Genomic DNA, 57,671 nt, shown 5'->3' on the forward strand with positions numbered 1-57,671 from the left:
CTTCAAAACTTCAAAACTTCAAAACTTCAAAACTTCAAAACTAATTTTCTTACGTTATTTTGTTCAATAAATTCCGTTATCTTCTACACTTAAGCCCTATTTCTTAATATATAAGTCTTTATTAGTAAAAAAACAGTGGTATGACCAGTTGTTTTTCTGTTATATTCGAAAGAAGTTAAATAAATAGTTTAAAAAGCATTGGAGAGATACATGCTCAGTTATAAAGCACCGCTCACAGACATGAAATTTTTATTTGAAGATGTCTTTAATTATTATGACCACTATAAGCAGTATCCAGAATTTGAAGAAGCGACACCTGACTTGGTTGATGCGATATTCCAAGAGTGTGCAAAATTCTGTGAAAATGAATTGTTACCTATTAATCAAAGTGGCGACAAAGAAGGTTGTACTTTTGATAATGGTAAAGTAACGACACCTAAAGGCTTTAAAGAAGCTTATAAGAAATATGTTGAAGGTGGATGGCAGAGTTTGTCTCATCCCATTGAACATGGCGGACAAGGCCTTCCTGCTTCTTTAGGCATGGTAAAATCAGAGATGATGGGCACGGCAAACTGGTCGTGGGCTATGTATCCTGGTTTAAGCCATGGTGCAATGGATACCGTGCAACTTCATGGTACAAAACAACAGAAAGAAATATATTTAACTAAACTTACCGAAGGTACTTGGACAGGCACTATGTGTTTAACTGAACCACAATGTGGTACAGATTTAGGCCAAGTAAAAACCAAAGCTGAGCCAAACGATGATGGTACGTTTAACATCACTGGCACCAAAATATTTATTTCAGCGGGTGAACACGACTTAACTGAAAATATAGTTCATATTGTTTTAGCAAGATTACCTAATGCACCAAAAGGTACTCGTGGTATCTCATTGTTTATCGTACCTAAAATGCAGGTTGATGAGCAGGGTAATGTTGGTGAAAGTAATAATGTTGTTTGTGGGTCAATTGAAGAAAAAATGGGTATTAAAGGTTCAGCTACTGCTGTCTTAAACTTTGATAACGCCAAAGGTGTTCTCATAGGTGAAGAAAATAAAGGTTTATTATGTATGTTTACCTTTATGAATACAGCACGTGTTGGTACAGCGTTACAAGGTATTTGTGCCGCTGAACTTGCGTACCAAAATTCTTTGATTTACGCAAAAGAACGTTTGTCTATGCGTTCATTAACCGGTACTAAGAACCCTGAACTAGTTGCTGACCCTATTATTGTTCACCCTGATGTTCGTAAAATGCTGATGACGCAAAAAGCGATCACTGAAGGTGGCCGTGCAATGATTTATTATACGGCGAAATTGGTTGATGACATTCAAATGTTAAAAGATGATAAGCAACGCCGAAAAGCAGATAATCGCTTAGGTTTTATTACGCCAATTTTAAAAGCATTTTTAACAGAATTAGGTTCTGAAAGTGCTAATCATGGTTTACAAATATTTGGCGGTCATGGCTTCATTAAAGAGTGGGGCATGGAGCAAATTGTTCGTGATACACGTATTTCTACTTTATATGAAGGAACAACGGGTATTCAGGCGCTTGATTTACTTGGTCGTAAAATATTATTGAACCGTGGTAAGTATTTAAAACATTTTACTATGGAAATTCTAAGCTTTTGTAAAGACAAGAGTATGATTTCGAGTAATCCTCATAAGCGTCAAATGAATAAGTTTATTTGGCCATTGAGTAAAGCGGTGGCTAGCTGGCAGAAAAACACCGTAAGTTTAGCCATTAAGGCAAAGAAAAACCGTGATGTGATAGGCTCTGCATCGGTTGATTATTTAATGTTTTCTGGTTACGTTGTAATGGCATACTTCTGGGCTCAAATGGCGCAAGCGGCTTATGAAAAGCTCGCTACAGATGTTGAAAATAGAGACTTCTACCGTGCAAAAATTAAAACGGCAGAGTTTTACTTTGAGCGTATGTTACCAAGAACTAAATCGTTATCTGTAACAATGATGGCTGATCCTAAAACGTTAATGCAATTAGATGAAGAGTTATTATCGTTTTTGTAAAACTTAGCTTTTGATCATATAGTCAATAAAAAACCTTTTACAGTATTCTGTAAAAGGTTTTTATCTTTTGGATGAAATATAAATATCTCCTAGGCTAGCAATAAAAATTTATCAATTTTTTGGCAACATCATTCTCCGAGGAAATATTAAGATGGATCTTTATCGGATAAAACGCAAAAATTTAAGTTTCCATTGGGAATAAGGGGCAAAACGTACTGGTAAATCTTTTAGAAACGGTCTTTTTAGCACCGATTTTAAATGACTAAAGTTATCAAACCCTGCTTTACCACTGTATTGTCCTATGCCGCTAGGGCCAGTACCACCAAAGGGTAAGTCAGGTACTGCATTGAACATAATAACATCATTAATACACTGACTACCTGAACTTATTTCATTTATCCATTGCGCTATTTGAACATTGTTACGGCTGAAAATATAAGCAGAAAGTGGTTTTTCTCTTTGTTTAACAAATGATTTTGCTTCATCAAAATCTGCAATAGTGACGATAGGTAAAATAGCGCCAAATATCTCTTCTGTCATTAAAGGACTATCTAAAGAGGGGTTAATAATGATAGTTGGTGCAATATAGCAACTTTCAATGTCGCTTTCACCACCCGCAATTACTTCGCCATCAGTGAAGTAAGAAGCAATACGCTGGCAATGACGTTGATTAATAATGCGGCCATAACTTTTGCTGGTTTTAGGGTTTTCACCAAACATTGATATTATTTGTTCTTTTAAGGCAAGTGTTAACGGTTCAAGCAGACTTTCTTTTACTAATAAATAATCAGGAGCAATACAGGTTTGTCCTGCATTCATCCATTTACCCCAAGCTATGCGCTGTGCTGTTATTTTTAAATCGGCACTTTCGTCGACATAAACGGGGCTTTTTCCGCCAAGCTCTAATGTTACAGGGGTTAAGTTTTTTGCTGCTGCGGCCATCACAATACGAGCCACTTGACCATTACCGGTATACATAATGTGATCGAAAGGTAAGGTGAGTAGCTCGGTTGTTTCTGTTACCCCTCCTTCAACCACACTGACTGCTTTATTGTCCAAATATTGAGGAACGAGCTTGCTGATAAGTGCGGACATCGCAGGAGCAAGTTCTGATGGTTTGAGCACGGCACAATTACCAGCAGCAATAACGGCAATTAAAGGAGCAAGTACTAATTGAAGTGGATAATTCCATGCGCCAATAATTAATACTGTACCTTGTGGCTCTGGTTTAATAAAAGACTTGCCAGGTTGTGTAACTATAGGAGTACTAACACGTGTGGGCTTTGCCCAACTATTGAGGTGCTTGCAGACATGATCAACATCACTCGTTACATACGATATTTCAGTGATCCATGCTTCGAGTGTTGGTTTTGCCAGATCCTCTTGCAACGCTTTTAATAGTTCGTCTTCATTTTCAATAACAAGTTTTTTTATTGCTTGTAATTGTTGTTTACGCCATGAAATATCCCGAGTGATATTTGTATCAAAATACTGATGATGTTTCGTGATAATTGCATTGTAAGCCATGGGTAACCTTAATGTTGATAATGGGTCTTATAGTTTTATTGGTACGACCAGATAAAACTAATTTACATCAATATCTACCTTTGTACAAAGCTAATCAAAGAGTTTCTCGCTAAGTGAAAAATTGCTTAGCCTTTCAAGTTCATTATATTGCCAATAACCCGGGTTACCGTCGCATGAATGTTTTGAAATGCTAATGTTTCCGATGGTATGGCGACGTTGCGATATTGAAGCTGTGTGAAGACCGTTAGCATAATATCAGCATCAATTTGAGCATCGCGCACATTAAAAAATTCACATAAACGAATAAATTGTGCGAGTAATGTTTCTCGATGCATTTCAGCTAAGGCATGTAATTGTGGGCTAACTTGGACTTCAGAGAATAGTAATTGTTGTACGGTAAGTTCTACGGGAGAGTTAATAATACTTTTTACTAATTGTTGAGTGATCATCTCTGAAAGTTTTTCACGTAAATTTTCTTTTTCACTTAATTTACGTAAAGTTGTTTTATTTATACCCGATAATAAATCAATAGCGGGCTGCCAAGCTAAACTTGTTTTCGCTGTTATTTGTGAAGAACACAGTGTAAATGCTTGATGAACTAATTCTTGTATATCTTTAAAATAATAGGTTGTAAGTGAGAGTTGAATATTTGCATTGTTAGCAATAGCACGATGTGTAGTGCCTTTTATGCCATTTTTTGCTAACACTTCAGTTGCTGATTGTAATATTAGTAAACGAGTTTGCTCACCTTTACTCCGTCGTTTTACTGTGGGGCTTTCCTTAGTCAAAAACATATTATTTAAGTCGTATAATTCTAATTAACATAAATTTAACTTATTTTTAGGGAAAATTCAATCTACTAACGAAGAATATCGTAATATGGGTGTTATCAATAGGGAGAATAAAAGTAAAAAATAAATAGTAGGGGGTATTAATAAAAAAGGCCCAATAGAAAATTGGGCTCATTTATACGGTATAAAAATAATGATTACCTACATTTAGGCCATTATGGTCACATCAAGGTTAACCCCTGATCATAACTTAAAGACTCAATGTCTTTGCTCTAAGCTCTTTTGAATCAAAATCATCAACATCAATAGCTGCTTTTCTACCTAATTCAGCTTTGCATAATAACGCTGCTTCTACTTTATTAATTGCATTAGCGTCTAAGCCTTTTTGGGCAACTTCATTAAGTTTGTAAAAAGGTAGATCAACGCCTATAGCCTGACAAACCTTTTTAAAGACAGGCTCACACGCAATAATGTCTTCTAACGTTTGCTCAAGCTGCCCTAAAACATTTTCTGGTTCTCGAGTTAAATATTGACCTTGTCCTAAACGCTCACGCGCTTTACAGGGGGTTTGTAATATTTGTGCAACTTTGTGGTCGGTTATATCAGAGGGTTTATTTAACCAAGTCCCTATTGGGAAAATCATCGCTCTAAGGAAAGTAGCGACTATTTTACTGGGGAAATTACTGATTAACGCATCAATAGCTTGTTGTGTTTCATATAAGCTATCTTCAACAGCCCATTGTAGTAAAGGTAAGTCTTCTTGCTGACGGCCTTCGTCGTTATAACGCTTTAAGCTTGCTGACGACAAGTATAAATGGCTGAGAACATCACCTAAACGTGCTGAAATTCTTTCTTTTCGTTTTAAGTCTCCACCTAATGTCAGCATTGAGATGTCTGATAACATCGCTAAGTTACTACTAAAGCGAGTAAGGAGTTGATAGTAACGAGAAGTTTGATCACTAAAAGGTGTTCTCAGTAACCGTGCACCCGTGATTGAAAACCATATACTGCGGACCACATTGCTAATGGCGAAGCCGATATGGCCAAATAAGGCATGATCAAATTCTTTTAGTGCTATTTCATCATCTGTTTGATTTGCTGCTTCTAATTCAGCTAATACGTAAGGGTGACAACGGATAGCTCCTTGGCCATAAATAATTAAGCTACGTGTTAAAATATTTGCACCTTCAACGGTTATTGCAATTGGCGCACCTTGATAACCGCGAGCAAGATAATTGCCTTCACCCATGCAAATACCTTTACCCCCATGAATGTCCATTGCATCATTAACACAAACGCGCATTTTTTCTGTTAAATGGTATTTGGCGATTGCAGAGATAACAGAAGGCTTCTCACCTAAATCGATCGCCCCCGTAGACATGGTTGTTACTGCATCCATTAAATAAGCATTACCACCAATTCGAGCAAGGGGTTCTTCAATGCCCTCCATTTTACCAATCGGTAATTTAAATTGACGACGAATGCGACTGTAAGCACCTGTAGCAAGTGCTATTGACTTGATCCCGCCTGCACTATTAGACGGTAATGTAATAGCACGACCAACAGATAAGCACTCCATCAACATACGCCAGCCTTGACCTGCCATTTCAGCGCCACCGATAATAAAGTCAAGTGGGACAAAGACACCGTTACCTTGAGTAGGACCATTTTGAAAAGGGATATTTAATGGGAAATGTCGACGACCACAAATAATACCGTCAAGGTCTGTCGGGATCAATGCACAAGTAATACCTAAGTCGACCGTATCGCCAAGTAAATTACCAGGGTCTTTAAGCTTAAAAGCTAAGCCAAGTACCGTAGCAATAGGAGCTAACGTTATATAGCGTTTGTCCCAAGTTAATCTCATACCAAGTACTTCTTTACCTTCAAACTCACCGTGACAGACAATACCTTCATCTGGTATTGCACCAGCATCTGAACCTGCTTCTGGACTTGTCAGTGCAAAACAAGGAATTTCATCACCAACCGCTAAACGAGGAAGGTAGTAGTCTTGTTGTTCTTTTGTTCCGTATAGTTGCAATAATTCACCAGGGCCTAAAGAGTTAGGTACCCCAACAGTACTTGCTAAAACGGCACTGACACCTGATAGTTTTTGTAAAACTCGAGATTGTGCATAGGCACAGAATTCTAAACCACCATATTTCTTTTTGATAATCATCGCAAAGAACTTATTATCTTTTAAAAACTGCCAAACTTCAGGTGATAAATCAGCATCTACATGGGTAGTTTGCCAATCATTAGTCATTTTACAAATTTCTTCTACCGGACCATTTAAAAAACTTTGCTCTTCAACACTTAACCGTGGTGTTTCATAATTATGAAGTTTTTTCCAATCAGGATTGCCACGAAACAGTTCGGCCTCAAACCAAGTGGTACCAGCATCTATGGCTTCTTGCTCCGTTTTAGACATTTGCGGCATAATAGATCTAAACATTTTGAGCAGAGGCTGACTAATATACTGCTTTCTAAAGTCAGAGATATTGAGGGGAAGGGCAATAAGTGCAAATATTATCCAACTGAAAAATGACAGTGCGTCAAATATAGTGCCAAGCGCCATTAATGCTGCAAAACTTAAAGTAAACGTTGAGAGCGCAGCACGGGTGTATGCCATAAAACCCGTTAAGATAATGGCATAAATGAACCAAGTAAATTGTTCCATTAATTTTCCTTTTTTGAAATAAAAACCTCACGATAAAAATAAAGAGGTCTGACCATTATTTTAGCTTAAATCTATGTTCGATAAATTACAAATATATTTATCGTTGTTCCCTTATTTATAGGATAATAACCGCAATTATCTATTCGGAAATTAATTTATGTGTGAACTATTGGCCATGAGTGCGAACGTACCCACTGATATTTGTTTTAGCTTTAGCGGGTTAATGCAGCGTGGTGGTAACACAGGGCCCCATAAAGATGGCTGGGGAATTACTTTCTATGAAGGGAAAGGTTGCCGTAGTTTTAAAGATCCATTACCAAGTGCGCAATCGCCTATTGCTCAATTAGTAACAAACTACCCGATAAAAAGTGAAGCGGTTATTTGTCATATTCGTCAAGCTAACTCAGGGGGGATTTCCTTGGAGAATACGCATCCATTTACTCGTCAAATGTGGGGGAAACATTGGACTTATGCGCATAATGGCCAGTTAAAAAATGTTAAAGAGGAACTTCCTGTTAAGTTGCATATCCCTGTTGGCGCAACTGACAGCGAACACGCTTTTTGTTGGATTTTAGATCAACTTCATTTCAAATTTGCTGTTCAAGAACCACCTGCAGTGGAATTGTTTCAGTATATTGCTCAGCTAAGTGTGAGAATAAATATACTGGGTGTTTTTAATGTCAATATTACGAATGGCGAGTATCTATTTGCTTATTGTGCCAATCACTTACATTGGATAACTCGAAGAGCTCCTTTTGGTAAAGCGAGCTTAATTGATGCAGAAGTGGTCATTAATTTCACAGAAGAAACTACAGAAAGTGATGTTGTCAGTGTTATTGCTACGCAACCATTAACCAATAATGAAACATGGCACAAGATGACAAAAGGTCAATGGCATTTATTTTGTTTAGGTGAGTCTATTGCTTCAGGACAAGAGCTATTGAGTACTGAAGTTAATGCACTTCAAGGGAAGTAAGTTGTGCATCAAATTGTTCAACATCAGATTTTATTTGTTGTATTTTAACCAGCAAGTAATTTAGTTCTGGAGCGAACCATGCGTAAGTCACTTTTTTCTTTTCAATGACTTCCCTTTTCAATCGTATGGCTTTTACCATACCAAAGGGAAGCATTAATTCATCTTCGCCATCGTACTGATAAACATAATTCTTTATTTTCCCTGAATGGTTGATCACGGGATAAACAAAAAGTTTTTGTTCGGGATGTTGAATTAAGTTTAAGCGGTTTTGTAAGTGATAACTGAGTTTGTCTTGAATATTACTAGGGAAATCAACAGATAGCTTTGTATTTTCTTTTAGGTTTATAGCGAGGCTGTCAGCAATGTTGTATTGCCAAACGTAGTTTTTATCAGGCCCTGTACCTTCTCGTTGAAAGTCATATTGCACAGGAGTGACTTTATGAAGGTCTATATTTACTAAGGAGACTTCTTGACGGTTATCTGAAAATATTAACCACTCAATATCTGTTTTATAGCTGTATTTAGCTTGTTGTGGCGATATATATTCTAGTGTTCTCGAAGCGGAGCCAACAATATCAGCTGAGCGTATAAGGTTATATTTGGCAGTAAAAGGCTGAATAACATATTGTTCTGTATTTATATTAGTTGTATCGTTTGCGAAAACTAAACTGCTTCCAGCAACTAATACTAGAGCAATACCACATAATTTATTCAGCATTTATTTACCTATAACTCATCATTTAATATTTTATTTAATCACTCGCATAACCAGAAGCAGGCAGTGCATTACCTTCAAAAAGTACAGTGTCATTGTGCATAGAAATGCGCTGATTACAACACCATTTTACCACTAAAGGATAAATTCTATGTTCTTGTTCGTGAACTCTAAGTGCCAGGTCATCAGCGGTATCACCTTCAAAAATTGGTACTTTTGCTTGTAATATTACGGGACCACCATCGAGTTCTTCTGTAACATAATGCACACTAACACCATGCTCATTATCTCCGGCATCAATGGCACGTTGGTGCGTATGTAAACCTTGGTATTTAGGTAATAAAGATGGGTGGATGTTGATTAACTTACCCTGGTAATGCTGTACAAACTGTGGTGTTAATATTCTCATAAAACCAGCTAAAACAACAATGTCAGCCTGATATAAATCAATTTTCTTGATTAATGATTGGTCGTAAATTTCTCTACTGTCAAAGTCTTTATGAGAAAGCACACAATGGTCTATGCCTGAATTTTCAGCGCGAGTTAAGCCATAAGCATCTGCTTTATTTGAAATAACCCCAACAACTTTTCCTGGGTAATCAGCAGATTTACAGGCGTCTATAATCGCCTGTAAATTTGTGCCGCCACCAGAAATTAGCACAACAATATTACTTGATAAATTGCTGGCTTGTATGTTCTTTGATGGCATAAAATTAACCTTTATTGATCACTACTTGTTCAGCGCCAGTTTGCATATCAGCAATTTCGCCAATGTGCCATGCGTTTTCACCATGAGCGGATAAAATTTCAATACTTTTTGCAAGATCATCTGCAGGAACTACGATAATCATACCAACACCACAGTTGAAGGTACGGTACATTTCGTGCGTCGTAATATTACCTTTCTCTTGTAGCCAATTGAAAATTTCAGGCCACTGCCAGCTGTTACCGTCAATAATAGCTTGTGCACTTTCTGGAAGTACACGCGGAATATTCTCCCAAAAGCCACCACCTGTAATATGTGATAAAGCATGTATATCAACTTCTTTATGCAATTCTAAAACAGATTTCACATAAATCTTGGTTGGTTCAATCAAATGGTCACCAATTGATTTACCATTTAGTAACTCATTTGTATCTGTTTTGTTTACTTCTAATACTTTACGAATTAATGAGAAACCATTTGAATGTGCACCAGAAGAGGCTAAAGCAATTAATTGGTCGCCTGAAGCTACTTTTGTGCCATCAATTAAACGTGACTTTTCAGCGATACCCACACAAAAACCGGCAATGTCGTAATCACCTTTGTGATACATACCTGGCATTTCAGCTGTTTCACCACCAACCAAAGCACAGTTTGATAAAACACAGCCATCAGCAATGCCAGCAACAACTGCTGACGCAACATCAACATCAAGCTTGTCTGTTGCATAATAATCTAAGAAGAATAAAGGCTCAGCACCTTGAACAATGAGATCATTTACACACATAGCCACTAAATCGATACCAACCGTGTCATGTTTCTTTAAATCAATAGCCAAGCGTAATTTTGTACCTACACCATCTGTTCCCGCAACCATTACAGGTTCTTTATAACCAGTTGGTATTCGGCATACAGATCCAAAACCACCTAAACCACTCATCACTTCAGGACGAGTTGTACGTTTTACCGCACCTTTAATGTTTTCTACTAGGGCGTTACCTGCATCTATATCAACGCCAGCATCTTTATAGCTTAGAGACTGTTTTTGTTCGCTCACGGGGGAAACCTCAATTAATTAGCATAAGAACTTTAATGGCGCATTCTACCAGCGCAATGGCGTGGTGAAAATCTTTATAATAAATTATTTTTTATTAGTATTTAAATTGATTAACACTATGATAAGATCTTACATATAAAAATGGTCAACTTAAATAATATGTTTAGATATTTCATTGTATTAGTTGTTGCTTTAAGTCTTTTCTTTGCTTCAGTGCAGGCTCCGGCTGTCGAAGTTAAAAACTTATACAACGCAAAGGTTATAGTAAGCTCACAAACCAACTCAGAGCAGAAGCGTGCATTGAAACTAGCAATGGGTGCTGTTGTGCTAAAAGTTGGTGGTCAACAAGCATTATTATCAAACTCAGCCATAAAAGAAGGCCTGAGAAATTACAATCGATATGTTGTTAAATATCGTTATCAACGTAACGCCGATAAGACTGAACTTTTAGTTACCTTTGATGAAAGTAAAATTAATCAGCTGTTTGAACAAGCAAGTGCACCAATATGGGGAAGTTTACGGCCTCAAATCTTATTATGGCTCGTGGAAGAGAATGGTTTGCAGCGAACGACCATATCTAATGCAACGCATTCATCTTTTTCTGAGAATACCGCTTCACCAATAACTTACAATTTACCTATAACAGTCGAACAATTTTCTACACTTAGAGGCCTACCTATTTTAATGCCGTTAATGGATTTAACGGATGTCAATAATATTTCAACTTTTGATGTGTGGGGGCGCTTTGCCGCACAAGTCCAAGCAGGCTCACAACGTTATAATCCAGAATCTATTATTATTATTCGTTTATCAAACAGTAGTTTATTGCCAAAAAAAGACAATTTTGGGCAAGTTGACGATTGTCTACTGTGCCCCAAAGAGACACAGCAATATGCATTAGATTGGAGTTTTATTGCCGATGCCCAGGGTTACAATCGTGATCAAATTGGTGCACAAATCTTTGGTGATATTAGCTATGGCAATTCCCCTGATGAATTATTACAAAAAGCACTTTCGCTTATTAGTGATAAAATTTATCAAAAATACGCTCTAAATAGTGATGTTGATCATAATTATATTATTGATGTTGCCAATATTTCATCATTGCAAACTTTCATTGAAGTTGAACGATTCCTTGAACAATTATCATCTGTTAAGTCAGTTAAGTTACTCAATGCTTCAGGTGAAAATCGTCGTTTTGAATTAGCATTAAAGAGTTCAGGGCAAGCATTTATTGCTTCATTAAAACTGAATAAGCAATTAGATCGTTTTGTTGACCCACTTGCAGAAAAAGTGATTGATGCGATACCTGTTTTTTATTGGAAACCATAGTGAAAGTCACTTCTCAATTAACCTTGTCCGTTCAACTGCCCGATGATGAAACCTTTTCAAGTTTTCAAAGTATTGCTAATTACTCTGCAACTGAACAGTTAAAGTCATTTATCAAAGCTGGCAACCACGTTGTTGAATCAGCGCATGTTAATAGTTTTTATTTATTTGGCATGTCTGGAGTAGGTAAATCACACTTGTTACATGCCAGTTGTACTTTTGCTGAAAAATTGGGGTTGTCATCGTTTTGTTTATCGTTTTCTGAATTAAAACAGTTGTCAGTTGAAGTGTTAGACGGGTTAGAAAATATCGATCTAATTTGCCTCGACGATGTGCAATTAATTGCAGGTGATAAACTTTGGCAACGGGCAGTTTTTGATTTGTTTAATCGCGTTATCGAGCAGAACAAGCGTTTAATCATTACGGGTGACCAGAGTGTGTCACAATTGAAGCTAGGTTTAGCGGACCTCGTTTCGCGATTGTCATGGGGAATGACAGAGCAAATAAAGCCCCTCGATGACGAAGAAAAATTAATCGCGTTAAAGTTTAGGGCGCAGCAACGCGGTTTATTATTAACAGATGAAGTTGCTAAGTATTTACTTAGTCACTTATCACGTGAAATGAGTCACTTGATCTTAGCCCTAGGGGAGCTTGACGAAGCTTCAATAAGAGAACAGCGTAAAATCACTATTCCATTCATTAAAGCTATCTTATTTTAAAGGGCTGGGTTTTTCATAAAACTCATGTTGAATAAAGCGTCTTTCTGTTTTCTGAGCTGAAACTTTTTTCAGTGCTGACAGCTCTTTTGTAAATGGGCTAATGGTTAGATTATCATCCCAACTTTCTCCCATATTCATCATGATAGGGTCAGGTAAATTACCCACTAGGCTTTGTACATCAGCTACTTCAGGTAAAATATGACTTACGGCAAATAATACGCGAGGTTTAATGTTTTCTTCACCAATGCGTCCACGTTGTCCCCAGTTTACGATATAACGTTCAGTTGTGTTTTTTGGGGCGTTTGTTATGGCTACATCTCGGCTAATACCAAAACGAGTTTGCATCATAAAACCGTCAAAAAGCATGGCGTAATCTTCACGAATACTTGAGTAGTTATAAAATTGCGGGGCACTTTCGCGACTAAAGAATGTGCTGACATCATTAGGCTGATAAGATTTTTGGGTATCCGTGGCGTCCACACCATGAAAGCGTACTTGCGCTAAAGCTAACATTTCATCACCGAACAATGGTAGTGTACTTTTAAGTTGATCTGATTTAAATCCAGTATTGTCAGATATGCGTTGTGCCACAGATAAAATCGGTTCATTTCTGTTTAAACTTGACCAAACACTACTGGGGAAAAAGTCATTTGCATGAGCAAGTTCATGGTACATTAAAGCGGTTAAACTATATAAAACATCCTCTGGTTCTCGAGTCGTTCGGACATTCTCAGAAAAATAATTTGTAGTGTAATTGTTGTTTTTTACATAACGCCATGGCATTGCAAAATTGAGATCACGACCAAATGATGCTCTATAATCTGGTGCCTGATTTATTGTGTCTCGTTCGTCGGGTGTTAACCAAAAATAGTTAGCATCTAAGTGAATAGCGCCACTCACCACCCAGTAATATGAAGGTCTGATATCATAAGAAATAACAATGGCGGTATTGGCTCTGAGTAAGTTTTTGAAATCATTGTTTGGATCAAAACTTTCAAGAAATGCCTTAAATCTTTCTCCCATCCAATAATGAGAAACGACTACTCGATCCATTATGTCGTCAATTGTCGGTGTGGTTGTATCGTGGGCAATTAAAGGTAGGGTATCAAACGAGCAGGTTTTATTAAAATTTATTTTGTTGCTATAAACACAGTCAACAAGTACATCGGCATAAGAAGAGTTTTTAACGAACGGGAATACATGGGCTAAACGCTCGGTATAAGCGGTATCTTTTGATTCGGTATCTATTAGGTCTGCTTTTTCAACAAGAATAGCTACTTTGTCGCTATAAGCTCCAGAAGTCACGGTAAATTCTAATAAGGTATCTTTAGTGACCTCTGGCGCATTAAAGAATACAGCATAATCACCATTGGTTTTTTTGGCCGTAAAATTAACCTCTGGTCCAGAGGTTTGCTGCCAAACTAAAGTGTTTACTGAAAGTTCGCTTGTTATTGAAGCCCTTAATGAAACTTTACTGCCTTCTAGAGTGGCATGTCCTAAACGAGCAGAAATTTGGCTTTGTTCACTGAATACCGTAATAGAATGAGTCAGATTTTCTTTGCTACCATCAGCAAGTTCAAATGAAACATTAAAGCTATATGCTCCTGCAACGATAGGAGTAAAAGCGATAACCTTGCTTGTGAAGGCTAAAAAAGTAACGGGCTCGCCAGCTGTTTGCGTCCAAATAATATTCGTAATATCACTTGTCGGCGCAAAAACAACCAATTCTACTGCTTGATCTATTTTCACCTCATTATCCGTTGTAACAATTTTAGTTGATTCACTATTATTGTTACAAGCAAATAAAAGAGAGAGTAATATTGCAATAGAGAGAATTTTTTTCACTGTTAATCCTTAAATAGAAACGCTATTTTTTCAATAGCGTTCCCTCAGATGAGTTACGTTTTTTCTTTTTCTTTTCTTATGCTCAAACCTAGTTCCTGACCTCTATATTTAGCGTAATAACTCCCACCAATAAACATAGTCGTTGCAAATATCAGCTCTAATGACGCCCATACTACGTCTTCTGGAGACACCCATAACGTTGTCAAGCTGTGTAAAAAATAAATCATAACAACAAAACTTGACCAAGCATAAGTATATGGGTTGCCAGCAAGTAGCCCCTTTAATGGAAATAAAAGTGGCACGGTAAATAGGCATAAACTTAATATGGGTGACAAGCCTTGTGAAGGGTTTAAATAAAGCAGCCAAAGAGGCATAAAAAATAATAAAGAAAAATATCCACTTAAGGTGATTTTTTTTAGGGTTGGTGTTGAGAATCGCTGTGTTTTATTCATGAAAGTTATCCTATTGACGAGACATTTATCGCCAAAATATTAAAGAGAGTAAAATTAAAAGAGTGTGATTACGTTTTCAGGAGGACGACCAATGATTGCTTTCGTTTGCGTAGTCACAATTGGACGTTCAATAAGTTTAGGCGAATTCATCATTGCTGTTATTAGCTGTTCATCCGAAGCACCCGCTAGGTTCTGTTCTTTAAACGCATTATCTTTAGTGCGCATCATCTCGATAGGTGAAACATTTAAACGTGATAAAAGTAATCTGATGGTAGATTCATCTAGGGGGTTTTTTAAATATTCTACAATACAAACTTCTTGATTATTTTCTTCAATCAACGTCAATGTTTGACGGCTTTTTGAACAACGAGGGTTGTGATAAATCGTTAACATGTTTTAATCTCAATAGCGTGTAAAAGTAAATAATTATATTTGCTTTATCTTTTGAATGAGAGGTTCTTCATCCTATTCGGATAATGCAAGTAATGCCGGATTATAGCCTTTTTAGTTTTTGTTCTTGATCTTGAAGTTGTAAAATTCGTGCTTTAATACGTTTTTCGACAATGGGTTGATTTTCTGTAAAATTATAGCCAGTCTGTAATTCATCAACAGCGCGCGAATATGCGCCTAAAAGAGCGAAAACTTCTCCTTTGGTGGCATGCATCAGCGCTTTTTTATCCTGTTTCTGATAGACAGTCGTCAAAATGTCATAAGCGATAAAGTTACCGGGCTTAACTAATAGGAAGTCTTGTAAAAGAACCTCCGCAGCTGAAAATTTTTCATTTTCAAGCAAAGCGTTGGCATAGTTTAAAGTAACAACTTGGTTGTTAGGCATCAGTAAGTTTAGCTCATTGAGCATAACTAGCGCTTTATCTATTTCTTTTGTCTTAATGTAAACATCGGTTAGCGCGTCAGCATAAAATAGGTTGTTCTTATCATCACTTATTAATTTTTCAAGGATTTTTTTAGCGTCTTGATAATCTTTATTTTCAAAAAGTGAAAGGGCTAAACCATAATTAACTGCTACTTTATAAGTATAGCTTTGTTTTTTTATATCATCTTCAAAAGTCGCAATATTTTCTTGGGGTGTTGACTCGTATCGAGCTTGAATACGTGCTTTTGCTAGTGCGAAGTCTAAGCTAGGCGCCGAAGGACGTGATTCTAAACCATGAGCACGGATACGTGCGTCTGCTATACGAGACTCAGGCACTGGATGCGTTAAAAGCATGGCAGGTGGCTTTGATGTATAGCGATACTTGGTGGCCATTTTACCAAAAAAATCTGGCGCACCTTGGGGGTCGAATCCACTTTGTGCTAAGAGCGTTATGCCTACGCGGTCTGCTTCTTGTTCGTTGCCACGAGTAAAGTTAATGCTTGATTGTTGTGATGCAGCCATTGTCGTTGTTAATGCGGCCATGCCCACAGAAGGATTGACGAGTGCAAGTAACACACCTGAAATCATTGCGGCGGTTGTTAGGGGTTGATTTCTCCTTTGAGCCTCAAGTCTTCGGGCTAAGTGCCGTTGGGTAACGTGAGATATCTCATGGCCAATAACTGAAGCTAATTCGCTTTCAGTATCGGCGAGCGTCATTAAACCACTATGAATACCGACATGCCCACCAAAAAAAGCAAAGGCATTAATTTCTTTATTTCTAATAATAAAAAATTCAAAGCTGTAATTTACATCTTGAGCATTTTTGACTAAACGGTTACCTAAATCGTTAATATATTCATTTAAAACGGGGTCATTAATTAGCGGTTGTGAAGCACGAATATGACGCATCATAGCACCACCAATTTGGCGCTCTTTATCTATTGATAAAACACTAAAGCCAGACGTGCCAATTTCGGGCAGTTTGTTTTTATTATTATCTTGAGAAAAACTGTAAGGGCTCGCCAGTAATGTGGTTAATGCGCAAGCAAATAATAATGACTTTAATTTAAATATAGGTTGATAAGGCAAATTAACTATTCCGTATTTGGGTCAAGGTTATCAAGTAAATCAGCTATGGTGAAGTTAGGTCTTCTTCGATAGAGCTCTTTACAAAAATCTGCAATGGAATATCCGATTACATCGACTATTTCAAATGATTTACTGAGTTCATGTATTAATTCTTGAACACGTTTATGTGAGTACTTTATTAATGCTAAATCTGCTAGGTCTCCGTTTTTAAAAGTAAAAACTATAAAGGAAATTAAGCTACTAATCCTAAACAGCATTTGCATTTTTTCAGGTGACCATTGTGTAAAGGGACATAATGGATGTTGTGATAATGTTCCATAGACCCGTTCACCTTCGACTATCGGAAAACAGTGAAGTTCATAATTTTGCTCATCATAATAATGTTGTAAGGTTATTTGTGGTTTTTTTGTGACCGTAACGTTGCCATTTCCATCACTCGTACTTTCCAAAAGTGTATAGTTCCAATTGTTTTTGTTAAATAGTTCTTTGTATGCACTATCAAAACCATGAGTCAGAATGCCGTCCATATCACTAATCGAAGATGCCGCCATATGATAAATAGCTGGAACATCACCCCAATTAAGTTTCTTTTTATAAGCGGTAATCTCTTTCAAATTAGATGTTATCGGTAATTCTTTCATTTTACCTCTGCATTTATTTTCATCAAATTAAAATAAATAATATAATAAGATTGTAATCAATTGTCGCAAATTAGATAATCAAACAAAAGGTTTGTTTATCGTTATTTAGTGGCAATGTTGTTAACTGATGACTTTTTAAGTAATAGGTACTTATGATCTATGAATATGATGCCAGATCTGAAAAATGTCCGGTGCCTTTAGTACAATTAAGATTACTGTTAAAAAAAATGTCGAATGATGACTTTTGTTTATTAAAAATATCTGATCAAGGTTCGATTAAAGATATTCCAAAATTATTAACTAAACAAGGCTTTACCTATGATGAGTCTTGGCTTGAAAAAAACACACTTGAGCTTTTTATTCGAAAAGCGAATGACACTTCCTTTAACCGCACGTAAATCAAATAGGTAAGTAATATAAATGGTTTCATTATTTTCTCAATGGTATAAACGTAAATTTTCTGACCCTAATGCTGTAACTTTACTGGTTATACTGTTATGTGCATTTTTATTTGTTTTTTTCTTTAATAATTTACTTATGCCAGTATTTGTTGCGATTGCCATTGCATTTTTATTAGACCTACCTGTACATCGCTTAATGTATATAGGCTTATCAAGAACATTTGCTGTGAGTTTAGTTGTTGTAGTATTTATTGGTATTTCTTTAGTGGGAATTTTAGGATTAATGCCCGTTATATGGCAGCAAAGTAGTAACTTGTTAAAAGAAGTGCCTTATATGGTGTCGCAAGGCCAAATTTATTTACTGACTCTTCCTGAACAATATCCAGATTTAATCAATGCAGGGCAAATTGAAACCTTAATATCAGCGGTGAATGATAAATTAATTGAATGGGGACAAGTTGCCTTAAGAGCTTCACTTAATTCTATTTCTGATATTGTCGCGTTAATGATTTATTTAATCTTAGTACCGTTAATGGTGTTCTTCTTTTTAAAAGATAAGAAAGAATTAATCTCGAGTTTTACCTCGTTCTTACCTAAAGAGCGCTTAATGGCTACGCAAGTTGGCGATGAAATGTATCGACAAATCATGAATTATATTCGTGGTAAGATTATTGAAATCATCATTGTGGGTGCTGCTTCTACTATTGCTTTTGTTGCTTTGGGCTTGAATTATGGTGTTTTACTGGGCGTCTTAGTGGGCTTGTCTGTTCTTGTCCCCTATGTTGGAGCAACTATTGTTACTTTTCCTGTCTTATTAGTTGCGCTATTTCAATTTGGTACGGGCAGTGAGTTTGGTTATGTCATGATCGCTTATGGTATTATTCAAGCCATTGACGGTAATATTATTGTCCCTTTATTGTTTTCAGAAGCCGTAAATTTACATCCTGTCACTATTATTGTGGCCGTTATTCTCTTTGGTGGTATGTGGGGTTTTTGGGGGGTTTTTTTCGCGATTCCACTGGCAACACTCGTCAAGGCTGTTTTAAATGCTTGGCCTTCAAATAATGACTTTCCCGAGCAGGATAAGTGCTAAACACGATAAGGTTTTTGATACTGTTCGATGATTTTCTCAATGGTCGTTATACCAAACATAACTTTATTAATAAATGATTCGTCACTGTTAATTAAGTTAAAGTTGGGATGCTGCGACCAAATTGCTTGCAGTTTATCATCAAGAATAATCGCTGCATTTTCTGATTCATTGCGAATAGGGTTGTTACTTTTTATACTTTCACCAGATTTTGCAGCACTTTCAAAGAATATAACCGCATCGTAACGGGCGAGTTCATCTTCAAGGTTGGTATTCATAGCCTTAAAAAATTCATCAGGACCATCTGGCCAATAAGCGAGGCCGTCTAATGAACCTCGGTCACATAATATGATACTGTGCTCGAATGTCGCTCGCTGAATATTTTCTAAATGTTTTTGTAAATAAAAAATTGCGGTTTGCTGGGCTTTTAATACCTGATTATTGTTTGAACGCTCAATACCACCACTAAAAATCATGGTTGCTGCCTCAGGTACTGTTGCAATTTTTCCTGAAAATTCGCGACGAATAAGATCAAGCGCAGTGGTTTTTCCGCCTCCGGGTCCACCAGTAAGAACGATACGTTTTTTTATATTGGTTATTTTCATCAGTTTTCTCTTACGGTAGTTGGCATAAAAAAGGCTTAAAGGTTATTGGTAAATATCGCCAAATAAGTCTATTTGAGTTAAATAAATACGCAAATCAAGCTCTACTTGATGGTAATCGCTTTGCATATGCTCGCATAGCTTGTAAAAGTTTTTATTGTGATCTTTCTCTTTTAAATGGGCAAGTTCGTGTACAACGATCATGTTTAAAAATGTTTCAGGACTTTTTTTAAATAAAGCGCCAATACGAATTTCATTTTTACTTTTCAGTTTACTGCCCTGAACTCTCGATATATAAGTGTGTAAACCAAGCGCATTATTAATGACATGAATTTTATCGTCATATTTTATTTGGCTCAAAGGTTCTGATTTTTTTAGATACTGATTTTTAATCTCAAGTACGTAACTACGAAGAGCTTTATCATTGTATATTTGGTGAGCCGTTGGGTATTTTGCTAACAAATACACTGATAACGTTTTACCGTATATCATTTCTTGCACTTTGGTTTGAATATCTAAGGAGTAGGCGGAAAGGTATTTTAAAGGTACGGTCATTATTTCATTCTAGTTAAATGGCTAGTTTATATCAATGGTTATTACATTGAATAAACTAGCCGTTTTATTAATTTTCAGTCTTTAAAAAGTCTAAAACTACTTGATGATGATCTTTGGTTTTAAATTTATTAAACACATGACTAATTTTACCATCAAGACCAATGAGGAATGTCAAACGATGTATTCCGTCATATTCTTTACCCATAAACTTCTTTAAACCCCATACACCAAAAGCATCAGCAACACTGTGATCAACGTCAGAGAGTAAGGTAAAGTTTATTTCATCGCGCTGACAAAATTTAATTAAGCGTTTAGGCTCGTCAGGGCTAATACCAAATACAACCGTATTTAATTGCTCAAGTTTGGCTTTATTGTCTCTTAGCCCTTGCGCTTGAACAGTACAGCCGGGTGTCATTGCTTTAGGGTAAAAATACACTAACACTTGCTTTTTACCTATATAATCAGCTAAAGCAACTTCATTGCTATTTTCATCAAGTAAAGTAAATAGTGGGGCGGTTTCGCCAACAGTTATTGTTTTCATGGTTATCCTACTAAGTATTATGTTTATATAAGGTTTGAATTCACTTTTTTAATGCAGCCTTGTACCCCAACTTGTTCACAGAGTTCAAAATAGTCGCTTTCAAGCTGTTCTATACTCGTTTCTTCCGTTAAGGCAATCAGTATTGTGGCGCTCATTTGATTATTTACTGGGTCAATTTCTGATTTCAAAGAAGATAAGTCAATATTGCGGGTAGCAAAGAATGCAGTCATTGCTTTTAATACGCCAGGTTGATCAATGCCAGCATAATCAACCTGATAATGATGGGTGAAATCTCTCTTTTTATATCCAGAGGTTCTTTTCATCATCGTGATTAATTCAAGTTTAACTGCCATAGCGGGTAATTTGTTTTCAATTTGATTAATCGCTTTTGCACTGCCATTTAAAAGCATAATCAAAGAAAACTCTAGACCAAAAATTGCCATTCTACTGTCTATAATATTACAGCCACATTTACTGGCGAGCTTAGTGAGTTCGCTCACACTTCCTGTTCTGTCGGCGCCCATCGCTGTGAGCACTAAATATTGAGACATAGTTAACCTAAGTGTTTTAAAAAGTCGCTATTGTAACGTATTTAAACTAGATAAAAACCCGTATTAAAGAGAGATAATATTTATTTATGATTTTTCGAGTTGAATTCTTGTGTTTGTAAAAACAGCCAAGTACCATGTAGCCCATTAATTTGTTTGATAACTCGCTCGTAAATACTGAACAATAAAATCTAAAGATAATATTGGAACTTAATACAGATAATTTACTCAAAGAGCAGGTTAAAGTTTTCGTTGTGTTAATTTAATGACGTAAGGTTAACTTTTATTATCAACTTTATATAAGAACAAACTTTAAAAGATTCAGATTGTATCCCAGGAGTGTTAATGAATCGTCGTATATTTTATTTTTCCTTGTTAAGTCTTGCAGTAACAGGTTGTGGCAGTATTAATAACAAAAGCGCTATGGGCGATTTTGAATACGCCAAAGAGAAAGAAGCTCAAGAATTAAGTATTCCAACAGGTTTAAACAAACCTAAAAAAAATACAAAGTTTTTTATCTCTGATGATATTAATCACAAAGGGCCAGTGGGTCAAAGTGTTGATGTGAGAGCACCTTCACTTGTACTACCAGTGGCGTCATCTTCACGTGTTGTTCCTGGCACAACAGACTCTAAAATTTGGTTTGACCAAGTATTAGAAGACACTGATTTAAAAACATTTTTAACGGATGCATTGCGAGAGCAACTCGTTAATGATGGTGTTGAGTTAACGGCCATCAACACAGAAGATACAGTGTTTGAATCAGACTGGCACCATAACGAAGAAACTTCTGGGTATTGGTTATTTAAAACGGTAGATAGCAGTGAAAGTGTTCGTTATAGTTATTCGTTTGAAAGCAAACCTCATGGTCGTAGTGTCGCCTTAACGGTGAAATTGATTGATTACATGCGTACAGATATAAATGGTGCGAGTAAAACGATGGATTTAATTGACAAGCAACGTGCTGAAATGGCGATGCTCAATCAAATTATTGCCCAAGTTGACTTTAAATATCGGTTAAAACAACGTGAAAACCGATTAATGCGAGCGAATCAAAAGTTTGTCACTATTGGTGAAAATGCTCAAGCAGAACCTGCTTATATTGCAGAAATTGATATTGAAATGCTATGGTCTAACATGCCATTGTTTTTTGCAGATTATGGCTTTGAAATAACAGATTTAAATGAAAGTAAGAAAATTTACTTTGTAGATTTTGTTAAACCCGAAAATAGCTTATGGTCAGTTATTTGGGGAGATGATGTACCTGTCATTGATGTTGATGAAGCCAAATATCAATTTGTGCTTAGCGACGAAAAAGGTAAAACATCAGTAACTATTTACGATGTTGACGGTAATGTATTACCGATAGAAACATTAGAGCGTATTTTCCCAGTAATGGAGGCAGGTTTATCTTTTAGAGATGCTTTGTAATATTCTTTAAACGTAACTAATAAAAACGCCGCTAAATTGATTTAGCGGCGTTTTTGTTTGTAATCGATAATTTAAAATAACTAACAACATTATTGTTAGTGAAGTGAGTTAATATAAAAGGTTCTAAAGTAACGAAAGCGATAACTTTAAGACTCTTTTTTTAAAGTAGACTGCTCTGATATTTCATTGACTTGTGTTGCTAAACCACTTTTTTCTTTTAGTTCAATAGGATCTTTTGCAGTAATTGTTGGCATTTTATGTGTCTGCTTATGTGAACGCGGCAGGGTTTCTTGTAAATCATTTAAACCCTGCTTTCGCAAGGGGGTTTGCGCATTTTTTTGAACTACACTAAAGTTGCCGAGAACTAGAGCGAAAGCAGCAATAATAATGACGATGACTAGCCAGTTATCCATAGTTGATACTCCCAATATTTTGTATATAGTTTTGATAAATTTCTGACAATTGCCGCATTATTTCATTTTTACCTGATATTTGTGCGTTTAAAATAACGGCTTCAATACAATTAAGGGTTAATCGCTTTTCTCCATATTGTGCTATCGGCCAATATGATAAATGCCAAGGCTCTATAGCAACACCACCGCGAAACTTGTCGTATGGAAGGTAGAAATCAAAGCGACAGGAATTTTTAGCTAACCACTGGCTCAGTAAGTAAAAAGGCCCGTTTTCGGCAAACTCCCAAGGCTCTAACTGTAACTTCTGGTTTTCAGGCAATAAATTGGCTGCATAGATATCAATATCGCATCCCCAATGATGGCGACTTGCTCCAGGTAATGCTGAAAAATATAAAATAGCATGAATAATTTCTTGCTCAGTCATTACTTCAATATTGAGGATTTCATTTTGTTGATTTTTAATCGGCAATTTCCCTGAAAACTTTCTATTCCAAATGGTTAATTGACGGTTGAAGCCTCTATATCCACTGGCTATTTTTAGTTCAAAGCCCGCTGACTTTGCTTCTTTAGACATTGCTATCCATGCAGACAATGCTTGTTGATGAATTCCTGTCCTCTCATCTAACCAAGTAATATGGCTATCGTCATGCCCTGTTAGTTGCTTTTCAGTTAAGATTCTTGTCATTACGATTATGCTACTGGTGTTTGATCAGTTAAGGCATTAACGAGCGTATGATAATAAATATCACTGAGAGTGATTAAGTCATTGCAGCTAACACTTTCATTCACTTGGTGAATAGTCGCATTACAAGGACCCAGTTCAATCACTTGGGCCCCCGTCGGTGCGATAAATCGACCGTCTGATGTACCGCCAGATGTTGATAGCTCGGCATCAATATTGGTTACTTTTTTTATTGCCTTCACTGTTGAATCAAGCAAAGTTCCAGGTTCTGTAATGAAGGGTTTACCGTTAAATGTCCATTTTATTTCGTAAGTTAATTGATGCTCTGTAAGTACCGCATCAATCTTATCCATAATATTCTGAAAGTTTAACTCTGTACTAAAGCGTAAATTAAACCAAGCAGTTAAATGGCCAGGCACAACATTAGTTGCGCCAGTGCCTGATTCTATATTTGATAATTGAAAACTCGTCATAGGAAAATAGGCATTACCGTTGTCCCAATGCATTGTACTTAATTCAGCTAATGCAGGCATTGCTAGGTGAATGGGGTTTTTGACATGTTCAGGGTAAGCCACATGGCCTTGTTTACCCTGTATGATTAACTCTCCGGAGATAGAGCCCCGACGACCATTTTTAACAATATCCCCAACCTGATGAGAACTTGTTGGCTCACCAACAATACAATAATCTATTTTTTCGTTACGGGCTTCGAGTGTATCTATAACACGTGTAGTACCATTGATAAAAGGGCCTTCTTCATCACTGGTGACTAAATAAGCGATTGAACCATTATGGTCAGGGTGATCTTTGACAAAACGTTCCGTAGCGATGATCATAGCCGCCAAACTGCCTTTCATATCGGCTGCGCCACGACCATATAACATGCCATCTATAATGGTGGGTTCAAAGGGGGGGGTATGCCAACGTTCTAAATTCCCTGCAGGAACAACATCAGTATGACCGGCAAAACAAAATACTGGCGCGGTTGTTCCACGTCTAGACCAAAGGTTGGTGGTATCTTCAAAGATCAGTGTTTCATTATTAAAACCGAAATTCTCTAGACGTTCAGCCATCATTTTTTGACAACCAAAATCTTCAGGCGTTACCGAAGGGCGCGCGATTAAATCAATGGCGAGTGAAATCACTTTATGGGTAAGGTTAATATCACTCATGATAAAAATAGCGCTTGATATAATGGTTCTTTAAAGCCCACTTCAAAGCAGGTATTGTGATCAACTAAAGGCCTTTTCAGTAATGTGGGTTGAGCTAACACCGCTTGAAAAATAACCTCATCGGTTAAGTTGTTTTTAATTTCATCAGGCAGAGTTCTAAAGGTAGTACTGCGTTTATTAAGTAAAACATCCCATGAGCTTTTACTTACGAATTCATTGAGTAAATCGGGCGTTAGCGGTTGTTTTTTAAAGTCGAAAAATTTGTACTCAATCGCTTGATTATCAAGCCATTTAGTTGCTTTTTTAACAGTGTCGCAATTTTTTATGCCGTAAATAGTCGTCATGAAAGTTCCTAAAACTAAATTATTTGATAATCATTGGCTAGTAAGGCGGTTGTTGCCAATGATACATTTTGTGATTTTACTAAAATATAATCAGTATCAAAAGTTGATATTGCAAAAATACTAATTTTTTCATTCGCTAATATTGTTGATATTTTAGAGAGAATACCGGTCAGCGTAAAATCGAGTGGACCGACGACTTCAAGCGCTTGCCAATCTCTTTCGACTTCATCACTAATAATAGTGACGTTTTGAGGGAGGACAATGGACGTTTCCTCATTGGTTTTGGCAATAAAAAATATTGGCGCGTCAAACACCGCTTTGGGTATGTCGACATCGCGCGCTAGGCTATGAATAGCAAAAGTTTCTTCGAGTAATTTGAGGGTAAACGTACTCATGGCAAGCCACCTTTAGATAAAAAGTTACTATAGCGTTTACTGGCTAATGTTTAAAGTAGTGATAACCGGGGTAAAGCGATTAATATGATGTATTCCTAATTACTGTAGTCACGGCGCTATAGAATAAAATGAGGAAAAATAAATATTATTGTTTCGTCATGGACCTAATATAGCTTATGCAGAGATGGGCGTTTATTATGTTTGTTTTGCATGGTAAATTGTGCTAAAGATGGTTTGTTTATAATAATCGCATCAAACATTAAAAAGTTATTGAATTCTCAGTGGTTAACCTCTTAAATCACTCCTAAAAGTTATTAATGATATCCACAAAAGCTGTGGGCATTGTTGTGGATAACTATTGCTTTATCGCTTATCCTTATGTTTTAAAAGGTAAATTTTTACTGGTTACTTTTTGTCTAGTCGCTAATAAGTGATATAGTTATCAAAATAGTCAACTTTATATTAAATCAGTCTCAACTCAATGAAAATAGAAGCTAAAAGGTTAATAGGGTGACCTTTTAGCTTAGTAAATTATGTTTTTACTTGGATAGCTGTTAATGCAATTGTATAAACTATGTCATCGACTAAGGCGCCACGGGAAAGATCATTTACTGGTTTTCTCATTCCTTGTAACATTGGACCGATACTGACTAAGTTAGCTGAACGTTGTACCGCTTTGTAGGTGGTATTACCGGTATTTAAATCAGGAAAAATAAAGACATTAGCCTTACCTGCAACAGGGCTGTTAGGGGCTTTTTTCTTTGCTACATTTTCCATAATTGCGGCATCATACTGTAGAGGGCCATCAATAATTAAATCGGGTCGTTTGGCTTGTGCAAGTTTAGTTGCTTTAGCTACCTTTTCTACGTCTGCTCCATAACCAGAGCTACCTGTACTGTAACTTATCATGGCGACTTTAGGCTCTATACCAAATTTTATTGCTGAATCTGCTGACTGTATCGCTATTTCAGATAACTGCTCTGCATTAGGTTCGGGATTAATAGCGCAGTCGCCATAAACAAGGACTTGTTCTGGTAACAACATAAAGAAAATAGATGATACGAGTGAACTTTCTTCATCAGTTTTAATTAGCTGTAGGGCAGGTCTAATGGTATTCGCTGTTGTATTTACCGCGCCAGAAACTAGGCCGTCTACTTCACCTAATTGCAACATCATTGTCGCTAATACAACGTTATCTTTTAATTCTTGTTGAGCAACAACGTCCGTTAATCCTTTATGTTTTCTTAATGCAACTAAGGGAACTATGTAATTGTCACGAATCAAGGAAGGATCGGTGATTAGTAGTCCATCAGGTAAATGAATGCCTTGTTGTTCTGCAATCAGTAAAATATTTTCTTTATCGCCCAGCAACTGACAACGAGCAATACCACGCTCAACACATATTGCCGCTGCTTTTATTGTTCTGATATCGCTACCTTCAGGTAAAACAATTAGTTTATTGGCATTACGGGCAAGTTCAGTCAACTTATGTCTAAATGCAGGTGGAGACATTTGGCTACTTTGTGCCACATTCTCTGACAATTGTTGTAACCAGGCCGAAGACAAATTATCAGCAATATATTCTTTTATTTTTTCATGCCGTTGAATATCATCTATTGGTGTTTCTGGATTGAAGTTCATTAAATGACGAGACGTTTGCCAAGTATCCCAAGGCACTGAAAGTACAGGAAGTCCAGCATCTAAAGCTTGTTGGCATAAGGTCATTACTTGTTCATTTGGCTTATAGCCATTGGTTAATAATAACGCACCAACCTTGGTACCATTTAATGTAGATAAACAGGTAGCGATAATAATATCTGTTCTGTCGCCGGGGGTGACAATTAATCGGCTAGGTTGTAAATGGCTCATTAAGTTGCCAACGCTACGTGCGCAAAAACTAATACTGCGAATGCGGCGATGAGACATATCGCCAGCATTTAACACTTCTGCGTTAAGATAATGGCAAATATCAATGACGCGGGGGGCAATTAAGTCCATTTCCCACGTGATAGTACCTAATAAGTCAAAATGACGGTTATTAAAAATAGATAAATTAATCAGAGGTGTAATATCAAGTTCACTGTTAAATTCATTTTCTCGGGGCAGTAGTCCATATTCGTCTTTGTCAGGGCTATTAATTTTGTTGATGATACAACCAATTACGCGTTTGTTTTTTATGCCACCAAAGGTTTCTGCACTAACTTCTATACGGTCTTCAAACTCTTCTGGGCTATCGTTGTCTGGAGCTGCTACGAGAACGATATCTGCGGAAAGCGCTTGTGCAACATCGCGGTTAATTCTACCTGCGTAAGGTTGACGAGTCGTTGGAATAAGGCCTTCAATAATAACAACATCATATTCTTTTTCAAAATCAATAAAATCACCGACAATTTTTTCTAAAACAATATTATGCTTACCGTCACCCATTTGCTGTTCAACATACGCTAATGATATTGAGGTACCCACATTAGTCATACTTTCAATAGGTTTATTTTTTTGGGTTAATAAATTTCGCGAGGGCTGGCTTATAGGTTTAAAATGCCCGACCTTAATGCCTTTTTGTTGGCAAGCATGAAGTAAACCTTGCGCAACACTGGTCAGCCCGACGCCAAAACCAACAGGAATCAACATTATTCTATGGGACATCGTTTTATTCCTTATCGGGTAATTTATTTAATAAAAGTTGTGAGGTTTGCTCGGCAATAACCCATTCTTCATTGGTTGGGATAACTAAGATTTGACGAGAATTTTCAGTATTTATATGACCTGCTTGACCAAAGCGGCATGTTATATTTTTTTCATTCGAGACAAAAAAATTAAGTAAGCTAAGTTGATCAATAATATTTTCACGAATAAGCGCTGAATTTTCCCCTATGCCACCAGTGAAAATTAAGGCATCGAGTGAGGTCAAGCTGGCGGTAAATGAAGCAATTGATTTTGCGATTCTGTAGCAAAATATGTCTAATGCTAACTTTGCTCGTGGATTTTTTTCTTTCAACCACGCATCTTCAATTTCACGGCAATCGTTGCTTAAACCTGAAACCCCTAGTAGACCACTTTCTTTATGCAGTAAATGACTCACTTGCTTTGTGGTATAACCTAATTGATTGATGAGGTAAAAAATAATACCAGGGTCAACATCGCCACTGCGTGTTCCCATCATAACGCCTTCGAGGGGTGTAAAGCCTAAACTTGTATCGACACTTTGCCCATTCTTAATCGCTGAAATACTGCAACCATTACCTAAATGAGCACTAATGAAATTACCTTTACTGAGCGGTTTATTCAGTCTTTTTGCCGCTTCTTGTGCAACAAAATAATGGCTAGTACCATGAAAACCATACCGACGAATGCCATTTTCTTGGTAAAGGGCGTAGGGAATACCATAAATATAAGCTTTTTCTGGCATAGTTTGATGAAATGCGGTGTCAAAAACAACTACTTGAGGTAAATTTGAAAAAACAGCTTCTGCCGCGTTAATACCGATTAAGTTTGCAAAGTTGTGTAAGGGTGCAAGTCGAGATAAATTGTCGATTAATGTTTTTACCTCATTGGTAACTAATGTAGGCGTACAATAGCTTTCCCCGCCATGAACAACTCGGTGGCCTATCGCAAAAATTTGCAAATTCAGTTTATACAAGGCTAACGCTTCAACTAAAGTGAGTATCGCTGTTTGATGATCAAATGGGCTAGGTAATGTACTTTTTGTTGTTTGCCCCTGATATTTGATTTTTATACTTGCTTGGTCAGATAATAAGCGTTCGGCTAGCCCTAAAAGCACTGTTTCACCGTTTTCAGGCTCTATTAAAGAAAACTTTAAGGAAGAGCTCCCGCAATTTAACACTAAAATTAGATTTTTTTTCATAGTTTTATTTAATGCTCATTTAAAAAGAGGTTAAGTTTTTTATTACAATACGTTAATGGAAATGATTATAGACCATTTATACCGACGAAATATTGATATAAACGAAGGAAAGTCACTTTACGGTTATTTCATTAAAACTAGTTACAACTTTGTGCTATCTTTTAAATAACAGTTGTTATAATGTGTCGCCTATGAATATGAGTGTAGTCGAACTGATCAAGCTAGGTCGAAAGTATATGCAACTTTGGCCTCAGCGAGCTGAATTAGGTAATTATTTTGCCGAATATCAAGCCGTACAAATTAGCCGTTTGGTTTTCCGTTATTTACCGGGAATTGCGCTATTTTCTTTTATTATGCAACTTTATCTTGGTTCAGTAACTTTATTGCCACAAGCTTTAGTTTATAGCTTATTTATTTTAAGTATTCCGGTACAGGCATTATTGATGCTAGGACTTAAAGCTGATAAGTTTTTACCCGTAGCTCTGGCTTCTTGGTATAAAGAAAGTGTTGCTAAAGTCAATGAAGCGGGTGGTTCAATAAAGTTATCAGTGCATAAACCACGTTTTATTGATTTAGCAAAGCTACTTAATATTAGCCACCAATCTCAAAACTCTACATTTTGATTACTTCATTACCCTGTTAAGTTTAGTAAAGCGTATTTTGATAAAGACGTATTAAAAAGTCTGCTTGGCAAGTAAAGTTATCTCTCGCTTTTAAGTCGTCAAGTAAGCTTTCACTTGTTTTAAAGGCAAAAGGGGTCATAGCCAACAAGTTAATGATGTCTTCACTTTGGGTAAACTCCATCACATAATTTACTTCTTTTTGCTCAACTAATGTTAAATTTTCAATAGGACTTTTACTGATATCATGCTGCTTCGCATCTCGGTATATTAATGCCTTCAACTCAATTAAATGATTTTTTGCTGGCGTTACTGTGACTAAATACCCCTTGTATGCTAATACTCTCGTAAACTCTTCCTCAAGAATTGGCGCATAAATAGAGTTAATCCAAGAAAAGTAATTTTCACTAAAAGGTAATAGTGACAACGTGCCAACGCTAAATTGACAATCTTGGTATTTTTTAGCCGCATTTTTAACAGCATTTTTAGCAATATCAATACCATAAACATTATTTGTTGGCTTTACATACTGCTGAGTGTAAAACCCTTCACCGCAGCCAGCATCAAAGACAGGCTTGGTTAAATCACCATATTGTTGATAAAGCGACTGTAATACGTTAGCAAGAGGTTGATAAAAGCCCTTATCTAAAAATGCACGGCGAGCATTAACCATCGCTTTATTGTCACCGGGATCTTTTGAATGTTTATATTGAACAGGCAATAAATTTACATAACCTTCTTTAGCCTCATCAAAGCTATGATTGTTTTCACAACGATAAATTTTGCTTTTCAACGTTAATGACTTTTTGCAAATTGGACAAATATATTGTGCAGGGAACATAATATTTACTTAACGGTTACTTAAAAGTTGACCAAATAGGGGCATGATCTGAAGGCTTTTCAATACCACGTAATTCGTAGTCAACATCAGCTTCGATACATGTTGCGGCCATTTTATGAGTCGCTAATACAACATCAATACGTAAACCACGGTTATCAACAAAACCTTTAGAGCGATAATCAAACCACGAGTAACGTTCTGTCTTCGTCGGGTGTAAATCTCTGAAGGTATCTTTAAAGCCCCAACTCATTAAGGTGGCAAGCCATTCTCGTTCTTCTGGTTGAAAGCTACACTTTCCTGTTTTTAACCAACGTTTTTGGTTGGGTTCACCAATGCCAATATCTAAATCAATTGGGGAAATATTAATATCTCCCATAATAACCACATGCTCTTCAGGTGTGTGATTTTCATTTAAATAAGTCATTAAATCTTTATAAAACTGACGCTTGTAAGGGTACTTAGTTTCATGGGCAATATTATCTCCTTGCGGAAAATAACCGTTAAGTATCGTCACTTTTTCACCTTGCTCATTGGTAGTTTCAACCATGATCATACGTTTTTGAGCATCGTCTGTATCGCTTGGGAAACCCATTTTTATAATACTAGGTTCTTTTTTACATAACATAGCAACACCATAATGTGCTTTTTGACCATGAAAATAAACGTGATAGCCCATCGCTTCGACAGCTTCTATAGGAAAAGCATCATTATGAACTTTGATTTCTTGTAAGCCAATAATATCAGGTTGATGTTTATCTATTATGGCTTGAAGTTGATGTAAACGCGCGCGGAGGCCATTAATGTTAAAGCTAATGATTTTCATAAAAACACTCAGTATTAATTTTTTTATATGCTACCAGAAGTTATCATCGAAGGTTATTATTAATTGCGAGTGAAGAGAATTAGACACTTATTTACCCTAACAATACTAATCGAGAGCAAAATTTGTAAATAAATGAAAATTAAGCTCATTAAAATTAAGGTTCTGTCGATATAAATTTTATATAAAACAATAAAGTTGAAGATCATTGCTTACAGAGTCAGTTGACAGTCAAATTCTGGTACACGAATTACAATTAGGTGAACAACTTAATGAAAGTGTCCACAGTGCCCGACGTGCAGACTTTTCTCTGTTATTGGCGATGTTAACTGAGGATGTTCGAAGCCATAGTCAGTTTTCTTTACCAAAAACTGTCGCTGATATCAAAACGACTAATGATTTAAGTTTACGTAGAGACTTTGAACTTCCAGAAAAAGCGCCTTTATCTTTAGATGAAAAACACACGATAGCCATGTTTGATCAAGCCGAGCTTATTCAACAAAATAACTTAGCAGAATTACGTTTATCGAATGCATTATCACCTAGACCACTCGCCTTTCGTGATGATAAAAAGCATGTAACACAGCTAGTCTTAAGTAATACATCACTTTATTGTCAGAAAAAATTTGGTCAGCAAAAAAATAATACCTTGTTGAACTCAGATACTTCAAGATTATCATTTGACGCGACAGGTTGGCTTAACGCTGTTCATAACACGATAGTAAAGGCTCCTTTACTTGATGTTATTGCCTGACTTTATGAACCACAGCATTGTTTAAATTTTTTATTGCTATGACAAAAACATAATTCATTTCTTTTTGGGGTTGGTAACTCTTCGTTGATACTGACCTCACCATCTAGATAACGCCATTGATTGTCTTCAACAATAAAACGTGAAGTTTCTTTCATTATAAAATATGCATCTTGGTGTTGGTAATAAGCAGAAAAACACACTGTGTTCGACTTATCTTCATTAATATCAGCGTTTGCCGATCTTTTAATCTTAATCTCAGTATATTCACTTGCTGAATTTATGGTGAGTTTTAACCATTTAGTGTCTTTTGCCCATGCAAAAATATCAGTCAATGACTGATATGCTCTGCTAGATTCGGCATACGTATTGTAAATATAATCAGCAGATTTTGTTGCATAAGCACTATAACGTGAACGCATCAATTGCTCAGGTGATAGCGCTTGCGCTTCTTGATTTATGAATAAAAAACAACATTTTTTGAAACTAATATTCGAACCACATGGGCATTGCATAAAACGAGCATAATCCTAAAAAAGCATATTATCTATTTTATCAGAGCAAAATTTTATTTTCTCTTTTATTAACGAAAAAATATTTTCAAACGACATTAATGCAATAACAAAGAAGAGTCCGAAATAGTTACGTAACGTCCTAGTCGGTTTTGATTTAAACGTTTTTGTGCTTGCTTCGTTAAAATAATGCATTTGGTTTGTCCTTTCTCAGCGAATTGAGTTAATTGAGTTAATTGAGATTTATCTAATGTGGCATTACATAAAATAACCGCCGAGCAATGACCTTTCTCTAAGGCATTTTTGATGGTTTTTAGTGATATGTTCCGTTGATGAATATTCACTTTAAGAATTTTTTTAGGATCTATTTTTCCTTGGGTAGATAATTGTTGAAGTGGTTTTTCTTCAGGGTTTATCATTAAGATCCATTTGTTATCTAAATCATGTTTTTGGAATATTTCAGTATACTGCTGAGAAACTTCAACGGTATTTGCAATAACTCTTACATCACACCAATTGGGGTTTTCAATTGTTAAACTTTTATTTTTTATAGTTAACGCATTGGTATTAAAGTGATTTAATAAATTCATTTCTGGAATCTCGATATACTGTATGGATGTACAGTATATCGTTTGTGGTGTTTATTCAAGCACTTTTTTGATCATTTATATGCTCGCTATATTGATAGACTTATCCTGTTGCGGTCTACAAAGCTATAAATGAGGCGGTATGGACGCTTTGCACTGTGTTATCAATGAATGAAGTTGTAAGGACAGACAATTAACACTATTTTTATCTAGTGAGGGTAATAATTTTTTTCTTAAGCTTTACCTAAGAAAAGTTTGTTATTTTTTTTCAGCACCTGTAATCAAATAAAATATACGATGGCATATATCACCTAATGATTAACGAAGTTTGGTATTATTTATTTTTATAGAGAAACTTTGTCTGATGAGCGAGAATATAAGCAGGCCACTGTATTTGTTTTTTGTGCAATAAACTTATCTTAAAGATAGATAGCGAGTGGAAAATAATTCTTCCCACAAAATATCGAAAGTCGGTATATGTTGTCTTTAATTAATAAAAATAATAGTTGTCGGTTTAATCATTCAAGGAAACATATGCGTATATTGTTAGTTGAAGACGACATGCCATTAGCTTTAGGGCTGCAGCAGTCACTTCGCCATGAAGGTTTTGTTGTTAATCATGTTGATAATGGCAATGCGGCAATTTCAGCGCTGGCTGTCATAGATCAAGACTTAGTGATTCTTGATCTAGGCTTACCTGATATTGACGGTTTAGAAATACTTAAGCGTACTCGTGATCGCAAGCTTGATATTCCTGTGATCATCCTTACGGCAAGAGATTCACTTGAAGATAAAATCAAAGGCTTAGATTTTGGCGCAGACGATTATTTGGTTAAACCTTTTGAGATTAGTGAGCTCTTAGCACGCCTTAGAGTGATTGAACGTCGGTTAGGTACCGCTGAATCAGCATTAATTATTTGTTCACAAGTGGTGATTGACACTACTGCACATAAAATTTTTATTGAAGAGGATGAACTCAAAGCGTCGAAAAAAGAATACATGGTGCTAAAAGCATTGATGGAAAATGCAGGTAGAATTCAATCAAGGGAACAAATTGAATCGCGTTTATATGAATGGGGTGAAGAAGTGGCAAGCAATGCTGTAGAGGTTCATATTCATAACTTACGCAAAAAACTGCCGGATCACTTTATAAAAACAGTAAGAGGCGTAGGTTATACGGTGAATAAAACTTAATGTCTATTCGCCGTTATTTAGTCCTTATACTATTGTCAATTATCACGTTGGTAACATTTCTTGCTGCTATACAAGGTTATAAGGCGAGTATGAGTCAGGCAAATGATTTGTTTGATGAACAATTACAAATTATAGGGAAAACGTTACTCGCGACATCGGCAACTTATAATAAAAGTGCCTTGGAAAGTTCAGCCAGTAATGCAACCGTTATACCTTCTGACCACATAGCTTACCAATTATTCAATAATGAAACCTTATTATTACGGACTAATAATGCGCCTCAGATGCTATTAACTGACTTACCTTCGGGGTTCACTGACCTGAATTTTCTAGGGCAGCGTTGGCGAGTATTTATTGAAACAACCAAAGAACAATTACCTCAAAAAAGGGTACTTGTTGCTCAACCGCTTGAACAAAGATTTTCGTTAGCACAAGACGTCATTTTGTCTGCGGTGACACCTATTATTTTGGTTATTCCCGTTATTGCGTTATTTATTTTTATGGCAATTCGCCAAGCTTTAAAGCCTTTGACTGTTTTACGAAGAGAGCTCTCAGGAAAAAAAATAAATGACTTGTCAAAGCTTTCAAGTGTAACATCAACAAAAGAATTACAACCTGTGATTCACACACTTAATTTATTATTTGAGCGTTTATCATCTGCTTTTACCCGTGAACGTCATTTTGCCTCAGATGCAGCGCATGAGCTAAGAACTCCATTAAGTGTGCTTAAAATTAATGTGCACAATTTACAAATGACCCAAAGTAAAAAACTCGACAATGACGGGCAAGTTTCTCTCATGCAATTAGGCCAAAGTGTTGACCGAATGGCACATGTTGTTGATCAAATATTAACGCTTAATCGTACCAATCCCGATCAACTTATCATGGCAGTTACTCAACTTGAGCTACAGGCTTTATTACAACAGGTGATCAGCGATTTATACCCTGAAATAATGAAACATCAGCACGAAATTTCACTTGAAAGCCAAGTTTCTACAATTTACGCAAATGAATTTGCTCTACTTACCTTAGTTAAAAACTTAATTGGTAATGCCTGCAAATATACGCCCAATGGTGGGAAAATATTGGTGAAAACACAGGTTAATGAACAAAGCTTTACGCTAATCGTCGAAGACTCTGGTCCTGGTATTAAACAAAGTGAATACGACAGGGTTTTTGACCGTTTTTATCGTGTTGGTGGTGATAGCCATCAATCAACTGTTGTAGGGTGTGGTTTAGGTTTAGCCATTGTTCAGCATATTGTTAAATTACATCAAGGGAAAATAACCTTAGCAAAATCAACGCAATTAAATGGGCTTAAAGTGTTAGTAACCTTTCCTCAAAAGGCTCAGTACAGTAATATGAAATTAAATCAGCGTGAACAAAAACAAGAGGATAATACGTGAAATTGTGCTCTGTTTTTATAAAGAAAATCAGTATTATTAGCCTTTTTATGTCTTTAATTTTGAGTCTTAATGTATGGGCTAAGCGTGTTGAATACATTGTAGAGTTAAAAGATCACTTATTTTCCCCATCCGTGATAAAAATTCCCGCTAATGAAAAAATTAAACTCATTATTTATAATCGTGATACAACACCTGAAGAGTTTGACAGTTTTGATTTAAATCGAGAAAAGGTTATTTTTCCAAACAAGAAAGCGGTTATTTTTATTGGTCCATTACCTGAAGGAAAGTATCAGTTCTTTGGTGAATTTAACCCTAATAGTGCGAAAGGGACTATTGTGGTTACATCTACTCCAGAGCGTAATAAAAGAGTAAAACCTCTGCAAGAAAATAAACCAGGAGGAGCTTAATGTTGATTAATACTGTTCTCTTGTTTTTGAGTAATAGCCTCGTTGTTTTTATAGTACTCGCATTGTTGTTGTCGATTAAAAGTAAGTTTCACTTATCTGGCTTTACGCTCTTTAGTGGCGCAGTAATTGGTGTTTTTTTAATGTTACTACTTTGGCTCTGCATCGATGTAATCAGCCAATTATTTGATGATACGGGGCTTGAATGGTTTTATGCCAGTACGCATGTACTTGTGTATATATTGATTTTGGGTTTTATTAATACCTCAAATAAAATTGAAAATACCCTAAGCGAATGTAAAAATTCTTTATATGCTACTGCTATTTTGGCATGTCTTATTATGCTTCAAGGCACTACCTTTCTTATTTACTTTCTCGGGTATTGGTCGCAAGCCAATGTCGTTAATACTCTTTTTATTGGTGTTGTGCTAGGTGTCGGTATTTGTATTAGCATTAGTATTTTATTGTATTTTTTCTGCTTGTTTCTCAATGAACGTTTCTATGCTCGAAGTACTGAACTTATTTTCATCCTTTTTGCTTGCGGATTATTCAATAAGACGAGTGATTTATTATTACAAATTGATTTTTTACCGAGTAGCCGGATGATTTTTGATCTCAACTTTATTGTCAGAGAAAAGTCTGAATTAGGACATTTTTTGAAAGCTTTATTGGGTTACGATGCAAGTCCCACATTACTGCAAATTGGCCTTTATTTTACTGCTTTGCTAACGGCACTTTTTTGGTGTCAACTCCCCAGCAAACCTTGGCGACTATTTCGCTTTAAGGACGTTATATCATGAAAAAAGCACTTTATGCTTTAGCATTACTGTTTAATTGTTTCTATAGCAGTTTCACCTTCGCTGATGGTGTTGTCGTCGACAAAGTTTATCATCCTTATGTTTTACCTAATGAAAAGGAAGTTGAGTGGCGGCTATTATCTCACCAAACGGATAACACCAATGATTTAGCTCAGCGCTTTGCGTATGGACAGTCGGTATTTGATAATATGATGGTAGAACTCTATATCGTGGGTGAACGTGATGTCGATGGCAATTTTGGTGTGTCTGCTTACGAAATTGAAACGCGTTGGATGTTAACGGAACAAGGTGAATATTGGGCTGATTGGGGCATGCTTTTTGAAGTTGAAAAAGAGCATAATAAAGACAGTTGGGAAGTCACTTCAGGTTTACTGTTTGAAAAAGAAATAGGCCGTACCAGTTTAAGTATCAATGCATTTTTGATTTATGAATGGGGTAATGACATTCAAAATGAAATAGAAATGGAATTTCGTGCTCAATATCGTTATCGTTGGTTACCACAGTTCCAACCAGCAATTGAATTATATTCAGGTGAAGACTATGTTGGTATCGGTCCAGCTTTCATGGGAATACAACGCTTTGCTGGACAAAAACAGTTAAAGTGGGAATTAGGCTTTATCACGGGCCTTAATGGTAAAAGCAAAGATCATATTTTACGTGTGGCTATTGAATATGAATTTTAATGAATAATCGTTCACTGACAAGTAAGAGGAGGGGGGCTGTTCTTTTATGGCTGAGCTGCTGCTTGTTCTTATTAATCTTTTCACTAGGGTTAAGTTGGCAAGTGAATAAAAGTGTTAACTTCTTTTATGGGTTTTGGTATGAACAACTTAATATTGAACAAACAATAAAAACCTATACGCCACAAAATACCAAAGGTAAACAAGATTTTGCCAGCACGAGCACTCAACAACATATACAAATTTTTAACGAAATAGTTGATGAAATTAACAGTAACGGTAAGCATCTAGCAACGCTAAATTATTTAAATAAAGATAACCACTATAAGACTTTATTAACAATGTCAGAAGTGGTGCATTTACAAGATGTTAGTCATTTGGTTAGCCAATTACGTTTGGTATCCTTTATTAATATTTTCTTACTACTTATTACAATTGGGGTCATTTACTACGTAAAATCTCCCGAACCCAGTAAAAAGCAAAAATACACCGCGGTAATTATACCAACCGTTGTGATATTCGCTATCTTTGGGCTCTTTGGCTTAACAGATATCTTTTATTATTTGCATACCTTGGTCTTTCCTGATGATCACCAATGGTTTTTTTATTACCAAGAGTCGTTAATGAGTAGCTTAATGAAAGCACCTGACTTATTTGCTGCGATTGCGCTTTCTCTTAGTCTTATAGCAGGTATTATTTATTGGGTTATTTATCAATTATTAAAAATAAAAATTTTCAAACGTTAATTCTTAACCATTAACTTACATTATTCAAAGGAATATTAAATATGAGAATTGAAGTCAACATGCTTGAGGGACAAGCACTTAAAGCAATTTTTGGCGAGCATGAAATTATAAGTGATCAAAGTATTACCGCCGGAGGTCGAGCTAATCATCCAGAGCCTTTAGATTATTTTCTTGCTAGTATGCCTTTGTGTGCCGCTTTTTATATTCGTAAGTTTTGTCAACAGCGTGATATCAGTACTGACGGTATTAAAGTTTTTCAAGATGATACCCCTATTGGTGAAAATAAATATCAAAAGAAATTTTCTATACGTGTTCAGTTACCCGATAACTTTCCAGAGAAATATAAAAAAGCATTAATGGTTTCAGCAAATACTTGTACAGTAAAAAAAGTTATACAGGCAATGCCAGAATTCGATATTTTGATTGCTCAATAATTTCAACCCAGTAATGGTTATATAGCCGTTTACTAGACTGAAAAAATAGCGTTAGGGGTTAATGACCTCTAGCTCTTTAATACGACTTTTACTGGCTAATATATAACATTTTTTGTAGGCCGAAGCTGCACCTGTGCCAGGTGAAATAGCAAGGTACTGCCATCGGCAGTCATTTTCTCTAAACGTGATAAAATTACGTTGAGAACGCTTAAACATATCTAATGCAGCTCGTCGCCCTGTTGCCAATGCAAATTCTTCAAGAATAAAAACTTGGTTGTTTATCCAAGTTTGTAATTCTCTGTCTACTGCTTCTTTGACTACATCTAAACAGCTTGATAATCCTGATGTGGTATCTTGTGTTGTTTCACAGTGCTCAATCGACTTTTTGGCGTAGCTAACTGTCGATAAAAAGCAAAAAACTAACATTAAGCTGTAAGTGAAAATTTTGGTCATCATACTCTTCATTAAATTTCTAAATACTTTCTTAAATGATGGAATTATATATAACGTTATAATAAATAACGTAGTTTATGCAGGCAGTACTTTTTTGTAAGGTTTTACAGTTACCTTTTTATATACACCTGCTGTAATATAAGGGTCTTTATCAGCCCATGCTTGTGCTGCTATTAAACTCTTAAATTCAGCAACAATGAGAGAGCCAGTAAAGCCTGCCTCTCCTGGGTTTTCATTATCTATAGCTGGACAAGGGCCGGCAATTAATAAGCGCCCTTGGTCTTGTAATTCTCTTAAACGTGTTAAGTGCTGCTCACGTACCGACATTCTTAATGATAAGCTATTTTCTACATCTTCTGAATATATAAGATAAAACATTTTATTTTCCACAATTTAGGGGTGATAGTTACTTTAAGCGATTATTTTTTTCTTCAATTGTTTTATCACATTTACTGTTGGGGTTGTCTTCATCATCAGGTAAATGTTTTGATAATAATAAAACTGAACCAATAGAGAAAACAAACATTAAAGCGGTTAAACCAAACACTTTAAAGTTTACCCAAGTATCTTGGTCAAAATTAAAGGCAACGTATAAATTTAATACAGCGCACAATGCAAAGAATAAAGCCCAAGCTAAGTTCAGTTTTCCCCAAATATTGTCAGGTAAAGATAATGCCTCGTTAAGGAAGTCTTTGATGATATTTTTTTTGAAGATTTTATCACTAACGAGGAGAGCAATAGCAAAAAATAAATTGATGATGGTAACTTTCCATTTAAGAAAAGTATCGTCGTGCAAAAATATAGTTAAACCACCAAATACGGCAATAAGCACAAAAAATATTAAAGTACGCTTTGGAATGGTTTCTTTTTTAATAAGATAGTAAATTATTTGCGCACCAGCAAGAATGATTAAAGAGCCTGTCGCCCAATAGATATCAACAAACTTATAAACAATAAAAAAAACAACCAGAGGAAGATATTCAAACAAAGCATGCATAGTAATAAATTTTCAACCTAGGTTTAAAAGTAATCTAATTCTACGCAATGCTTACCCATTAGCCAAACAATTATTTGGCTAATGCGACAATATTACTCTAAAGATAAGGCAAAAACGAATGAGTCAATAACGAATATGATGGTTCATTCTGTTTAATGATAACTAACCTTTGACTAATCCAAACGGATCATCAATTGAATATGAAGGCTCTGTAAACCACTTGGCGCCGTGCTCACTCATATAAAAATGATCTTCAAGGCGAATGCCAAATTCGTTCGGTAATACCAACATGGGTTCATTCGAGAAACACATTCCAATAGTAAGTGGCGTTTTATCACTACGCACTAAGTAAGGCCATTCATGAATGTCTAAACCTACACCATGGCCGGTTCTGTGTGGACAACCTGGTGTTTGATAATCGGGGCCCATTTCTTGGCTTGCTAAATAGTCACGGGCTGCAATATCAACATCGCCACAAGGAACGCCAAGCTTTGCTGCATCAAAAGCACTTTTTTGTGCATTCTTTTCAAGTAGCCACATTTCACGTTGACGGGGGCTCGCTTCACCAAAAACATAGGTTCTGGTGATATCTGAGTTATACCCTTCTACATGGCAACCGGTATCAATTAACACGATGTCATTGAGTTCTAAGGTTTTAGGGGTTTTTACGCCGTGTGGATAGGATGAATCTTCACCAAATAAAACGATACAAAAGTATGAACCAGCAGGGGATCCCACCTTTATGTGTGCTTGATTAATAAAGTCAGTGACTTCTTGAGTACTTATCCCAGAAGTTAATATTCTTGCCACCGCTTTATGAACTTCCATCGTCATATTTTTAGCCTTTTGCAATAAGGCTATTTCAAATGAAGACTTTTCACTACGACATCCTGCAGTAACTGCTTTTGCATCAATAAGTTGATAATTATTATTACTATTGTCGGCGCATTGTTTTATGCCGTCAGCAATAAAAAATGCCGTTGATTCGTCAAGCGCAATGGTTCCTGAGTTAATGCCCATATTTTTTAAGGTTTCAATAAATAATTGGTAAGGGCTTTCATGTTCTTGCCAACCATTAATTTTACCTTTTATGGTCATATACTGATTTAAGGTATTTACTTCAAAGTAGGGGGTAATGTACTGGATTTCGCCTTGTTGTGGAATGATTGCTCCCACCATGCGCTCACTGGCATACCATTTAGTACCCGTAAAATAATAGAGGTTAGTGCCCGCGTCTAAGTAAGTCGCCTCAATATTATTAGCTTTCATTAATTGTTGGGCTTTAGCAATACGTGCTTTAAACTCGTTTGAGGAGATAGGCTGAACATCAGCTGTCATATTGTTAAGTTTAGCTAGTTCAGTTCCTGCATCAGAGCCACCTACACCTATCGTCATTTTTTGCGTCATTTAATGTTCCAAAAGTCGTGTATGTATGTGTGTATTATGACACGGTTACTTTATACAATATACACATTGGGTTTAGGTTAGTTAAAAAATTTATCGCTTAAAAATCACATAAATTACAATGTTAGGAAATAGCTAATTGCTTCGATACAGTGCAAGCCTGTTGATAAAGTTCATGATTATTTTCTTGAAAATACTTCACGCGAGCAACTGCCTGCGATAGTGCTTGATTGGCTGCATGAATAAGCCATGCTAAACCCATTGTTTGATCTTCTTCTATCCCTTCACCTAAAAAAATGATCGACCCATTGCTCCCATTGATTTTGCATAACCGAGTTTTGCGGCTTGTTCAAATAATTGAAACGCCTGTTTAACATCACCAGATTGTCTTTTAAAAATGGCTTGGTCAAACAAGTTGTCATCACATTGCTCCAATGCTGAAGGGCTTTCTTTTTGAATGCTTCCTTCCCTCTCATTGATATGAGTCTTTACAGCCTTTTGGTTGGTCTGTTTACATTGACTATTAAGTTCGCTGTTATTTGATGGGAGATGTAAACCTTCAATAAATTCACTTTTTCCATCGCTTTGGATGTCTTCATCAGAAAAAATATCTTTAATATCAATGTCTTTTCTTTTTTCTGTTAGCAAATAGCTCATTACCGCATCATATCGACTATAAAGCTGCCCTATTATTTGGTGTTGCTTCGCTATTTACGCTTTGTAATAACTTACGTCATCAGTTAATTGCTTAATTTGTGTATTTTGTTGGTCGAGATGTTTTTGATGAGACAACTTAAGGTTATCAATCGTCGATTGATTGGCTTGGTCAATTCTTAATTGCTGGCTGTGGCTATATTCTTCGAATCGTTGTAAGACGCTTTGAACGTTCTGCTCATAGTTGCTTTTTATTTTTTCAAATCAGCGAAATCAAAATATATCCTTTTTTTAACCATAATAATTGTAAACAGGGAAAGCAATATATTCATTAAAAAACCTTACTTTATTGATATGAATTTTAAACTCCATTCTAAAAATAGGTTGTAAATACCTAAAAAATAGTGAATTTATTATCAAAATAAACTTGCAGTTAATTTTTTTTGTCTTATCTTTATTAATAGGTTATCTATTTTGTTCAACATTATAAGGGATTAAATGTTCAAATTACCCGTTCAGTTAACCATTGCTCAAGTTGATGAATGTAAAACCAAGCTATTGTTAGAAATTGATCAAAATGATGTGATCAATTTTGACGACAGTGAGGTTACTCATATCGATACAGTAGGTGTTCAGTTACTGTTAGCTGCAGTAACTTATATTGCTTCACAAAACAAAGCGCTTAACTGGCGTTCCACCTCCTGTGTTATCCAAGAAAGCGTTAAGCAGTTAGGGCTTAACGAAGCTATTTTAAATCAATATCTTAATGCTTAATCTTAACGTTTTAGTGACTAACCTAAGATGTTGATTAAGCCTTTGCCGTTTATATTTACCCTCAAAAGGAAAGACCTATGATCCAAGTGTTGGTTGTTGACGACTCTAACTCTATTCGCGATATGGTTAGTTTCACATTGAAAAGTGCAGGCTATGAAACTGTTGAAGCAAAAGATGGCCAAGATGGCCTGAATAAAGCGCAAAGTGGAACGTTTGACCTTGTTATTTCAGATGTAAATATGCCCATCATGGACGGTATTACACTCTGCCAAGAATTGCGCAAGTTACCTACCTTTAAATTCACTCCGATTTTAATGTTAACCACAGAAAGTTCGGGTGATATGAAAATGCGCGGCAAAGCTGCCGGCGCTACTGGTTGGTTAGTCAAACCTTTTAACCCTGAAAAATTATTAGCAACCATTAAACGGGTTGTTAGGTAGCTATTATGAGCGTAGACCTCTCGCAATTTATTCCTAGCTTTTTAGAAGAAAGCTTTGAAGGCCTCGAATTAATGGAATCGAGTTTGCTCAATTTAGAGCAAGGTGATGATGAAACAATTAATTCAATCTTTCGTGCAGCCCATTCAATTAAAGGCGGTGCGGGGACGTTTGGTTTTAATCATGTGACAGAATTCACGCATTTAGTTGAAACTTTACTTGATGAAATGCGTGATGGTCGTCGCAATATAGACCCCGATGATGTTGAATTACTTTTAGAGTCAGTTGATTGCATGCGCTTGTTAATTGAAGCCATAAGAGATGAAAGCGAGTGCAACAGTGAAAAAATAGCTGAAAATTCTCGGTTATTAAGGCAAACATTAGCTTCAAGCGGAAGTGTCATTAGTGAGGTGGTGACCATAAATGTTGATGAACTGGCAACTGAAAATAATAATGATATGACAACGTGGCAAATAAAGTTCATTCCAGAGCATCACTTAGTGCAAACCGGTAATGACCCGTTATTACTTTTCAATGCTTTAGCTGATTTAGGCGAAATTACTGTCGTAGCGAATGCTAAAGAACTACCCGCACTTAATGACATTGATGCAGAAGAACTTTATTTAAGTTGGTGTTTAACACTGCGTTCAAACGCGAGTGAAGATGATATTAAAGAAGTCTTTGAGTGGGTTGAAGACGAATGTGAACTTATTCTGATTAAAGAAGAGAACGTTAAACTCAGTAAAATAAGTGTTGATGTATCAAGTGCTGAAGGTGTGAGTGACGAATCAACCCTAAGTGAGCTTTGTGTCACTTCATCAAAAATAGCAACAAATACTCCCGAACCTTCACAAAAAAATAATGTAGATAAGCCTGCAGGTAAGTCTAAAAATGACTTAGGTTCTATTCGAGTAGGCGTTGATAAAGTTGACAGTTTAATCAACTTAGTAGGTGAACTGGTCATTACTCAATCGATGTTGTCTGAGTTAGGTAATGATTTTGACTTATCAAAAGTTGAACGCCTTAACGCAGGTTTAGAGCAACTCCTGCAAAATACAAAAGAATTACAAGAAAGTGTCATGCGTATTCGTATGTTGCCTATTAGCTTTGCATTTAATCGTTTTCCAAGGCTCGTTCATGACTTATCTAAAAAAACAGGAAAAGAAATTGAGCTTATTCTTAAAGGTGAGCAAACAGAACTCGATAAAACTGTGATGGAACAAATTGGCGACCCCCTTGTGCATTTAGTACGTAATGCTGTTGACCATGGTATTGAGTCTGCACAAGTTCGATTAGCGAACGGTAAGCCTGAAAAGGGCACAATTATACTGGATGCCTATCATCAAGGTGGGAGTATTGTTATTGAAATCAGTGACGATGGTGGTGGCATTGATCGCCAAGCTGTTTTTAATAAAGCGCTTGAAAAAGGTTTAGTTGATGAAAGTACAACGTTAACCGATAGTCAAGTTTTTGATTTGATCTTCGAACCCGGTTTCTCTACGGCAAAAGAACTCAGTGATATCTCGGGTCGTGGCGTCGGTATGGATGTCGTTAAACAGAATATTCAATCGCTAGGCGGGCGAATACAAGTTGAATCTGAGCAAGGAAAAGGCAGTACTTTTCGTGTGAATTTACCACTGACTTTGGCTATTCTTGATGGTCAGCTAGTCCGGGTTGGCAGGGAAGTTTATATTATTCCATTAATCACGATTGTTGAATCTTTGCAGCCACAAAAAACGCTCATTAATCGTGTTTCAGGTGACATGTTACTTTACCGACTTAGGGAAGACAACGTTCCTGTTATCCCTATTTATCAGCTATTTAACATCCCTTGTGAATTTGAACACATTGAACGTTGTTTACTGGTTGTTGTTGAAGCTGACGGACAAAAAATTGGTTTGATGGTTGATGATTTACTCGCCCAGCAGCAAGTGGTTATTAAAAGTTTAAATGATAATTATCAGCAGGTTGAAGGTGTTTCGGGGGCAACAATTCTTGGTGATGGTTCTGTTGCGATGATCCTTGACGTGCCAGGTATTATTACTATGGCGCTATCAAAAGCTCAAAGTAATCAACAAAACCAGTCTCACGTTACTCCGTCAATATCTGCAGGAGTTATCTCTTAATGGATATTCAAATGTTAGCAGATGAAGTACCTGTAGAAGGGGAGTATTCCCTTGAAGGTATTGACTTTATAACCAGTGGTGAACAATACCTCACTTTTTTATTGGCTGATGAGCAGTACGCAGTTGATATCTTATGTGTTGAAGAAATTCGTAGTTGGGAAAATCCAACGCGTATCCCTAATTCACCTGGTTACATAAAAGGTGTGATCAACATGCGCGGTATTATTGTGCCTATTGTTGATTTACGGATGAAATTTAATATTGGTGAAGCGAATTATTGTGAAACAACGGTGGTGATAGTTTTAACCGTAGAGACTGAAAATAAAACCAGAACGATAGGTTTTGTTGTTGATGCCGTCTCTGATGTGCTTAATGTTGAAGTCAATGAAATAAAACCTGCACCCGCTTTTGGTGGTTGTGTACCCCAAAATTATCTTGACGGTTTAGTCAATGTTGGCGAAAACGTGGTCACTTTACTTAATGTAAATACCCTGCAAGAAATTGAAAAACATCAGTTAATTTAAATAAAGGAAGATAACATGGAACAAGAAAAAGAGTATCTCACCTTTATTTTAAATGGCGAAGAGTATGGTGTCGACATCTTGTGTGTACAAGAAATACGCGTTTGGAGTTCTGTTACCGAACTGCCAAATAAGCCAGATTATATAAAAGGTGTGATCAACTTGCGTGGCATTATTGTGCCAATAATTGATTTACGCCAGCGTTTCGGGCAAGATCCACTCGCCTATAACGAGCAAACTGTCACTATTATTTTGCGTAATCAAAATAGTCAAAAAACAATGGTGGTGGGTATTGTGGTCGACGCTGTCTCAGAAGTGTATAAATTCGATAAACAATCTATACGAACGCCTCCTACCTTTGGTAATAAAATTGACCGCTGTTTTTTACAAGGTTTAGCCTCAATTGAGGAGAGGCTTATTATTTTATTAGATAGCCATAGTTTATTAGATCAAAACGAGTTGTATCACGTAGAAAGTAAAGCTGAAGAGGTCTGATTATTTATGACTTTATTCAATGAAATAAAGGTAAGCATTGAATAAAGTTATTAAGAGACAACTAAAATATTTCTAGCACAGACCATAGTCAGATAACTAAGAGAGTAATAACGATGACGGCGAAACAGATCAGTTTAGTTCAACAAAGTTGGCCAAACGTAGTGACGCTTTCTCCTAATGTAGGCTCTTTTTTTTATCAGCAGTTATTTACATTAAGACCTGATATAGCCAGGTTATTTAAAGAGACAAAGAAAGAAAAAGAAAACGACAATCAAAACTTTATCTGTTTAGTAGACCGTGAAATCAGTTTATTAAAACCAATGAGTGCAACAAAAGAAAAAGCACAACGACAACTACTCATAAGGACAAGTGCAGCAAAAGATTATCGAGAAGATGTTGAAACTGTACTGTTGCAAATATTAGCACGCGTACTCGATAAAGCATTAAAAATAACGCTTAAAAGAGCTTGGATATCAGTAATTAAACGTTTAGCAGAGAGCATTATTATTGAGTTAGTGCTTAATCGTATAACAACAAAAGATAAAATTAAATTGATAGGGAATGATACGACCATGGATAAAGATACCGAAATTTCAGTTGAGCAAGCTAAAGAATTGCAATTCTCAGATATGCTGGCTCAGATAGAAGCGATTAATAGAGTTCAAGCACTGATTGAATTTAACATGGACGGTACAATTATTACCGCTAATGAAAACTTTTTATCGACCTTAGGTTACAGTTTAGAAGAAGTACAGGGTCAGCACCATAGTATGTTTGTCGATCATGAGTTTAAAATAAGCGCAGAATATCGCGCTTTTTGGGAAAATTTAAATCGTGGGGAGTTTGAATCTAAAGAATATAAACGCTTCGGAAAAGGTGGTAAAGAAGTTTGGATACAAGCGTCTTATAATCCTATTCTTAATGCTGAGGGTAGACCCTATAAAGTCATTAAGTTTGCAACGGATATAACTGCCCAAAAACTAAAGAACGCAGGTTTTTCAGGACAAATTGAAGCGATTAATAAAGCACAAGCCGTTATCGAATTTAATATGGATGGTACTATTATTACCGCCAATGAAAACTTTTTATCAACGTTAGGTTATAGTTTAGAAGAAGTGCAAGGTCAGCACCACAGCATGTTTGTCGAACCTGACTTTAAAGCAAGTGTGGAATATCGACTTTTTTGGGAAAGTTTAAATCGTGGTGAGTATGAATCAAAAGAATATAAGCGTTTAGGAAAAGGGGGTAAAGAGGTGTGGATACAGGCGTCTTATAATCCTATTTTAGATTTAAACGGTAAACCCTTTAAAGTTGTAAAATTTGCCACTGACGTAACCGCTCAAAAATTAATAAATGCCGATTTTTCTGGACAAATATCTGCCATTAGTAAGTCACAAGCGGTGATTGAATTTAATATGGACGGCACCATTATTACCGCCAATGACAATTTTTTGTCAGCGTTAGGTTACAGGCTGAGTGAAATACAAGGGCAACACCATAGCTTATTTGTTGAAGCTGCTCATAAATCAAGTATTGAATACCAGCAATTTTGGCAAAAGCTTAATCGTGGTGAATTCGACAGCGGCGAATATCTGCGTATAGGTAAAGGGGGGAAAGAAGTTTGGATCCAAGCGTCTTATAATCCGATTTTAGATTTAAATGGTAATACCATGAAAGTGGTTAAGTATGCATCAGACATTACCGGGCGAAAGCAAGCTATTGCTAAAATTAAAGAAACCTTGATGACCCTCTCTGAAGGTGATTTAACACAATATATTGAAACAGAATTAGTCGGTGAGTTTAGTATTATTGGCACATCTATCAATGAGTTTATTGATGTATTGAGTAATATGGTTGGGGATATACGTAGCGCATCAACCCATGTTTTTGATTCAGCGCGTGAGCTTGCTGAAGGAAATAATGAACTGAGTCATAGAACAGAATCACAAGCTTCTAGCCTTGAAGAAACCGCCTCAGCGATGGAAGAATTAACCAGTACCGTACAACAAAATGCAGAAAATGCGTCAGAAGCAAGTAAATTGTCAGCCTCTGTTATGGACAAAGCGAGTAATGGTGGCGCTGTTGTGAAAAATGCTATCACCGCAATGAGTGATATTAATAAGTCGAGCAAAAAAATTGCTGATATTATTAGTGTTATTGATGAAATTGCCTTTCAAACCAATTTATTAGCACTTAATGCGGCGGTAGAAGCTGCGAGAGCGGGCGAGCAAGGTCGTGGTTTTGCAGTGGTTGCTGCAGAGGTTCGTAACTTAGCACAACGTTCAGCAGGCGCAGCTAAAGAAATTAAAGGCTTGATAAACGACAGCGTAGAAGCCGTAGGACAAGGTACTAAGCTCGTTGATGAAACAGGACAAACCTTTACTGAGCTTGTTAATGCTATAGAAGAAGTCAGTAAAATGATTAGTGATATTGACAGTGCCGGCAAAGAACAATCAGCGGGTATTGGCGAAGTCAGCGCAGCGGTTAGCCAGATGGATGAAATGACTCAACAAAATGCAGCATTAGTGGAAGAAGCCGCCGCTTCTAGTAAGTCAATGGAAGAACAGTCTCAAGCGCTTCTTGACCAAGTTGCTTTCTTTAATACGGGCGAAGATGATGAACCAGAAATTAAAACGCCTGTGCGTCGTTCACCGCCAGCAAGTAGAAGGCCAACAAGCAGACAACCGTCGAGTAGACAATCAACAAGACTAGCACCTAGGGCAAGAACTACCCGAACAAAAACAGCAACTGATCAAGAATGGGAAGAGTTCTAGAGTATATTCTAAGTGATGCAACGTGATAGAGCGTTTCAATTAAGTAATGATAACTTTAATTTTCTTTGTCAATTTGTTTATGACACCGCTGGCATTGTGATCAATGCCAGCAAAAAAGAAATGGTTTATCGGCGGCTTACTCGTATTATTCGCGAACGTAAAATTTCATCCTTTACAGCTTACTGTGAATTGTTAAAGGTAAATGTTGAACAAGAGAAAGACTACTTTATCAATGCTATCACCACAAATTTAACCAGTTTTTTTCGAGAACAACATCATTTTGACTATATGTCTCAATATGAAATACCAATGTTGATGCGAAATAATTCACCGGGCCCTAAACGACTCCGTATTTGGTCGTCAGCAAGCTCTACGGGTGAAGAACCCTACAGTATTGCTATTACTCTACTTGAAGCAATGAAAAGTCATCTAAGTCAATGGGACGTAAAAATACTTGCGACAGACATTGATAGTAATGTTTTAGAAACGGGTATAGAAGGAACTTATGATGAGCGACGTATTGAAGATGTACCAAGAAAATTTAAAGAAAAGTATTTTAATAAAGGTATTGGAATTAATGAAAATAAAGTAAAAGTAGTAAAACAGTTACAATCACTTATTACCTTTAAAAAATTGAATTTATTACACCATTGGCCAATGAAAGGCCCATTCGATATTATTTTTTGCCGAAACGTTATTATCTATTTTGATAACAAAACGCAACAAGAATTATTTACCCGTTATTATGAAATGTTAGCGCCAGGTGGTTTACTTATTTTAGGACACAGTGAAAATTTAGGTAAACACCAAGTATATTTTGAAAGTGTTGGGCGTACCATTTTTAGAAAAGCATTTTAGTCGCTCTATACAAGTGAATAAAAAACTATGGTGTTAAATCGACAGAACAGCAGCCATGTTGAACAATGTTTACAACATTGTTTACCAGAATTTGTTCATGTAAATCATTACTGGGATAAAAAAAGAAAACAAGTGATTGCTAAAATTTTTCCTGGTGAGTTTTACATAACCCGAGATAATGTCGCTATTGCAACAACTTTAGGCTCTTGTATCTCAGCCTGCATATGGGACGAAAAAAGCGGGATCGGTGGAATGAATCATTTTATGCTACCACTTACCGATAAAGAAGCACATGAAGTCGATTGGGGGCAACGAGGAATGGCATCGGATGCTAATCGTTATGGTAACTTTGCAATGGAACATCTTATCAATATGATTTTAAAAAATGGAGGGCTAAAAATAAATTTACGAGCAAAAGTGTTTGGTGGAGGTAAAGTATTAAAGAAAATGTCTGATGTTGGGGAGAGAAATATTAGCTTTGTTTTAAAATATTTAGCTGATGAAAGTATCCCCATAGAAAGCTCAGACGTAGGTTCTTTTTATCCACGAAAAGTTTTATTTGAACCCATCAGTGGCCGAGCTTTTGTTAAAACGATTGATAATTTACACAACGATACGATTGTACGTAGAGAGATTGCTTATCGTAGTCTTATTGACCAATCACCGGTTGAAGGAGATATAGAGTTATTTTGATCATAACGATGAAGTTTTGGAGGTTAGTTAAATGAAAGCAATTAAAGTACTCATTATTGATGATTCTTCCGTTATTCGTGCGGTTATTAATGAGGTATTAAAAGATGATCCTGAAATTGAAGTTGTTGGAGAAGCTAAAGATCCTATTATTGCCCGAGAGCAAATTAAGAAGTTAAAACCTGACGTACTAACTTTAGATATTGAAATGCCAAAGATGGATGGTCTTACTTTTTTAAAAAACTTAATGCGACTGCATCCCATGCCAGTAGTAATGTTATCAACACTAACCACCAAAGGTGCAGATATAACACTAGAAGCTCTAGAACTAGGAGCGATTGATTTTATTGCAAAACCGAGTTTTGAAGAACTTATTACAAGTAAATATAACTTTAAAGAAACGTTATTAAGAAAAATAAAATTTGCCGCAACGGTTAATAACAAGACTTATCAACTCAACAGTGCTATGTCAAAATCTACACATCCTAGCGTTGTACCTTTTAAAGGTAGTCAACGTGCAAACCATTTAGTGGCAATTGGCGCTTCAACGGGTGGTACTGAAGCAATAAAAGCGATTATAACGGCTTTGCCCAGCAATTCGCCCCCCATCGTTATAACTTTACATATCCCTGAAACATTCAGTGCGAGATATGCTGAACGTATGAATGGTTGTTGTGCTGTTAATGTTCAAGAAGCAAGGCATGGACAAAAAATTAAAGAGGGGCATGTTTATATTTCACCTGGAAATATGCACCTTAAAGTAGAAAGTAAAGGTGGGGCATTATTTTGTATCCTAGAAGATTCTCCTCATGTTAATAGACATAAACCTGCCGTTGACGTTTTGTTTAATACGTTAGTGCCTATAGCTAACAATGTACAAGCCATTTTATTAACGGGAATGGGGCAAGATGGAGCAAAAGGGTTATTAAATTTAAAAAATGCTGGTGCAATGACTATAATTCAAGATAAAGCGAGTAGTTTAATTTGGGGGATGCCAGGAAGTGCTCATGCGTTAAATGCGCAGGTAAAAGAGTGTTCACTCTTAAATATCCCCAAGGCAATATTAGATCACGCCGCACTTGATAGAAACAGTATGAAAGAGGTGTTGTATGAAAAGTAAGCAAATACAATTATTAAGATTTGGGCTGCTTATTGTTGGCTTAATACTTACAGACCTTATGTTTTTTCAGATAAGTTATTTATCAATAACCCTGACATTATTACTGTCAATTATTTTAATTTTATTATATCGCTACTCTACGCTTTCAGAAATGACCTCTAGCGATAGTTGTCTTGATGATAGTCAACAAACGCATGGCATAGAAATTAAACTCACCTTAACAAAAATAGCGAATTTACTCTCCCAACAAATGGAAATTGTTGATACCGAAGTTGATAGAGCAACTATCTTAATAGAAGAGGCCACTACGGGAATTTCAGATAGCTTTAAATATTTAAAAAGTTTAAGTGATGAACAGCAAGTCATGCTTAATGCAGCGATTGGTAATCGTCAGGGAACTGTGGATGAGGAAGGAACCACCGTCGAGTCTTTTGTTCAGGATTCAAGTGAGACGTTAGATACTTTTGTGCAGGTCATTATCACCACGAGTGAACAAAGTGCAGAGGCAATGTCATTTACTGAGAACATGAGTAAGCAGCTTGAAGGTATTTTTAGCTTATTAGGACAAGTTGAAAGTTTAGCAAGCCAAACAAATTTATTGGCCCTTAATGCCGCTATAGAAGCAGCGAGAGCAGGGGATGCAGGACGAGGCTTTGCTGTTGTAGCAAGTGAAGTAAGAGCATTGTCATTTAATTCTACAGAGCTTAATAATGATATTCGTGAAAAAATATCGTCTGCGCAAACTATTATTGAAAAGCTAAAAAATTCGGTTCAGGTGATGGCTTCAGCAGATATGACTGCAACACTTGAAGCTAAAAGTAGAGTGAGTATGATGGTTGAACACATGGGTGAATCTAACATTAAAACCAATGCTATTATTGAAGAACTCGCCGGACTATCACCTAAAATCGCAGAAACAGTCGCTATAGGTATACGTTCATTGCAGTTTGAAGATTTAACTCGTCAAGCCCTTTCATCACTAAAAAGTAATACTCGAACTATTTCAGCACTTAATAAAATTATTGTAGGATTTGAAATCAGTAAAGGTAATACTTACCAAGAGTTACAAGCCTTACAGCATCAATGCCAAGTGCTCATTGAACAATCTCAATACGACAACGAGCGAAGGAGTGTATCCCAGTCATCTATGAATGAAGGTGATGTTGAGTTATTTTGATTTTTAAATACTAGGAACAACTATGAATGTTAAAAAGAAAGTATCCGAAGATAAAAAAAATATAGAAATTAGTATCGATGGCAGGTTTGATTTTTCATTACACCAACATTTTCGCGATGCCTATATAAATTGTAAAGAAAAAAATACGGTATTCACAATATATCTATTAAATACGACTTACATGGACAGCTCAGCTTTAGGCATGATTTTATTACTTAAAGATCATGCAGAAAACTATTCAGGAAAAGTAGTTATTAGTAAACCCAGTGAAGCCGTTAATAAGATTTTAGAGATAGCTCAATTCCACCGTTTATTGTCAATAGAACTCTAGGGTATATGGCAGTGTTAGCTGAAAAAAGTGATACTAAATTAGCGTTAGTCGTTGATGACTCTGCAATGCAATGCAAGGTATTAAGTGTTTTATTAAAAGAAGAAGGTTATCGCGTTTTTACAGCTAATGATGGTGCTCGTGGTGTTGAAATGTATGTTAAATACAAGCCTGATTTAGTATTAATGGACATTAATATGCCTGTTATGGATGGTTATGAAGCAGCAAGGAAGATTAAAGGCTTATCGCAAGATCATAGCCTCTGCCCGCTTATTTTTATTACGAGCATGGATACTGATCAAGCCTTTATTGAGTGTATAGACGCAGGGGGAGACGGTATTTTGGTGCGGCCATTTTCACCTGATGTTTTTAAAGCAAAAATAAAATCAATTCAACGTATTAGTGATTTATACGCCCAAGTTAAAACTTTGCAACAAGAGCAACAAAAAGACGCTGAACTTGCTGAGCAATTAATGTCTGGTGTGATTGAAGCAAGAAATTTCTCGCTTGACCGAATTGGCATTATTAAACAACCCGCGGCATTATTTAGTGGGGATATACAACTTACCGCTTTATCTCCTAATGGCGATGTTAATGTCATGCTAGGGGATTTTACTGGGCACGGTTTACGCTCATCTATTGGCGCTATTCCTTTAGCTGAAACATTCAGGGCAATGACGAAGAAAGGTTTTTTGTTATTTGAAATTATTAATCAAATTAATCATCAACTCTATGATTTACTCCCCGCAGATTTATTTTTAGCGGCAGGCTTTGCAAGTATTTCTAGTCACGATGCATCAGTTTATGCTTTTAATGCAGGTTTACCTGATGCCTATTTATTTTCTGAACAAGGAATGATAAAACATAAAATATCATCAAGTCATCCACCATTAGGTGTTCTTCCTAAGCTTTTACCGGATAGCCAATTAACTATTTATAGTATTGAAGAAACCGATCGAATTATTTTGATCAGTGACGGTATTGTTGAAGTGAGGAATGAGCAGGGTGAAATGTTTGATTTTGAGCGATTTGAGCAGGCGGCAATACAGGGAATCATAACTCATAACGTTAGTGAATGTGTACTCAAAGCCGTTAATGATTTTTGCCAAACTATGCCACAAGAAGATGACATCTCATTGATTGATATCCCTTGTGGAGGCTGGGAACACGTACTCGTTGCCAGCCAAGGTATTAGCAACATTTCAGCCCAACAGCTTGACGATATTTATTTAGCAACAGATTTCGCGTGGCACTGGCAGTTAACATTGAGTGGTAAGCGCTTAGCCTCTATAAATCCCATTCCAATGGCAATGAATCAAATAAATGAAATCGAAGGGCACGCTGAGCATTGGCAAAGTTTATATAGCATACTCTCTGAATTATTTGTTAATGCACTTGACCATGGTGTCTTAGGTTTAAACTCTAAATTAAAAGCCAGTGCAGAAGGTTTTTCTCAATATTATAAAGAACGAGAACTGCGTTTAACAAACTTAGAACATGGCTTTATTGATCTACAAATAAGTCATTATCCTTTTCCAAATGGGGGGAGGATCATGATTAAAATACATGATAGTGGTCAAGGGTTTGATATCAAAAAATACTATGATAACAGAGTAAAGAAGCGAGAAAATAAACTACAGCTTAGTGGCCGGGGGATTGAACTTGTAGAGCAACTTTGTGACAGTTTAGACTTTCAAGAAAAGGGTAAAATTGTTGAAGCATCTTATGTGTGGGCATCCTAATCGCATTAATACTTTGATTAAGTCTTAGGGAATAAGGTATTAATTTGAATATTTTAGTTGTAGATGATAATAAATTTATTAGATAAGTCGTTAGTGCCATGTTCATTGACAGTGGTCATGTTGCGGCTACTGCGAATAGACATGATCAAGCCAGTAAATAATTAGAAATTTGACCCATTAACACAGTCCTTAATAGAAGCGGTTTAGTGCAGATTGCCGACACGTGCTAATGAAACACTTAACCGGTCAACTGATTCATTAGCAGGTTTTGAAGAAGAGGGGTTTATGGTTGTTTTTCCTTTTACGCCTATTTATGGTGCAAGATTTAAAGCAAAAGAGCAAGGGCGCAACTGTTGTCAAGTCTTTCAATAAGATGCCTTACATTTATTTTTTAAAAGTTAAAATCTCATAAAAAAAGGAATTATTATGCAAAAACCACGTTTACTCATCATTGATGATGACAAAGATTACCTTGAATTACTTTATGAAGCATTAGCCGAAAATTTTGACGTAACGTGTGTGAGTAACATCAAAGAAGCTGATAAATTTGTCAGCAACAATGAAGTTTTTGATATTGCTTTAGTTGATGAGAACATTGGTGATGATAAAGGTTCCAAGTGGATAAAAAGCAAAATAGAGCAACATACGGTAGCAGCTTCATTTGTACTGTATTCTGGATTAGTAAACGAAGACGCCGTACTTAAAGGCCTAGAGTGTGGCGCGGATGATTTTCTTGCGAAACCTATTTCTTTAAACGCATTGAATAACAAACTTAAAAAGCTTATTTCTTATCAAGATAAAATTCACAGTTTTGAAACAGAAATTTGTTCAAAAGATAGAGTGATTAATATTTCAATGGCACAAGCGTCTAAATATGGAAGCTGTATGCAGCTAACCTCTCGTCTTAATCATTGCTTTACCCTAGAAAAAATTAGAGATGAATTGTTTTTGTTTCTATATTCGATGAATTTACAAGGTTGCATCGCTTTTTATCCTATTAAGAAAAAACCACTTTTCTTTAGTGCTAAAAACGGCTTTTGTTCTCCTGTTGAAATCGATGTAATGAAGTTATTAAAAGTGAAACCCAGGTTATATCGCTTTAGCTCTAGAACTATTTTTAATCATCCTCTTTGCTCAATACTCATCCTCAATTTAGAGGAAGGGGCTATTGATACCGATATATATATAGACGCTTTAGCATCTGTCATTGAATGTGTTGGTGCTCGCATTGCCTTTATTACTTATAAAAATTCATTAGTACATGTACAAAGTAAAATACAACAAGCCGTTTCTGCGACCAAGCAAATGATTGCTATCTCCAAGCATCATCAACAAGAAGTTATGAATGAGATTGTCACAAATATAGGGATGAGCTTTCACGTACTAGAAATGTCTGATGAGCAAGAAGAGTACTTAACAAACTTGGTTCATACGGCCTTGAAAAAACACTCACAAGACGATATAAATTTTCTTGAAGTGACACAATTACTTGATGGCGCCTTGGCCAGTGTTGATGAACTTGAAGTCCTTAATCTGCAACAAGAAGAGGAAACTGTTGATATTAATGAAGAGGATGAATTGTTTTGATGCCTGTCTCTGATGATTTAACGGTAGCGCTAAATAGTATTCCTTTCCCTGTTATTCAAATAGATCATCAAGGTACGATCACTGGCTGTAATATCTGGACAGAAAGACTTTTTGGCTATTCATTGCTAGAGGTAAAAGGACAAAAATTAGACACGCTCTTGCCCGGTAAAACGGTTGATTCCCTTGTCGAATTAATTGATAACAATCAGCAACCTTCTGGGGGAATGTTAAAGAGTAGCGCTGTATTTTTGTT

General features: G+C 36.3%; 63 protein-coding genes (1 of these 63 running past the window's edge). 31 read left to right on the top strand and 32 right to left on the bottom strand.

Annotated features, from left to right (window positions below):
• Positions 1-210 precede the first annotated feature (210 nt).
• Complete coding sequence (locus tag H4J52_RS13070; RefSeq protein WP_182181425.1) at positions 211-2,031, top strand: acyl-CoA dehydrogenase C-terminal domain-containing protein; 1,821 nt, start codon at positions 211-213, stop codon at positions 2,029-2,031.
• Between the two features lie 159 nt (positions 2,032-2,190).
• Here the strand turns inward: H4J52_RS13070 and H4J52_RS13075 are convergent, their stop codons facing one another.
• The 3 genes from H4J52_RS13075 to fadE all read right to left on the bottom strand — a co-directional run bounded on the left by H4J52_RS13075 (position 2,191) and on the right by fadE (position 7,029).
• A complete protein-coding gene (locus H4J52_RS13075) occupies positions 2,191-3,558 on the bottom strand; it encodes an aldehyde dehydrogenase family protein (protein WP_182181424.1) in 1,368 nt (455 codons plus the stop codon).
• A 125-nt stretch (positions 3,559-3,683) separates the two neighbouring features.
• On the bottom strand, positions 3,684-4,346 hold the full coding sequence (locus tag H4J52_RS13080) for a TetR/AcrR family transcriptional regulator (RefSeq protein WP_182223812.1): 663 nt from the start codon (positions 4,344-4,346) through the stop codon (positions 3,684-3,686).
• Positions 4,347-4,599: 253 nt separating this feature from the next.
• Positions 4,600-7,029 carry an acyl-CoA dehydrogenase FadE gene (gene fadE, locus H4J52_RS13085; RefSeq protein ID WP_182223811.1) on the bottom strand — a complete coding sequence of 810 codons (2,430 nt, stop codon included), beginning with the start codon at positions 7,027-7,029 and terminating at the stop codon, positions 4,600-4,602.
• A 157-nt stretch (positions 7,030-7,186) separates the two neighbouring features.
• On the opposite strand from fadE, the gene H4J52_RS13090 reads away from it, so the two are divergent.
• A complete protein-coding gene (locus H4J52_RS13090) occupies positions 7,187-8,005 on the top strand; it encodes a class II glutamine amidotransferase (RefSeq protein WP_182181421.1) in 819 nt (272 codons plus the stop codon).
• Here H4J52_RS13090 and H4J52_RS13095 read toward each other — a convergent pair.
• Genes H4J52_RS13095 through purM form a run of 3 tightly spaced genes read right to left on the bottom strand, consistent with a single transcriptional unit; the run spans position 7,983 to position 10,480 of the window.
• Positions 7,983-8,723: a DUF3108 domain-containing protein gene (locus H4J52_RS13095; protein ID WP_182224901.1), complete on the bottom strand. Its 741-nt coding sequence runs from the start codon at positions 8,721-8,723 to the stop codon at positions 7,983-7,985. The genes H4J52_RS13090 and H4J52_RS13095 overlap by 23 nt on opposite strands.
• Before the next feature lie 34 nt (positions 8,724-8,757).
• Positions 8,758-9,429, bottom strand: coding sequence for a phosphoribosylglycinamide formyltransferase (purN, locus tag H4J52_RS13100; RefSeq protein ID WP_182181419.1), 672 nt, complete (start codon positions 9,427-9,429; stop codon positions 8,758-8,760).
• A 4-nt stretch (positions 9,430-9,433) separates the two neighbouring features.
• The gene (gene purM, locus H4J52_RS13105) at positions 9,434-10,480 is read right to left on the bottom strand and encodes a phosphoribosylformylglycinamidine cyclo-ligase (protein ID WP_182181418.1); all 1,047 of its coding nucleotides are present in this window, start codon (positions 10,478-10,480) and stop codon (positions 9,434-9,436) included.
• A 159-nt stretch (positions 10,481-10,639) separates the two neighbouring features.
• Between purM and H4J52_RS13110 the strand changes: the two genes are divergently transcribed.
• Positions 10,640-11,812 (top strand): DUF2066 domain-containing protein, encoded by a 1,173-nt coding sequence (locus H4J52_RS13110; protein WP_182181417.1) that lies wholly within the window; start codon positions 10,640-10,642, stop codon positions 11,810-11,812.
• Positions 11,812-12,528 carry a DnaA regulatory inactivator Hda gene (hda, locus tag H4J52_RS13115; protein ID WP_182181416.1) on the top strand — a complete coding sequence of 239 codons (717 nt, stop codon included), beginning with the start codon at positions 11,812-11,814 and terminating at the stop codon, positions 12,526-12,528. The genes H4J52_RS13110 and hda overlap by 1 nt, the downstream gene beginning before the upstream one ends.
• Here hda and H4J52_RS13120 read toward each other — a convergent pair.
• From H4J52_RS13120 to H4J52_RS13140, 5 genes are all read right to left on the bottom strand, one after another.
• A complete protein-coding gene (locus H4J52_RS13120; RefSeq protein WP_182181415.1) occupies positions 12,520-14,373 on the bottom strand; it encodes a hypothetical protein in 1,854 nt (617 codons plus the stop codon). The two genes, hda and H4J52_RS13120, sit on opposite strands and share 9 nt — an antisense overlap.
• Positions 14,374-14,426: 53 nt before the next feature.
• Complete coding sequence (locus tag H4J52_RS13125) at positions 14,427-14,825, bottom strand: DUF2069 domain-containing protein (RefSeq protein ID WP_182181414.1); 399 nt, start codon at positions 14,823-14,825, stop codon at positions 14,427-14,429.
• A 54-nt stretch (positions 14,826-14,879) separates the two neighbouring features.
• A complete protein-coding gene (gene arsC, locus H4J52_RS13130) occupies positions 14,880-15,218 on the bottom strand; it encodes an arsenate reductase (glutaredoxin) (RefSeq protein WP_182181413.1) in 339 nt (112 codons plus the stop codon).
• A gap of 100 nt (positions 15,219-15,318) precedes the next feature.
• The gene (locus tag H4J52_RS13135; protein WP_259366727.1) at positions 15,319-16,788 is read right to left on the bottom strand and encodes a M48 family metalloprotease; all 1,470 of its coding nucleotides are present in this window, start codon (positions 16,786-16,788) and stop codon (positions 15,319-15,321) included.
• A 5-nt stretch (positions 16,789-16,793) separates the two neighbouring features.
• The gene (locus tag H4J52_RS13140; protein ID WP_182181412.1) at positions 16,794-17,429 is read right to left on the bottom strand and encodes a hypothetical protein; all 636 of its coding nucleotides are present in this window, start codon (positions 17,427-17,429) and stop codon (positions 16,794-16,796) included.
• 152 nt (positions 17,430-17,581) lie between these two features.
• On the opposite strand from H4J52_RS13140, the gene H4J52_RS13145 reads away from it, so the two are divergent.
• Positions 17,582-17,827: a sulfurtransferase TusA family protein gene (locus H4J52_RS13145; protein WP_182181411.1), complete on the top strand. Its 246-nt coding sequence runs from the start codon at positions 17,582-17,584 to the stop codon at positions 17,825-17,827.
• Between the two features lie 22 nt (positions 17,828-17,849).
• Complete coding sequence (locus H4J52_RS13150) at positions 17,850-18,923, top strand: AI-2E family transporter (protein ID WP_182224903.1); 1,074 nt, start codon at positions 17,850-17,852, stop codon at positions 18,921-18,923.
• Here the strand turns inward: H4J52_RS13150 and H4J52_RS13155 are convergent.
• The 4 genes from H4J52_RS13155 to H4J52_RS13170 form a co-directional block, all read right to left on the bottom strand.
• Positions 18,920-19,525 (bottom strand): AAA family ATPase, encoded by a 606-nt coding sequence (locus tag H4J52_RS13155; protein WP_182181409.1) that lies wholly within the window; start codon positions 19,523-19,525, stop codon positions 18,920-18,922. The genes H4J52_RS13150 and H4J52_RS13155 overlap by 4 nt on opposite strands.
• Before the next feature lie 42 nt (positions 19,526-19,567).
• Positions 19,568-20,077 carry a M48 family metallopeptidase gene (locus H4J52_RS13160; protein ID WP_182181408.1) on the bottom strand — a complete coding sequence of 170 codons (510 nt, stop codon included), beginning with the start codon at positions 20,075-20,077 and terminating at the stop codon, positions 19,568-19,570.
• A gap of 67 nt (positions 20,078-20,144) precedes the next feature.
• Positions 20,145-20,618 (bottom strand): thioredoxin-dependent thiol peroxidase, encoded by a 474-nt coding sequence (gene bcp, locus H4J52_RS13165; RefSeq protein WP_182223810.1) that lies wholly within the window; start codon positions 20,616-20,618, stop codon positions 20,145-20,147.
• A 23-nt stretch (positions 20,619-20,641) separates the two neighbouring features.
• Positions 20,642-21,169 (bottom strand): glycine cleavage system protein R, encoded by a 528-nt coding sequence (locus tag H4J52_RS13170; protein WP_182181406.1) that lies wholly within the window; start codon positions 21,167-21,169, stop codon positions 20,642-20,644.
• A 342-nt stretch (positions 21,170-21,511) separates the two neighbouring features.
• On the opposite strand from H4J52_RS13170, the gene bamC reads away from it, so the two are divergent.
• Complete coding sequence (gene bamC, locus H4J52_RS13175) at positions 21,512-22,597, top strand: outer membrane protein assembly factor BamC (protein ID WP_182224904.1); 1,086 nt, start codon at positions 21,512-21,514, stop codon at positions 22,595-22,597.
• 146 nt (positions 22,598-22,743) lie between these two features.
• Here bamC and H4J52_RS13180 read toward each other — a convergent pair whose 3' ends face one another.
• The 7 genes from H4J52_RS13180 to H4J52_RS13210 form a co-directional block, all read right to left on the bottom strand.
• On the bottom strand, positions 22,744-23,010 hold the full coding sequence (locus H4J52_RS13180) for a hypothetical protein (protein ID WP_182181404.1): 267 nt from the start codon (positions 23,008-23,010) through the stop codon (positions 22,744-22,746).
• Positions 23,003-23,695 carry a M15 family metallopeptidase gene (locus tag H4J52_RS13185; RefSeq protein ID WP_182181403.1) on the bottom strand — a complete coding sequence of 231 codons (693 nt, stop codon included), beginning with the start codon at positions 23,693-23,695 and terminating at the stop codon, positions 23,003-23,005. The genes H4J52_RS13180 and H4J52_RS13185 overlap by 8 nt, the downstream gene beginning before the upstream one ends.
• A 5-nt stretch (positions 23,696-23,700) precedes the next feature.
• On the bottom strand, positions 23,701-24,864 hold the full coding sequence (gene dapE, locus H4J52_RS13190; protein ID WP_182181402.1) for a succinyl-diaminopimelate desuccinylase: 1,164 nt from the start codon (positions 24,862-24,864) through the stop codon (positions 23,701-23,703).
• A complete protein-coding gene (locus tag H4J52_RS13195) occupies positions 24,861-25,208 on the bottom strand; it encodes a Spx/MgsR family RNA polymerase-binding regulatory protein (protein ID WP_182181401.1) in 348 nt (115 codons plus the stop codon). Before H4J52_RS13195 ends, dapE begins: the two co-directional genes overlap by 4 nt.
• A gap of 14 nt (positions 25,209-25,222) precedes the next feature.
• Positions 25,223-25,603: an ACT domain-containing protein gene (locus H4J52_RS13200; protein ID WP_182181400.1), complete on the bottom strand. Its 381-nt coding sequence runs from the start codon at positions 25,601-25,603 to the stop codon at positions 25,223-25,225.
• Positions 25,604-26,134: 531 nt separating this feature from the next.
• Positions 26,135-28,249, bottom strand: a complete 2,115-nt coding sequence (pta, locus tag H4J52_RS13205) for a phosphate acetyltransferase (RefSeq protein WP_182181399.1) — start codon at positions 28,247-28,249, stop codon at positions 26,135-26,137.
• A 4-nt stretch (positions 28,250-28,253) separates the two neighbouring features.
• Positions 28,254-29,468, bottom strand: a complete 1,215-nt coding sequence (locus H4J52_RS13210; protein WP_182224906.1) for an acetate kinase — start codon at positions 29,466-29,468, stop codon at positions 28,254-28,256.
• A gap of 191 nt (positions 29,469-29,659) precedes the next feature.
• Between H4J52_RS13210 and yfbV the strand changes: the two genes are divergently transcribed.
• Entirely contained in the window at positions 29,660-30,091 is a 432-nt protein-coding gene (yfbV, locus tag H4J52_RS13215; protein ID WP_182181397.1) for a terminus macrodomain insulation protein YfbV, read from the top strand.
• A gap of 22 nt (positions 30,092-30,113) precedes the next feature.
• Here the strand turns inward: yfbV and rlmA are convergent, their stop codons facing one another.
• Both rlmA and xthA read right to left on the bottom strand, forming a co-directional pair.
• Positions 30,114-30,929 (bottom strand): 23S rRNA (guanine(745)-N(1))-methyltransferase, encoded by an 816-nt coding sequence (gene rlmA / locus H4J52_RS13220; RefSeq protein WP_182181396.1) that lies wholly within the window; start codon positions 30,927-30,929, stop codon positions 30,114-30,116.
• A gap of 16 nt (positions 30,930-30,945) precedes the next feature.
• On the bottom strand, positions 30,946-31,752 hold the full coding sequence (xthA, locus tag H4J52_RS13225) for an exodeoxyribonuclease III (protein WP_182181395.1): 807 nt from the start codon (positions 31,750-31,752) through the stop codon (positions 30,946-30,948).
• A gap of 205 nt (positions 31,753-31,957) precedes the next feature.
• Between xthA and H4J52_RS13230 the strand changes: the two genes are divergently transcribed.
• A complete protein-coding gene (locus H4J52_RS13230; protein ID WP_182181394.1) occupies positions 31,958-32,503 on the top strand; it encodes a VC2046/SO_2500 family protein in 546 nt (181 codons plus the stop codon).
• Between the two features lie 2 nt (positions 32,504-32,505).
• Here the strand turns inward: H4J52_RS13230 and H4J52_RS13235 are convergent, their stop codons facing one another.
• Both H4J52_RS13235 and H4J52_RS13240 read right to left on the bottom strand, forming a co-directional pair.
• Entirely contained in the window at positions 32,506-33,015 is a 510-nt protein-coding gene (locus H4J52_RS13235) for a YchJ family protein (RefSeq protein WP_182181450.1), read from the bottom strand.
• A gap of 95 nt (positions 33,016-33,110) precedes the next feature.
• Complete coding sequence (locus tag H4J52_RS13240; RefSeq protein WP_182181393.1) at positions 33,111-33,602, bottom strand: hypothetical protein; 492 nt, start codon at positions 33,600-33,602, stop codon at positions 33,111-33,113.
• Positions 33,603-34,133: 531 nt separating this feature from the next.
• Between H4J52_RS13240 and H4J52_RS13245 the strand changes: the two genes are divergently transcribed.
• From H4J52_RS13245 to H4J52_RS13275, 7 genes are read left to right on the top strand one after another with little or no spacing between them, the layout of a single operon-like run.
• On the top strand, positions 34,134-34,793 hold the full coding sequence (locus H4J52_RS13245) for a response regulator transcription factor (protein WP_182181392.1): 660 nt from the start codon (positions 34,134-34,136) through the stop codon (positions 34,791-34,793).
• Positions 34,793-36,199, top strand: a complete 1,407-nt coding sequence (locus H4J52_RS13250; RefSeq protein ID WP_182181391.1) for an ATP-binding protein — start codon at positions 34,793-34,795, stop codon at positions 36,197-36,199. Before H4J52_RS13245 ends, H4J52_RS13250 begins: the two co-directional genes overlap by 1 nt.
• Positions 36,200-36,246: 47 nt before the next feature.
• On the top strand, positions 36,247-36,606 hold the full coding sequence (locus H4J52_RS13255; RefSeq protein ID WP_182181390.1) for a cupredoxin domain-containing protein: 360 nt from the start codon (positions 36,247-36,249) through the stop codon (positions 36,604-36,606).
• Entirely contained in the window at positions 36,606-37,403 is a 798-nt protein-coding gene (locus H4J52_RS13260; protein WP_182181389.1) for a hypothetical protein, read from the top strand. Before H4J52_RS13255 ends, H4J52_RS13260 begins: the two co-directional genes overlap by 1 nt.
• Entirely contained in the window at positions 37,400-38,104 is a 705-nt protein-coding gene (locus H4J52_RS13265; RefSeq protein WP_182181388.1) for a hypothetical protein, read from the top strand. The genes H4J52_RS13260 and H4J52_RS13265 overlap by 4 nt, the downstream gene beginning before the upstream one ends.
• The gene (locus H4J52_RS13270) at positions 38,104-38,847 is read left to right on the top strand and encodes a DUF1461 domain-containing protein (protein WP_182224908.1); all 744 of its coding nucleotides are present in this window, start codon (positions 38,104-38,106) and stop codon (positions 38,845-38,847) included. Before H4J52_RS13265 ends, H4J52_RS13270 begins: the two co-directional genes overlap by 1 nt.
• Positions 38,848-38,888: 41 nt before the next feature.
• A complete protein-coding gene (locus tag H4J52_RS13275; RefSeq protein ID WP_182181386.1) occupies positions 38,889-39,281 on the top strand; it encodes an OsmC family protein in 393 nt (130 codons plus the stop codon).
• Between the two features lie 51 nt (positions 39,282-39,332).
• Here H4J52_RS13275 and H4J52_RS13280 read toward each other — a convergent pair whose 3' ends face one another.
• From H4J52_RS13280 to H4J52_RS13305, 6 genes are all read right to left on the bottom strand, one after another.
• On the bottom strand, positions 39,333-39,737 hold the full coding sequence (locus H4J52_RS13280) for a lysozyme inhibitor LprI family protein (protein WP_259366728.1): 405 nt from the start codon (positions 39,735-39,737) through the stop codon (positions 39,333-39,335).
• Positions 39,738-39,809: 72 nt separating this feature from the next.
• The gene (locus tag H4J52_RS13285; RefSeq protein ID WP_182181384.1) at positions 39,810-40,112 is read right to left on the bottom strand and encodes a YciI family protein; all 303 of its coding nucleotides are present in this window, start codon (positions 40,110-40,112) and stop codon (positions 39,810-39,812) included.
• A 28-nt stretch (positions 40,113-40,140) separates the two neighbouring features.
• Positions 40,141-40,731: a septation protein A gene (locus H4J52_RS13290; RefSeq protein WP_182181383.1), complete on the bottom strand. Its 591-nt coding sequence runs from the start codon at positions 40,729-40,731 to the stop codon at positions 40,141-40,143.
• 162 nt (positions 40,732-40,893) lie between these two features.
• Positions 40,894-42,126: a Xaa-Pro peptidase family protein gene (locus H4J52_RS13295; RefSeq protein WP_182181449.1), complete on the bottom strand. Its 1,233-nt coding sequence runs from the start codon at positions 42,124-42,126 to the stop codon at positions 40,894-40,896.
• Between the two features lie 133 nt (positions 42,127-42,259).
• Complete coding sequence (locus tag H4J52_RS13300; RefSeq protein ID WP_182181382.1) at positions 42,260-42,397, bottom strand: hypothetical protein; 138 nt, start codon at positions 42,395-42,397, stop codon at positions 42,260-42,262.
• 26 nt (positions 42,398-42,423) lie between these two features.
• On the bottom strand, positions 42,424-42,792 hold the full coding sequence (locus tag H4J52_RS13305; protein WP_182224910.1) for a hypothetical protein: 369 nt from the start codon (positions 42,790-42,792) through the stop codon (positions 42,424-42,426).
• A gap of 495 nt (positions 42,793-43,287) precedes the next feature.
• On the opposite strand from H4J52_RS13305, the gene H4J52_RS13310 reads away from it, so the two are divergent.
• The 15 genes from H4J52_RS13310 to H4J52_RS13380 all read left to right on the top strand — a co-directional run.
• Entirely contained in the window at positions 43,288-43,563 is a 276-nt protein-coding gene (locus H4J52_RS13310) for a lipid asymmetry maintenance protein MlaB (RefSeq protein WP_182181380.1), read from the top strand.
• Positions 43,564-43,640: 77 nt separating this feature from the next.
• Positions 43,641-44,003: a response regulator gene (locus tag H4J52_RS13315; protein ID WP_182224912.1), complete on the top strand. Its 363-nt coding sequence runs from the start codon at positions 43,641-43,643 to the stop codon at positions 44,001-44,003.
• A 5-nt stretch (positions 44,004-44,008) separates the two neighbouring features.
• Positions 44,009-46,126: a chemotaxis protein CheA gene (locus tag H4J52_RS13320; protein ID WP_182224914.1), complete on the top strand. Its 2,118-nt coding sequence runs from the start codon at positions 44,009-44,011 to the stop codon at positions 46,124-46,126.
• Positions 46,126-46,650, top strand: a complete 525-nt coding sequence (locus tag H4J52_RS13325) for a chemotaxis protein CheW (protein WP_182181377.1) — start codon at positions 46,126-46,128, stop codon at positions 46,648-46,650. The genes H4J52_RS13320 and H4J52_RS13325 overlap by 1 nt, the downstream gene beginning before the upstream one ends.
• 15 nt (positions 46,651-46,665) lie before the next feature.
• Entirely contained in the window at positions 46,666-47,142 is a 477-nt protein-coding gene (locus H4J52_RS13330) for a chemotaxis protein CheW (RefSeq protein WP_182224916.1), read from the top strand.
• A 113-nt stretch (positions 47,143-47,255) separates the two neighbouring features.
• Complete coding sequence (locus H4J52_RS13335; RefSeq protein WP_182181375.1) at positions 47,256-49,916, top strand: methyl-accepting chemotaxis protein; 2,661 nt, start codon at positions 47,256-47,258, stop codon at positions 49,914-49,916.
• A gap of 15 nt (positions 49,917-49,931) precedes the next feature.
• Positions 49,932-50,774 carry a protein-glutamate O-methyltransferase CheR gene (locus H4J52_RS13340; protein ID WP_182181374.1) on the top strand — a complete coding sequence of 281 codons (843 nt, stop codon included), beginning with the start codon at positions 49,932-49,934 and terminating at the stop codon, positions 50,772-50,774.
• A gap of 27 nt (positions 50,775-50,801) precedes the next feature.
• On the top strand, positions 50,802-51,467 hold the full coding sequence (gene cheD, locus H4J52_RS13345) for a chemoreceptor glutamine deamidase CheD (RefSeq protein ID WP_182181373.1): 666 nt from the start codon (positions 50,802-50,804) through the stop codon (positions 51,465-51,467).
• A 31-nt stretch (positions 51,468-51,498) separates the two neighbouring features.
• Entirely contained in the window at positions 51,499-52,584 is a 1,086-nt protein-coding gene (locus H4J52_RS13350) for a chemotaxis response regulator protein-glutamate methylesterase (protein WP_182181372.1), read from the top strand.
• Entirely contained in the window at positions 52,574-53,761 is a 1,188-nt protein-coding gene (locus H4J52_RS13355) for a methyl-accepting chemotaxis protein (protein ID WP_182181371.1), read from the top strand. Before H4J52_RS13350 ends, H4J52_RS13355 begins: the two co-directional genes overlap by 11 nt.
• 22 nt (positions 53,762-53,783) lie before the next feature.
• On the top strand, positions 53,784-54,092 hold the full coding sequence (locus H4J52_RS13360) for an STAS domain-containing protein (protein WP_182181370.1): 309 nt from the start codon (positions 53,784-53,786) through the stop codon (positions 54,090-54,092).
• A gap of 11 nt (positions 54,093-54,103) precedes the next feature.
• A complete protein-coding gene (locus H4J52_RS13365) occupies positions 54,104-55,831 on the top strand; it encodes a fused response regulator/phosphatase (protein ID WP_310649664.1) in 1,728 nt (575 codons plus the stop codon).
• 213 nt (positions 55,832-56,044) lie between these two features.
• On the top strand, positions 56,045-56,203 hold the full coding sequence (locus H4J52_RS13370; RefSeq protein ID WP_182181368.1) for a hypothetical protein: 159 nt from the start codon (positions 56,045-56,047) through the stop codon (positions 56,201-56,203).
• A gap of 54 nt (positions 56,204-56,257) precedes the next feature.
• Positions 56,258-57,418: a response regulator gene (locus tag H4J52_RS13375; RefSeq protein ID WP_182181367.1), complete on the top strand. Its 1,161-nt coding sequence runs from the start codon at positions 56,258-56,260 to the stop codon at positions 57,416-57,418.
• Positions 57,418-57,671 carry the beginning of a PAS domain S-box protein gene (locus H4J52_RS13380; RefSeq protein ID WP_182181366.1) on the top strand. 2,329 nt of this gene lie beyond the right edge of the window, so only the first 254 of its 2,583 coding nucleotides appear in the window; it begins with the start codon at positions 57,418-57,420; the stop codon falls past the right edge of the window. Before H4J52_RS13375 ends, H4J52_RS13380 begins: the two co-directional genes overlap by 1 nt.

It is taken from the genome of Colwellia sp. MB02u-14 (genome assembly GCF_014076915.1).
In the GTDB taxonomy this organism is placed as follows: domain Bacteria; phylum Pseudomonadota; class Gammaproteobacteria; order Enterobacterales; family Alteromonadaceae; genus Colwellia_A.

Bases quoted from the DNA above. Each gene is read 5' to 3' on its own strand.
- H4J52_RS13355 (WP_182181371.1), top strand. From the start codon at position 52,574: ATGAAAAGTAAGCAAATACAATTATTAAGATTTGGGCTGCTTATTGTT.
- H4J52_RS13090 (WP_182181421.1), top strand. From the start codon at position 7,187: ATGTGTGAACTATTGGCCATGAGTGCGAACGTACCCACTGATATTTGT.
- H4J52_RS13320 (WP_182224914.1), top strand. From the start codon at position 44,009: ATGAGCGTAGACCTCTCGCAATTTATTCCTAGCTTTTTAGAAGAAAGC.
- H4J52_RS13260 (WP_182181389.1), top strand. From the start codon at position 36,606: ATGTTGATTAATACTGTTCTCTTGTTTTTGAGTAATAGCCTCGTTGTT.
- H4J52_RS13310 (WP_182181380.1), top strand. From the start codon at position 43,288: ATGTTCAAATTACCCGTTCAGTTAACCATTGCTCAAGTTGATGAATGT.
- H4J52_RS13235 (WP_182181450.1), bottom strand. From the start codon at position 33,015: ATGCAATGCCCATGTGGTTCGAATATTAGTTTCAAAAAATGTTGTTTT.
- arsC (WP_182181413.1), bottom strand. From the start codon at position 15,218: ATGTTAACGATTTATCACAACCCTCGTTGTTCAAAAAGCCGTCAAACA.
- H4J52_RS13340 (WP_182181374.1), top strand. From the start codon at position 49,932: ATGCAACGTGATAGAGCGTTTCAATTAAGTAATGATAACTTTAATTTT.
- H4J52_RS13245 (WP_182181392.1), top strand. From the start codon at position 34,134: ATGCGTATATTGTTAGTTGAAGACGACATGCCATTAGCTTTAGGGCTG.
- H4J52_RS13195 (WP_182181401.1), bottom strand. From the start codon at position 25,208: ATGACGACTATTTACGGCATAAAAAATTGCGACACTGTTAAAAAAGCA.
- H4J52_RS13275 (WP_182181386.1), top strand. From the start codon at position 38,889: ATGAGAATTGAAGTCAACATGCTTGAGGGACAAGCACTTAAAGCAATT.
- xthA (WP_182181395.1), bottom strand. From the start codon at position 31,752: ATGAAAATCATTAGCTTTAACATTAATGGCCTCCGCGCGCGTTTACAT.
- H4J52_RS13255 (WP_182181390.1), top strand. From the start codon at position 36,247: ATGTCTTTAATTTTGAGTCTTAATGTATGGGCTAAGCGTGTTGAATAC.
- H4J52_RS13180 (WP_182181404.1), bottom strand. From the start codon at position 23,010: ATGGATAACTGGCTAGTCATCGTCATTATTATTGCTGCTTTCGCTCTA.
- bamC (WP_182224904.1), top strand. From the start codon at position 21,512: ATGAATCGTCGTATATTTTATTTTTCCTTGTTAAGTCTTGCAGTAACA.
- H4J52_RS13295 (WP_182181449.1), bottom strand. From the start codon at position 42,126: ATGACGATAGGTGTAGGTGGCTCTGATGCAGGAACTGAACTAGCTAAA.
- H4J52_RS13200 (WP_182181400.1), bottom strand. From the start codon at position 25,603: ATGAGTACGTTTACCCTCAAATTACTCGAAGAAACTTTTGCTATTCAT.
- H4J52_RS13375 (WP_182181367.1), top strand. From the start codon at position 56,258: ATGCAAAAACCACGTTTACTCATCATTGATGATGACAAAGATTACCTT.
- pta (WP_182181399.1), bottom strand. From the start codon at position 28,249: ATGTCCCATAGAATAATGTTGATTCCTGTTGGTTTTGGCGTCGGGCTG.
- H4J52_RS13305 (WP_182224910.1), bottom strand. From the start codon at position 42,792: ATGAGCTATTTGCTAACAGAAAAAAGAAAAGACATTGATATTAAAGAT.
- H4J52_RS13185 (WP_182181403.1), bottom strand. From the start codon at position 23,695: ATGACAAGAATCTTAACTGAAAAGCAACTAACAGGGCATGACGATAGC.
- H4J52_RS13325 (WP_182181377.1), top strand. From the start codon at position 46,126: ATGGATATTCAAATGTTAGCAGATGAAGTACCTGTAGAAGGGGAGTAT.
- H4J52_RS13270 (WP_182224908.1), top strand. From the start codon at position 38,104: ATGAATAATCGTTCACTGACAAGTAAGAGGAGGGGGGCTGTTCTTTTA.
- H4J52_RS13160 (WP_182181408.1), bottom strand. From the start codon at position 20,077: ATGACCGTACCTTTAAAATACCTTTCCGCCTACTCCTTAGATATTCAA.
- bcp (WP_182223810.1), bottom strand. From the start codon at position 20,618: ATGAAAACAATAACTGTTGGCGAAACCGCCCCACTATTTACTTTACTT.
- yfbV (WP_182181397.1), top strand. From the start codon at position 29,660: ATGAATATGAGTGTAGTCGAACTGATCAAGCTAGGTCGAAAGTATATG.
- H4J52_RS13210 (WP_182224906.1), bottom strand. From the start codon at position 29,468: ATGAAAAAAAATCTAATTTTAGTGTTAAATTGCGGGAGCTCTTCCTTA.
- H4J52_RS13330 (WP_182224916.1), top strand. From the start codon at position 46,666: ATGGAACAAGAAAAAGAGTATCTCACCTTTATTTTAAATGGCGAAGAG.
- H4J52_RS13315 (WP_182224912.1), top strand. From the start codon at position 43,641: ATGATCCAAGTGTTGGTTGTTGACGACTCTAACTCTATTCGCGATATG.
- H4J52_RS13335 (WP_182181375.1), top strand. From the start codon at position 47,256: ATGACGGCGAAACAGATCAGTTTAGTTCAACAAAGTTGGCCAAACGTA.
- rlmA (WP_182181396.1), bottom strand. From the start codon at position 30,929: ATGTTCCCTGCACAATATATTTGTCCAATTTGCAAAAAGTCATTAACG.
- H4J52_RS13095 (WP_182224901.1), bottom strand. From the start codon at position 8,723: ATGCTGAATAAATTATGTGGTATTGCTCTAGTATTAGTTGCTGGAAGC.
- purN (WP_182181419.1), bottom strand. From the start codon at position 9,429: ATGCCATCAAAGAACATACAAGCCAGCAATTTATCAAGTAATATTGTT.
- H4J52_RS13075 (WP_182181424.1), bottom strand. From the start codon at position 3,558: ATGGCTTACAATGCAATTATCACGAAACATCATCAGTATTTTGATACA.
- H4J52_RS13265 (WP_182181388.1), top strand. From the start codon at position 37,400: ATGAAAAAAGCACTTTATGCTTTAGCATTACTGTTTAATTGTTTCTAT.
- cheD (WP_182181373.1), top strand. From the start codon at position 50,802: ATGGTGTTAAATCGACAGAACAGCAGCCATGTTGAACAATGTTTACAA.
- H4J52_RS13140 (WP_182181412.1), bottom strand. From the start codon at position 17,429: ATGAAAGAATTACCGATAACATCTAATTTGAAAGAGATTACCGCTTAT.
- H4J52_RS13250 (WP_182181391.1), top strand. From the start codon at position 34,793: ATGTCTATTCGCCGTTATTTAGTCCTTATACTATTGTCAATTATCACG.
- H4J52_RS13125 (WP_182181414.1), bottom strand. From the start codon at position 14,825: ATGAATAAAACACAGCGATTCTCAACACCAACCCTAAAAAAAATCACC.
- H4J52_RS13285 (WP_182181384.1), bottom strand. From the start codon at position 40,112: ATGTTTTATCTTATATATTCAGAAGATGTAGAAAATAGCTTATCATTA.
- H4J52_RS13070 (WP_182181425.1), top strand. From the start codon at position 211: ATGCTCAGTTATAAAGCACCGCTCACAGACATGAAATTTTTATTTGAA.
- H4J52_RS13145 (WP_182181411.1), top strand. From the start codon at position 17,582: ATGATCTATGAATATGATGCCAGATCTGAAAAATGTCCGGTGCCTTTA.
- H4J52_RS13240 (WP_182181393.1), bottom strand. From the start codon at position 33,602: ATGAATTTATTAAATCACTTTAATACCAATGCGTTAACTATAAAAAAT.
- H4J52_RS13360 (WP_182181370.1), top strand. From the start codon at position 53,784: ATGAATGTTAAAAAGAAAGTATCCGAAGATAAAAAAAATATAGAAATT.
- H4J52_RS13350 (WP_182181372.1), top strand. From the start codon at position 51,499: ATGAAAGCAATTAAAGTACTCATTATTGATGATTCTTCCGTTATTCGT.
- H4J52_RS13155 (WP_182181409.1), bottom strand. From the start codon at position 19,525: ATGAAAATAACCAATATAAAAAAACGTATCGTTCTTACTGGTGGACCC.
- H4J52_RS13110 (WP_182181417.1), top strand. From the start codon at position 10,640: ATGTTTAGATATTTCATTGTATTAGTTGTTGCTTTAAGTCTTTTCTTT.
- dapE (WP_182181402.1), bottom strand. From the start codon at position 24,864: ATGAGTGATATTAACCTTACCCATAAAGTGATTTCACTCGCCATTGAT.
- H4J52_RS13150 (WP_182224903.1), top strand. From the start codon at position 17,850: ATGGTTTCATTATTTTCTCAATGGTATAAACGTAAATTTTCTGACCCT.
- fadE (WP_182223811.1), bottom strand. From the start codon at position 7,029: ATGGAACAATTTACTTGGTTCATTTATGCCATTATCTTAACGGGTTTT.
- H4J52_RS13290 (WP_182181383.1), bottom strand. From the start codon at position 40,731: ATGCATGCTTTGTTTGAATATCTTCCTCTGGTTGTTTTTTTTATTGTT.
- H4J52_RS13300 (WP_182181382.1), bottom strand. From the start codon at position 42,397: ATGGGTTTAGCATGGCTTATTCATGCAGCCAATCAAGCACTATCGCAG.
- H4J52_RS13280 (WP_259366728.1), bottom strand. From the start codon at position 39,737: ATGATGACCAAAATTTTCACTTACAGCTTAATGTTAGTTTTTTGCTTT.
- H4J52_RS13170 (WP_182181406.1), bottom strand. From the start codon at position 21,169: ATGTCTCAATATTTAGTGCTCACAGCGATGGGCGCCGACAGAACAGGA.